Below are 57,671 nucleotides of genomic sequence, written 5' to 3' on the forward strand. Positions count from 1 at the left end.
AGGACGCTGACGTCAGCGTCGGCCAGCAGCACGACACACGGACCGAAGTTGATCCCGAAACCAACAATGTGCTGGTGACAACGCGCACCGCAACGGGAGAGGTTGTCTTGGTGTCAGTCCCTCGCCGCACATTCGTTGCCGGGTTCGGAGCAGCTGCCGTGGGTATGGCAGCCGGCGCTGCGTTATCGGCCAAGCCATTGAACGCCGCTTTCGGCCGCAGCGATATCGACCACATCAAGTTCTTCCGCGACAAACGGATGAACATCATCGAGTCCGACAACGTCTATGGCGCTGGGAGCACGCTGCCCGAAGTACTTGCCGCGATCGGCCGCATGAAGGCCCTGCGGCAGGCGAAAGTGGTCGACTCCCAGGGCATTCTGCGGCAGCTGGCGATATACGCCGAAACTGCCGCCTGGCAGTACCAAGACCAGCGGATGTTCGACCAGGCTCAGCACTGGGCGGAGAAGGCGCTGACCTGGTCACATCAAGTCGGCGACGACTACTGCATCGGGTTGTCACTGGTGCGAATGAGCCAACTGGCCTCGGATCGAGGCGACGGCACCAGCGGTAGCGAACTCGCCGAAGCCGCTGAACGCACCGCACCGCGAACCTCGCTGTTCAGCGCCGCTGCCGTGGCCTACAGCGCACACGCGTACGCACTCGAAGGAAATCCCGACGCGAGCGCGCGAGCTTACGAGAGAGCCCGCATGTTGGTCAGCCAAGCCGATGCTGATCCGGCGTGGGGCTTCTTCCTCGATCACTCCTATATCGACGCGTACCAGGCCCATAGCCTCACTGTGTTGGGAGACTACGACGCCGCTATCACCCAGTTCGGCGACGCCACCGCCCGCATGCAATCCGGCTACCCGCGTGAGCGGGGCGTCTACCTCGCTCGATCCGCCGTAGCACACATGGCAGCCGGACACATCGAGCCGGCAGCGACCCTGGGCACACAGGCTTTACAGATCGGCATCGCGACCGGTTCGGGACGCATTATGGAACGAGTGGTCACCTTGGCAGGAATGATGGATTCCGCCAGCACCCAGACCGGCGTCGCAGAATTCGTCGGCGAGTTCGAACGATGGAAGGCAGCGAATTGCCCCGACCCTACGTAGTCCTATCCGTGGCGGTCAGCGTGGACGGCTACATCGATGACATGGTGCCCGAACGTCTGTACCTGTCCAACGAAGCCGACTTCGACCGAGTCGAGGTCGAACGGACCGCATGCGACGCGATCCTGATCGGCGCGGAAACGTTGCGACGCGACAACCCGCGGCTGATCATCAAGAGCGAGGAACGCCTCGCTGCACGCAAAGCTGCCGGTAAACCCGCACACTTGCAGAAGATCGTGGTTACCGGCAGCGGCAACCTCGATCCGGCCGCCCGCTTCTGGCATTACGGTGTCGAAGAACGCCGACCACTCGTCTACACCACCGATACCGGCGCCGAGAAGTTGCACGACCGCCTCGGCGATCTCGGCATCGTCGTATCACTCGGCGAAACAGTGGATTTCGGCTCGCTGCTCGATGACCTCAGCAACCGCGACATCGGTCGGTTGATGATCGAAGGCGGCACCAGCATTCACACAGCAGTGCTCGAGGCCGGCCTCGCCGACGAACTCCATCTCGCTGTCGCCCCGCTACTCATCGGCCAGGCCGATGCACCTCGGTTCGTCGACCCCGCCGCGTTCCCCGGCGGCTCGCGTAGGCGGATGCACTTGGTCGACGTCACCCAAATCGGCGATGTCGCAGTGCTGCGGTACCTCCCGAAAGCCGACTCCGACAGCATCTGACATCGCGTCAGGCCAAGCTCGATGTCCAGGACCAGGGGCACGCTGCCGGGTGGTAGCGATGACGGTTTTGGAACAGCATCAGTTCGACAGAGCAGTGGTAGGCACCCACCGTCGGGGATGACGGTTGCCGCGACCGACTCGGTAGCGTCCCTCGCACACCCGAAGTTACGTCGGCGAACCGGTAAGGAATCAACCCGACGGCGGGGCCGACTCGAAGCTTTCCGTGGCGCGGACACACCGACCAGGTACCAGCGAGGTACGAGGAGGGCATGGCGCAGTCCAGCTTGCCACCTACTCGTGCAGCAGTCCCCCCTGACCGCCTGAACCCACAGGGTCACTCGGCGATAACACTGTTACACAACGTATTTGGACTTGTACCGGTTTTCGACGACCGACTGGGTGGCCTCGACGCACCACAGGTATCCGGGACTGGGCGAAGAAGTGTGCAAAAGGGGCTGCTCTGCTGTGACGTACCGCCCTGCCGCCTCTGCACAAGGCCAAGGATGCGGCGAAATCTCACTGCGTTTGTTGATATACCTCCACATCAGGTGCGCCATTCGCCACGAACCAACTCCGCAACTCCTGCCCGCCTATCGAATGCGGCGACTCGACGCCTACATCGACCGGCCCCATCACCAGGCCAGCAGCTCCATGGACATCACAGTCTGCCAACCGCGCATCCGAGAACCTTGTCGTCCGAAATGTGCAGTCGCGCAAACTGGCTCCTCTCAGGTCCGATCCAGAAAACGTCACGCGCTGCAATCGGGCGCCACTGAGATCTGCTCCCCGGAAGTCCGAATCGCTGAAATCAGCTTTCTGCAGATCAGCGTTGCACATCTTCACGTTGCGGGCGGCACAGTGCTGGCCTTGAGCCTTTCGAAGATCGGCACTGCTCAGGTCGGCACCCGAGAGTTGCGCCGAGCGAAGCCAAGCCATGTACAGGTCCGCACTCGCCAACCTCACACCCGTCAATGTGGACTCACTGAACTCCGCCGCGAGGAGGTCGAGGCCGGACAAGTCCGCACCGGTGAAATCAAGCCCACGGCCGACGAGGAGCAACTCAGCAGTTCGCTCGGCATCGGGATCGACTGAAATGCGTTGCAAGTACTCTTTCAACGCCCGATGCGCGGCCGGGTCGTCCGGCCAGCGACGAACATCGCTCGGCGAATGGCCGTACATAGTCTTCATCCTACCAAAGCACCTTTCCTTGCCATTCCGGATGATTCGCCACCAATTGCTGCAGATGCGCCTTGCGCGCCGGTGTCATGCCGCTCTCATCGATCATTACGTTCTCACCATCGGCGAGTGAATCCTCGATCATTTGAACGAACTTCTCATCGGTCTGCGCGGGGATCGGTGTTCCCGGAACGCCCTTTTCCCGATAGTCCGGAATCGTATCCGGTGAGCTCTTGACATCCCAACGCTGACCTGTGCTGGAATCGACGAATTCTCCTTGGTCCTCTCCGTCGGAACCGAGTGGTGCCCGCTCGAGTGGTCCGACACGTCCAGCATTCTCGTGCGCAAGTCCAACCTCGGCCTCCCGCCGCGACTGGCCGTTGACCTTCCCGTTCTTGGCGGGATCCTGCGCCAGCTCCTCCACGCGCTTCTGGTACTCGGTGGTGCCAGGCGTATTACTCGAGTTGGCCGGACCCGATGTCGCGTCATCGCCTTCGACGATCTTGACCGTCATGGCCGCGATGCTCGCGAGCGCGGCGTTGATGCCGTTCTGAGTGAGATCGGGGATCGCCGCGAAAACGCCGGAGGCGCTACCGGCGACAACGACCGCGCCGAAGATGGCGAGAACCCGACTGGTGGAGACCGTGGTGCGGATGATCGTTGCAGTGGCGGCCACGATTTCGGTGGTGACCGCACCTCCACCAGCAGCAGCGGGCACCGCTGCCGTGCCCGCGGACAGTGCGGCCAAGACTCCGACGACAACGACCGTGATGACGATCGCTCCGGCGAGTTCTTTCGCGGCATCGGCGACAGCCGCATCGATGTCGTGGCGCATCGTGCCGAGAGCGTCATGGTGGTCGGCGACCGGCCCGGCCAATCCTGCCGACGCCTGAGCCACCAGTCGCGCTGCGTCCTGCAGCGTTTTCAAGTTCTGTTCGATGTCGAGGATGTTCGGGTCGGAGCTCCCGGAGAACTTGGCGTTGATCCCACTGATCCGGTCCGCCGCACCGGTGATGGTGCTGTGGTCGGCGAACGCTCTCCAGGCGTCTCTCGCGATTCCGAGCTTGGTCACGTCCCCGTTGGGGATCTTTCCCACCTGTTGCATGAGCCCGACGATCGATGTCTCGATCCCGGCGCCGTTGTCGCCTTTGGCGCTGGCAGGCAACTCCATACCCGAGTCATAGAACGGCTCGGACACGGTGGGACGCGCCGGTTCGGGACCGGTGGCATTCGTTCGGTCGGAATGCCACCAGTTGTAGCCGCTGGCGGCCAGGACATCACCGAAGCGCTGCAACGCATTACACAGCGCCGCAGTCAGCGTGACAAACTCGCGGGCATGCTCGTCATAGCTGGTCGTCCATGCCAGTGATTGCTCGTGGTCCCCGGCCATGCCGCCGCAGTCGTTGACAAGTGCGCGTTGCAGCGGTCCCAAGACGAGACAGATGTCGGAGGCCAACTGTTGACACTTCTCCGACGCGTCGAGGTACATCCCGGAGTCGATGACCCAGGTGTTGCCCACAGCTACCCACCCTGCAACATCTGCTTGTTGACATCGGCGGCGGAGCTGTACCGATTGCGCGCCCGCTGCGCCGCGTCACTCATGCTCCGGATGCCATCGGTGAATTCACGGGCTCCGAGTGCCCACTGGCGATGGGCATCGGTATACGCCTGGGCTGCAATACTTTCCCAGCCGGTTCCAGCTAGAGTGGCTACTTTGTCATCTATCTCATCGAGGTGATCTTCGATGAAGCCTGCGAGACCGGACAACCTGGCCACGATCTGGTCGAGTTCATCGAGGTCGACCGAAAAGCCGCTCACGGTAGATCCAAGCTGGAAGTCCCGAGCGCGGCTGCGTTGTCCTCGTCACGATTCCGATAGGTCTCGGCAGTGACACCGAGCTTCTCGGCCATCTCCGCCAGGGCGGTAATGATCTGATCTCCGCCCTCACGGACATCGGTCCACCCGGCGCTGAATTCTGTCGCCAAACCCCCGGTCCAGCTGCAGCCGACAACGCCATCGACATCACTCGCCGCGGAACTCAACGCCGTGCGCAGCGCCTCGGACAACTCGTACACATACCGCCCGACCTCACGAACCCGCTCCGGTACAACCGTGAGACTCTGCCCCGAGCCCGAAGCATCCCCCGTATCGCTCACATCCGTGATGCTACGGATCTCGCTGCTGAGACCGCAACACGGTACACGCTGGGCGAAGCCCGCCAAGTGCGCCAAACCATTGCCAACTGCACAGGGGCGTGTTCGAGCCTTCATTACAGCACCGACTGCTTGCGCACGGCTGGTACTGCGCTGATAAGCCGAGCAGGACGACGGTCCGGAAGGACTTGCCAGGGGGCGGGTGGTCGGCTTCGTTGTGGATCAGAAGCGGAAGCCGCCGGCATCCCGAAGCGAGCTCGCGTGAGCATGATCCGCCGTTGCCAGCCGATCGTTGTGCCGTTTCGCCGCTGCCGCAAGCAGTTTCGGGTACATGATGTGACGCGTTTTCCCTCGCGTCTTGACAGCATGACAGTTGGGGCAGAGCGCGATCATCTGCTCGGGGTGATCGCGACCTCCCTTGGCGATGTCGTGCACGTGGTCGACGTCGAGGACGGGCAGTCCCTTATCTGTGACATCAGGAGCCCTCTGACCGCAATCGGGGTTCTCACACCTGCCTTCGCTCCGAATCAGTACAGCTCGACGCGCGGCCTGGAGCCGCACCGGTTTCGATGTCGCTACTGCTTGCCGTCCACCCGTGCCGAGCGCACGGCGTTCGACGAGTTCGAGACAGCGCTGGTAGGCGGTAATACTGTTGGCTGTCGGGTCGGAAGCGATCATGGTGTCGACGATCTGCTGGGCCTCCTCGAAGGACGTCTCATCAGCCGTCGCGAGATCCGTAGCGAGGAGATCGTGGTCCTGAGGGCCGTAGCCCTGCACCTGTACAACCAGTCGGATGCGTTTGACATTGTTGCCGCGCTTCGTTGCTGCGGACTTCTGCCCGATTGGTCGCTGAGCTTCGCGCAACCCTTTACAGAAGGCGGGAATGTCGACCACACCGGACAACTCGACCGGCCTGTCGATCAGGCGCCGAGCCGCTTCCGGCAACGACAGGGTGCTTCGGGAGTCCACCAGAGCCGAGACCAGCACAGCCTCCTGCTGTTTCAGCCTTTCGATCAGCAATTCTAGAGCCGGTCCATACTCACCGTTACGTCGCGGCTGCCCTGTGCCGCGGCCGCTGGAACTTTCCAAAATCAGTGCCAGCCGATCCCTCTCGGGCTCCACCGAGTACTCGGCATCGAGAGGCCGCCCCGATGCGTCGATCACCTTCATGCCGAGACTTTGACACAGCGGTGCGAACAAGACTGAACGTGAGACAGATCAGCGACCAACTCCAGGCGCAGGAGACGCGCCTCCTCTGAGGTGCGCAGGTAGTCAGCTGCTTGCACAGCCGAGACGCTACCGCAGTTCAGACATCAGGACCGGGGATGGGAGCCGAGGACGGGTTCACCGTGTTCGAGGTATAGCGTCGTCCCCTCGGCGGCGGCTCGATAGGCGTGATGGATGCGCCGCGCGAGCCTCGGAATCAGGTAATCGTCGATCCGGCTGATCGCCACCCATTCCCAGTGGTCCACCTCGACGCCGTCGAGTCGAATCTCCGCTTCGTCGGCGCCGAGTGCGCCATCGTCGAAGACGTACAAGAGCTTGTCGCCCTCGTCCTCGCGTGGGGCCCAGTCGTGGACGAGGAGGCGTGTGGGTGGGCGGTCGAGTCCGATCTCTTCCCGAACCTCGCGGCGGCAGGCGGCGGCCGGGGATTCGCCGTGGTTGACATACCCGCCTGGAATGTCCCACCGATTGCCATAGGTCTTGCGAACCAACAGCACTCGATCACCGATGATGAACAGCGCACCGGCCGCCATCCGCGGCGCAGCGAAATCCTCGAGCGAGTCGGACACCTCTGTCTCCTCCATTCGCCTCAGACCTTCCAGCCCCCACTCATGTCCTCCGCCTCCGAAGACCTCGACGACCGTGCAATCGGCCGACATCCTGCATTCGATGCAGTCCGTCGCATACGGCGCGGATTCCACCACGGTGTCCATGGTGCTGAATCGTAATGTCGATTCCGGTACTGTCCTCGGAATGCAAAAGATCCGCTACCAGCTGATGCTGATAGCGGATCTGTCGCCGCTCCCCCATCTGGACTCGAACCAGAAACCTGCCGATTAACAGTCGGCTGCTCTGCCAATTGAGCTATAGGGGACTATTCTGTTCGGTTCGACCCTTTCGGGCCGACCGAGGAGAAACTTTAGCGCATGCCCGAGCCGGTTCCCAAATCGGCCCTCTACCTGCGACGACACCTCGCGCCTCGGCGTGTCGGACGCAACAGGCGGGCGGGTGCGGAGCTGGTGGTGGCCGGATCGACACGGGGACGCCGTTTCGGGCAGGATGGTAGCCGCGAACAGGCGATTGGGAGGAGCTCCACCAGATGCTGCGGTTGTTGATCGGTGTCGCGGCCGGGTACGTACTCGGGACCAAGGCCGGGCGGGCTCGGTATGAGCAGATCAGTTCGGCTACCCGGGCGGTGGCGGGCAGCCCGGTGACTCGCAAGCTGGTGTTGGTGGGGCGGCAGCGGCTGGCGGACAAGCTGAGCACTCGGCCGCCGCTGGAGCCCATGAAGCCGATCGATGAGCGGACGACGATTCTGGTGCCGCAGGATCAGTTGCGACGGGGCAGCAAGTGGGTCTAGAGGGGGCATGGCCTCCTACCGGTAGCTGCGCCGGGCAGGCAGTAGTGCTCAGCCGGTGGCGAAGTCGCTGGCGCTGCCCATGGCTTGGACTTCCAGGCTCTTGCGGTACTGCTCCAGGGCGACGAGATCGCCGAAGAGCGCCAGGTATTCGTCGGTGTTGTCGCCCGCCGACAGGCGCTGGAGTTTGGACTTCAGGGTGGCGATCTGGCGGCCCACGTGGGCTTCCTGAGTGCGAGCAAGCAGTCCCGTGATGACGCGAGGCATGTCGTTGATGGACTTCACCGGGATGGGGGTGCCCGCCAGTTCCGAGACCAGGGCTCGCAGGGTGAGGTCATCGGTGGCGTCGGCGACGGCGTTCACCCATTCGGCGCCGCTGAGGCCGCACGAGGCGCCGCCCGCTTCCGCGATCGCGGTGCGGATGGCGATGTAGGCGGGGTGGGTGAAGGCTTCCGTTTCCAGGGCGTCGAAGGCGTTGCCTGCGATGGCGGGGTATTGCAGTGCCGCGCAGAGGGTTTGGCGCTGCGGGAGCAGGACCGGGTCGTTGGGGTTGGGGCGCGCGGCGGGGTGTTCGGTGACCTTCGCGGCGGGGGCGCGCTTGGGGGCGATGCCGGGGCGACCGCCCTTCTTCGCTTCCTCACCGACGCGGCGGACGACGGTCTGGATGTCGTCCCAGCCGACCCAGCCGGCCAGGCGGGTGGCGTAGGCCTTGCGGGTGGCGTTGTCCTTGATCTGGGCGACCACGGGGACCGCGCGGCGCAGCGCCTCGACCTGGCCCTCGACGGTGTCGAGGTTGTGCTCGGCGAGCAAGCCCTTGATCACGAACTCGTACAACGGGGTTCGGCGGGCGACGAGGTCGCGGACGGCGGCGTCGCCGTGGCGCTGGCGCAGGTCGCACGGGTCCTGGCCGTCGGGGGCTACGGCAATATAGGTCTGGCCGGCGAGCTTCTGATCGCCGGAGAAGGCTTTCAAGGCGGCGGCCTGACCGGCGGCGTCGCCGTCGAAGGTGTAGATGATCTCGCCGCGCCAGAAGTTGTCGTCCATGAGCAGGCGGCGCAGGATCGCCATGTGCTCCTCGCCGAAGGCGGTGCCGCAGGAGGCGACGGCGGTGGTGACGCCGGCCAGGTGCATGGCCATGACGTCGGTGTAGCCCTCGACGACGACGGCTTGGCGGCTCTTGGCGATGTCGCGCTTGGCGAGGTCGAGGCCGAAGAGCACCTGGGACTTCTTGTACAGCAACGTTTCCGGGGTGTTGATGTACTTGCCGGGCATGGTGTCGTCGTCGAAGAGCTTGCGGGCGCCGAAGCCGATGACCTCGCCGCCGAGGTTGCGGATCGGCCACAGCAGCCTGCGGTGGAAGCGGTCGATGGGGCCGCGTTTGCCTTGTTTGGACAGGCCGGCGGCTTCCAGTTCCTTGAATTCGAAGCCCTTGCGGAGCAGGTGCTTGGTGAGGGTGTCCCAGCCGGCGGGGGCGTAGCCGCAGCCGAAGTGGCGGGCGGCGTCGGCGTCGAAGTCGCGGTCGGTGAGGAACGTGCGGGCGGTCGCGGCTTCGGGGGTGGCGAGCTGGGCCATGTAGTACTCGTGGGCCGCGGCGTTGGCGGCGACCAGGCGGGAGCGGGTGCCGCGGTCGCGCTGCACGGAGGTGCCGCCGCCCTCGTAGTTGATCTGGTAGCCGATGCGGTCGGCCATCTGCTCGACGGCTTCGACGAAGCCGATGTGCTCGATCTGCTGGAGGAACTTGTAGACGTCGCCGCCCTCGCCGCAGCCGAAGCAGTGGAACAGGCCGTGGTTGGGGCGTACATGGAAGGAGGGGGACTTCTCGTCGTGGAAGGGGCACAGGCCCTTCATGGAGTCCGCGCCCGCCCGTTTCAGGGCGACGTACTCGCCGACCACGTCTTCGATCCGAACGCGGTCGCGAATTGCCGCTATATCGCGATCTGGAAGTCGTCCGGCCACGGGTTGCAGTCTAGCCGCGCGGCCGGGGCCTGATCACCCGGCCAGCTCGGTGGCCATGCGCTCGAGGCGGCTCTCGGTGTAGGACGCGATCTGGTCGATGACCACCCGCACGCGGGCGGTGTCGGTGTCGGCTTCGTGCCACCACGGCAGCAATGGGGGGTCCAGGTGGTGTGGGGCGGATTCCAGCAGGCCCGCGGCGACTTCCTGGATGCGCTGGCGCTGGACGGCCTGGCGTTGTTTGTGGACCGGATCGAACATGACGTAGCGCAGGGCGAAGGTTTTGAGGATGGTGACCTCCGCGGCGGCGATCTGCGGAATCTCCAGGTCGGCGGCGTAGCGGATCAGCGGGCCGGGGCCCGCGACGGCGCGGGTGGCGGTGATGGCCGCGGTGGCGAAGCGGCCGACCAGCTCGCTGGTGAGGCGTTTGAGGGCGACCGAGGCGGTGAAGGAGCCGTCGTAGTGGAAGACGTCGGCGAGGACCGGGAGTTCGGACAGGCGGTGGGCGGCCTCGACCAGGTCGTCGACAGGGATCTCGGGGTGCTGGCGGTGGCCCATCCGGGCGAGGGCTTCGCGCTCGGCGGGGTCGGCGAGGGCGCGCAGGTCGATGCGGCCGTCGATCACGCCGTCCTCGACGTCGTGCACGGAGTAGGCGACGTCGTCGGACCAGTCCATGATCTGGCATTCGAGGCTGCGCACGCGGTCGGGGGCGTCCTTGCGGATCCAGGCCAGGCGGTCGGTGTCGATGTCGTAGGCGCCGAATTTGGTGCCGGGACCTGTTCTGCCCCAGGGGTATTTGATGGACGCGTCGAGGGCGGCGCGGGTGAGGTTCAGGCCCGCGCTGACGCCGTCGAGGGTGAGGATCTTGGGTTCCAGGCGGGTGAGGATGCGCAGGTTCTGGGCGTTGCCTTCGAAGCCGCCGTAGGCGTCGGCCCAGGTGTCGAGGGCCTTCTCGCCGTTGTGGCCGTAGGGCGGGTGGCCGATGTCGTGGGCGAGGCCGGCCAGGTCGACGAGGTCGGGGTCGGCGCCGAGGCCGTCGGCGATGCTGCGGCCGATCTGGGCGACCTCGAGGGAGTGGGTGAGGCGGGTGCGCGGTGTGTCGCCGTCGCGGGGGCCCATGACCTGGGTTTTGTCGGCCAGGCGGCGCAGGGCCGCCGAATGCAGCACGCGGGCGCGGTCGCGGGCGAATTCGGAGCGGTGGCCGACGGTGAATTCGGCTTCGGGGGAACCGAATCCGGCGGTCTTGCGGGCTTCGGTGACCATTCGCTCGCGGTCGTGTCCGGTGTATTCGTTCATGGTGTCCATAGCGTCACTACCTGCCCTGCGTGTTGTGGCTGCACTGCCTGTCCGTCGCTGCCTCGCACAGCCGTCACTGCCCCGCCGTGTAAGGGAAGTCGGCGGAGAAATGGGTCAGCTGGTACCAGAGCAGGGCGAAGGTCTCGCGGAAGATGCCGTGGGCCTGGGATTCGCGGGTGTAGACGGCGGGGCCGGTGCGGGTGGGGGCGGTCCAGGCCCGCAGGCCGTCGTCGCGGGCCATGGTGCGGGTGCGCAGGGAATGCCAGGGGTCGCTGACGAGGGCGACCGAGGACCAGCCCTGTTCGGCCATGGCGTCGGACACGGCTTCGACGCTGCGCAGGGTGTCGGAGCCGGTTTCCACGGCGAGGATGGCGTCGCCGGGGATGCCGCGGTCTTCGAGGTAGTTCTTGCCGGAGGCGGCTTCGGTGTAGAGGTCGCCTTCCTGTTTGCCGCCGACTGTGATGACGCGCGGGGCGACGCCCGCCTCGAAGAGGTCGTAGGCCTGATCCAGGCGGGCTTCGAACACCGACGACGGGGTGCCAGAGTACTGGGCGGCGCCGAGGACGACGATGGCGTCGGCGGGGGTGTAATCGTTGATCCGGGCGACCTGCCATACGCGCACCGCGGTGCCGCCGACCACGATCAACGCCATCAAAACAGCGCCCGCGACACCGCGCCTGATCCAGCGCGCGAGGCCTGGGCCGAAGCCTCGGCGCAGCCCGGATTCGTGGGTCGAAGCCGAGTGGGCGCGGGGGGCAGGCGAGATCACTCCCCAAGTTTGCCAGGCGGGGGCCGCCGAGCAGGTGCGGCGGCCGTGACTGTGATCACCCGGACGTTGCCGTGCTCACCAGCCTCGGGCGCGCCACTCCCCCAGATGCGGGCGTTCGGCGGCCAGGGTGGTGTCGTCGCCGTGGCCGGGGTAGACGAAGGCGTCGTCGTAGCGGTCGAACAGTTTGGTGGTCACGTCGGTGAGCAGGGAGTCGAAGGCCTCGGGTGAGTGGGTCTTGCCGACGCCGCCGGGGAAGAGCGAATCGCCGGTGAAGATGTGGGCGCGGCCGGTGGGCTCGGTGAGTACCAGGGCGATCGAGCCGGGGGTGTGGCCGCTGAGATGGATGACGTCGAGGGCGAGGTCGCCGACGTCGAAGGTCTCGCCGTCTTCGAGCAGGCGGTCGGGTGTCACCGGGAGGGCGTCGGCGTCGAGGGCGTGCGCGGCGGTGGGGACGCCGAGGGTCTCGGCGACCCGTTCGAGGGCCATCCAGTGGTCGCGGTGCTGGTGGGTGGTGATGACGAAACGGACCTTGCCGGGCATCTCCTGTTCGACCAGCTCGAGGATGCGGTCGGCTTCGTTCGCGGCGTCGATGACGACGGCGGAGCTGCTGGCGGCACACTGCACGAGGTAGACGTTGTTGTCCATCCCGCCGACGGACATCTTGATGATGCGGGCACCGTCGAGGTCGCGTTGCTGAGGATTCGACCCGGAGGACACGTGGCCCGTGTACGGGCGGTCGATCGTGATCACCCCGACGATGCTATTGCACGCCGGGAGCAGGATCGGGCTATACATTCGTGTCATGTCGTCGCGCCCGAAAAGCTGTGGCCGCTGGTTCCCCCGGGCGGTTGCCGGCACTGTGCTCCTGATCTTCGCGCTACTGGGCTCCGTGCCCGTTTCCGCGGAGCCGCCCGCCCGGATGGGCGACTACGTGGTCGACTCGGCGGGGGCGCTGACGGGCGACGACGCGGGGCGGGTGCGGGTGGCGGTGGACCGGCTCTACACCGATCACCGGGTCCGGCTGTGGGTCTACTACGTCGAAGACTTCGACGGGAAGTCGGCGCAGCAATGGGCGGCGCAGACCGCGAGCGCGTCCGGGTTCGGTTCGCGCGACATGCTGCTCGCCGTCGCCACCGGCGCGCGGGAGTACTGGCTGGACGGCGACGCGCCCAGCGGAGTCAGCGACCAGGAGCTCGACAATGTGCTGGCGAACGAGGTCGAGCCCGCATTGCGCGACAGCCGGTGGGCGGATGCGGCCGTGCTGACCGCCGACGGGATCGGCACGGCGATCAGCGGCGGCGGTGGCAGCGTGAAGGGCCTGCTGATCGTGGCGCTCATCGTGGCGGCGGGCCTGGCCGCGCTGGTGTGGTGGTCGCGCAGGCGCAGGAAGCGGCGAGCGGCCGCCGAGCTGGCCGCGGCCCGGCAGATCGACCCCGACAACACCGCCGCGCTGGCGGCGCTGCCGCTGGAGGCCCTGCACGCGCGGTCCCGCGAGGTGCTGGTGGAGATCGACGACGCGCTGCGCGCCAGTGACGAGGAATTGCAGCTGGCGATCGGCGAATTCGGCGCCACGGCCACGGCGCCGTTCAGCGCCGCGGTGAGCAATGCGAAGGCGGCCGCGGCGCAGGCCTTCCGCATACGTCAGCAGCTCGACGACAATATTCCCGAGACGCCGCAGGAGCAGCATCGCCTGCTGATGGAATTGCTCACCACGGCCGGGCGCGCCGATCGCGAACTCGATGCCAGGGTGGCCGAATTCGACGCGATGCGCGATCTGCTCATCGACGCCCCGAACCGGCTCGACGGGCTGACCCGCGATCTGGTGGAGCTGACCGGGCGCACACCCGCCTCGGAGGCCGAACTGGCCCGGCTGACGGCCGCGCATCCGGCGAGTGTGCTGGCTCCGATCGCCGACAATGTGCGGATGGCGGGCGAGCGGATCGCCTTCGCCGAGCAGAACATCGACGCCGCGCGGACAGCGCTCGGCCTTCCGGTCGGGCAGCAGGGCGGTGCGGTCGCGGCGATCCGGACCGCGGAGAGCGCGATCGGGCAGGCCAGGACATTGCTGGACGCAGTCGACAACGCGGCGTCGAACATCCAGCAGGCGCGCGACGGGCTACCCGCGGCGCTGGACGAACTGCGCAAGGACATCGCGGCCGCGGCCGAACTGGCCGGCTACGGCGGCGCGGAGCTGGCGGCCGCTGTCACCGCCGCGCAGCAGACGCTGGACACCGCCGCCGGAGAAGCCGACAGCGACCCGTTGAGCGCGTTCCACGCCGCGGTCTCCGCGGACGCCGAACTCGATCGCGCGGCCGCGGCCGCCACCGATCGCAAGCTGGCCGCCGAGGATCTGCGCAGGCGGCTCGAGAGTGCGCTCATCGACGCGCAGACCCGGGTGACCGCCGCCTCGGACTACATCAGCACCCGTCGCGGCGGGGTCGACGCGACCGCGCGCACGCGCCTGTCGGAGGCTCAGCGTCACCTCGATGCCGCTCGCGGATCGGCGGGCGGCGATCCGGCGGGGGCGTTGGGGCATGCCAGGGCGGCGGCCGATCTGGCGGGCCGGGCGTTGCGGGAGGCGCAGACCAGCGTGAACGCGTGGGAGCAGAACACCACCCCGTTCTCGGGTCCGGGCAACAGCACGGGCGCGATTCTGGGCGGCATCATCGTCGGGGAGATTTTGCGCGGGGCGGCGGGCGGATCGCGACACCGGTCGGGGGGCTTCCATCCGAGGTCGTTCGGCGGGTCGGCGGGTCGCGGAGGACGCGGCGGGCGGTTCTGAACCCGGAATCCGGGCGGCACTCGTGGTGCCGCCCGGATCGGGCATTGCGGCGCCGCCCTGGTCGGGCTTCCCGGCGCCTCCCGGGGCGATCGCCGTGGCGCCGCCCGGGGTGGTCTGTCGGACGTGGATCGGTTCGGTCCGGGTACCGCGGATCGCTCGTCGGGCCGCGTGCCGGACGAGTCCGGACCGGCTACCCGGGCGAGGTCAGGCGTCGATGGGTTCGGCGGCCAGCGTGGACAACTCGCGGGCGACCGCTCGTGGCAGCCGGGCGGCCGCTGCTCCCCCGCCGAGGATTCCGACACACAGGCGGCCGGCGAAGGTGTAGACGAGGAAGGTGACCGCGGCGGAGCTGCCGGTCGAGGGGCGGGGATGGGCGCTGACGTAGACGATTTCGTAGTCCGAGAGCGTGAGGCCGGGCGGGGTGGGCAGCTCGGGGACCCGGCCGGTGTTGGTGATGGCCACGTGGCCTGCGGTGGAGTGGACGCGGCGGGGGCCGAAGAACTCGGGGAAGTGCAGGACCGACTGCTGGGTCACGCCCTCGGCGAGGTCGTGGTTCAGTCGCGCCGCGATGCGTTTGGCCAGAGCGACGAAGCCGGTGCCCGGGCCGATTTCGGCGGCGAATCCCGCCAGGCCCGCCATGTTGGTGCCTTCCTGCGCGGCGACGGGTGGGTCGAAGCGGTTGCGCAGGTCGACCGGGTAGACACAGGTCAGGGGGATCGGTCCCTTGGTGGCGGCGCCGGTTTCGGCTTCGCCCTTGCCTGCCGCGTAGGCGCGCAGCAGGGCGGCGGTGACCAGGCCGTTCACGCTCACGCCGTAGTGGCGGCCGACCGCGATGATGTGCTCGGTGGACGCTTCGTCGAGCAGGACGCGTTCCGGGCGGGCGATGGTGGGCGGTGCGGGTTCGGGCGGGTCCAGCGGGAGCGCGGTGTCGGCGGGTGAGAGCGGCACGGTCACTTCCTCGAGCCCGGAGATGGCGCTGCGCCGGGCGCCGCGGCGAACCGCGTAGTACTCCAGTGACTGCGGAAGCTCGTGTGGCACAACGGCCGTCGCGCCGTCGGTGACGCTTTCGGGGTGCACGCGTTCGGTGTAGTGCTGCCACAGGCGCACGAACAGCGCGACGCAGTGGCCGGCGTCGGCGACAGCGTGGTGGACGAACAGTGTCACCCGGGTCCGGCCCTCGCCGGGGACGATGTCCAGGTAGGCGAGCTGGTGGCGTGGATCCATCGGCTCGGGCGGGATGCGCACCTCGTCGATGTCGCCCGGTTGCACCCAGGCGCCCATGTGACCGATGGGCCGAAGCAGCCAGCCGCCGCCCGCGCCGTCCTCGCCGATCCGGCAGACCAGCACCGGATACTCGCGCTGCAGGGCGGTGAAAGCCGCTCGCAGCGCGTCGATCTCGAGCTCACCCCGTACTACGACCGAGCGCCCGGTATACGTGCCGTGCCGCACGAACCGAGCCTCCGACGGCGCGAGTTCGCGCACCACGACATCTTCTTCCCACACATCGAAGAGAGTGCGCGTAGCGGCGCCGGGACGCAAGCGGAGGCCGCGGCGTGTGGCAGTGCTGTGGCCTCGATCAGGCAGTGGCCGGGAGCTGGGGAACGGGGTGAGCTGCGAGACTGGCGGCATGAGTCTCGCAGCGCGCCTGGAAGAAATCGGACGGCCGATGGTCGACGAGCAGCTCCGCCATCCCACGGTCGCGGGGATCGCCGCGGGCACCCTGCCCGACGCGGTGTTCCGCTCCTGGCTGGAACAGGATTACCTGTATCTGCTCGACTACATCCGGGTGTTCAGCCGGCTGGCTTGGCAGGCGCCCGACGCGCATCTCGGCGATCTCGTCGACCTCGCCCACTCGACGCTGCACGACGAGCTGGCGTTACACCGTTCCCTGGCCGCCGAATTCGGCGCCGACCTCGACCGTGCGGTCAAGGGCGCGCCGTGCGCGGCCTACACCGCGTTCCTGCTCGACGCGGCCGCCGACTACGGCGACGGCCTGGCGGCGTTGTACCCGTGTATGTGGGGCTATTCGACGCTGGGCGCGCGGCTGGCGCTCGACCCGCCCGCCGATCCGCGCTACCGGCGCTGGGTGGACACCTACGCGGACCCGGCCTTCGCCGATCTCACTGGTCGCTGCGCGCAGATGCTCGACGAGTCGGGCGCGGATCCGGCGCGGGCGGAACGCTTTTTCGTCGAGGGGATGCGCCACGAGCTGGCGTTCTGGGATGTCCCCTGACGGCTGTTGCCGCACACACGGACACCCGCCACCCGTCGAGCGGTGACGGGTGTCCGGGGGCTCGGGTCAGGCGCCGATGAGGCGCTGGGCGAGGTAACCCTCGACCTTGTCCAGGGCGATGCGCTCCTGCGCCATCGAGTCGCGGTCGCGGATGGTGACGGCCTGGTCCTCGAGGGTGTCGAAGTCGACCGTGATGCAGAACGGGGTGCCGATCTCGTCCTGGCGGCGGTAGCGGCGGCCGATCGCGCCCGCGTCGTCGAACTCGACGTTCCAGTGCTTGCGCAGCTGGGCGGCGAGGTCCTTGGCCTTCGGGGTGAGGTCGGCGTTGCGCGAGAGCGGCAGCACCGCGACCTTCACCGGGGACAGACGGTAGTCCAGGCGCAGGCTGACCCGCTCCTCGAGGTTGCCCTTGGCGTTGGGCACCTGGTCTACGGTGTAGGCGTCGACGAGGAAGGCCATCAGCGAGCGGGTCAGGCCGGCCGCGGGCTCGATGACGTAGGGGATGTAGCGCTCGTTGGTCGACTGATCGAAGTAGCTCAGTTCGGTGCCGGAGTGCTCGGAGTGGGTCTTGAGGTCGTAGTCGGTGCGGTTGGCCACACCTTCCAGCTCACCCCACTCGCTGCCCTGGAAGCGGAAGCGGTACTCGATGTCGACGGTGCGCGTCGAGTAGTGCGACAGCTTCTCCTTCGGGTGTTCGTAGAGGCGCAGGTTCTCCGGGTCGATGCCGAGATCGGTGTACCAGGCCAGGCGGGTGTCGATCCAGTACTGGTGCCACTGCTCGTCCTCACCCGGCTTGACGAAGAACTCCATCTCCATCTGCTCGAACTCGCGGGTGCGGAAGATGAAGTTGCCCGGGGTGATCTCGTTGCGGAAGCTCTTGCCGATCTGGGCGATGCCGAACGGCGGCTTCTTGCGCGCGGTGGTCTCGACATTCTTGTAGTTGACGAAGATGCCCTGCGCGGTCTCGGGACGCAGGTAGTGCAGGCCCTCTTCGTCGTCGACCGGGCCGAGATAGGTCTTGAGCAGACCGGAGAAGTTGCGCGGCTCGGTCCAGGCGCCGGGCTGACCGGTCTCGGGGTCCTTGATGTCGGCCAGGCCGTTGACCGGCGGGTGGCCGTGCTTCTCCTCGTAGGCCTCGAGCAGGTGGTCGGCGCGGTAGCGCTTGTGGGTGTGCAGCGACTCGACCAGCGGGTCGGTGAAGGTCGCGACGTGGCCGGAGGCCTCCCAGACCTGGCGCGGCAGGATGACCGAGGAGTCCAGGCCGACGACATCCTCGCGGCTGGTCACCATCGAGCGCCACCACTGACGCTTGATGTTCTCCTTCAGTTCGACGCCGAGCGGACCGTAGTCCCACGCCGACTTGGTGCCTCCGTAGATCTCACCGCACGGGTAGACCAGACCCCGGCGCTTAGCGAGGTTGGCAACGGTGTCCACCTTCGACTTGGGTGCCACGCGAGAATTCTCCATCCACTGCGAGTCGGATTCGTCTACAAGACGCAACTACTTGGTGCGAGTACGCGCGAAGTGCGCGCGGTACCAGCCTATCGGCTCGCGAAATCAGCGATGCTCTCGCCTTCGCCTGGTGTCCCGCCTTCGCCTGATGTCCGCCGCCCGACCGCACGCCTATTTGACATGCGCACCTGCGCATATCAAAATGGAATCGCTTTCCAATAAGGAGATGGTCCCATGACCGCCGAGACAGCCGCCGCGCACACCCCGTACCGCTCCCCCGGCCCCGCGCCGGTGCCCGCACGTACCGTACTGGAAGACGCCGGTGAGCTGTTACGCGCGCTGGCCGCGCCTGTCCGCATCGCCATCGTCCTGCAGCTGCGGGAATCGCCGCGCTGCGTACACGAACTGGTCGACGCGCTCGGCGTGACCCAGCCGCTGGTGAGCCAGCATCTGCGCATCCTCAAGTCCGCGGGCGTGGTGCACGGCGAGCGCTCCGGGCGCGAGGTGCTCTACGAACTCGTCGACGACCACCTCGCGCACATCGTCGTCGACGCCGTCGCGCACGCCGAAGAAGGGTGATCCGTGGCCGACAAGACGCAGGTTTCCACCAAGGCCGCCGTCGGCGTCCGCAGCACCCGCCAGCGCAGCGCCATCGCCGCGCTGCTGGGTGACATCGACGAATTCCGGTCCGCGCAGGAACTGCACGACGAACTACGCAAGCGCGGCGAGGGCATCGGGCTGACCACCGTCTACCGCACCCTGCAGTCGCTGGCCGACGCCGGACTGGTCGACGTGCTGCGCACCGACTCCGGCGAGTCGGTCTACCGGCAGTGCTCCACCGGGCACCATCACCACCTGGTCTGCCGCCACTGCGGGCGCACCGTCGAGGTCGAGGGGCCGACGGTGGAGGCGTGGGCCGACTCGATCGCCGGGGACCACGGGTTCACCGAGGTCAGTCACACCATCGAAGTGTTCGGCACCTGCCGGGAGTGCGGCAAGCGGCGCGGCTGAGGCGCGGACCGCGGGAACTGCTCACCGATTCAGCATTACGGGCCGGAGCGCTCCATGGTCGGGACCGGCACCGTGCACGCGTAGCAGACGAGCGAGGCAGGCAGCGCGCGGACCCGCCCGGGTCCGGACCGGATCGCAGCGCACACCCCTGCCGGCCGGACAACACGACGGATCGGGCAGGCGCCGTGGGGCGCCGCCTGCCCGATCCGTCGTTGTGGACGCCTCAGATCGAGGCCGCCGCGACCTCCGGTTCAGCGGCTTCGGCGCCGGGCGAGCCCTGACCCCGCTCACGCAATGCGGCCAGGCCCAGCAGGGCGAGTCCGGTCGCCGCCCAGATCAGCAGCACCACAAGCGGTTTCATACCGCCCGCGCCGTCGAAGAAGGCGACCGAACGCAGGAGCGAACCCGCCGCGCCGGGCGGAAGCAACTGGCCGATCGCGCCCCAGGGCTGCGGCAGCAGTTCCGGGGCCGAGGTCGCCGCGGAGAACGGGTTGCCGATCAGCAGCATGGTCAGCGCGCCGATGCCGATTCCGGCGGGGCCGATCAGCGAGGCCAGGCCGACGATCACGCCTGCCACGCCGAGTGAGGACAGACCGGCGACGGCGGCGAGGGCGAGGTAGTTGCCGGGCAGCGCCGACAGCCAGCCCTGGGCCAGCAGCATGCTCCCCAGGCCGCCGACGACACCGAAAGTGAGCACGCCCGCCAACCGCGCCCCCGCACCGGTGACGACCAGGAAGAGCAGCGCGCCCGCCGCGATGCCCGACATGACCAGCGGCAGCACCATCGACCCGAAGACCACCCCGCGCGGGTCGTCGGTGTCGGCGGCCACCACGTCCTCGACCGGCGCGCCGGTGGTACCGGACAGCTGTTGCGCCATCGCCGTGAGTTGTTGTGACACAGCGGGACCGGCAGCGGAGGCGACCAGCATGCGCGGTGCGCCCTCGCCGGTGACGATCGCGCCGTAGACCTCGCGGTTCTCGATGGCGGTGCGGGCGGCCGCGGCGTCGGGCAGCGTGGTGACGGCGAAAGCGTCCGGATCGGCGGCGGCCAGCCGCTCGGTGACCATGGCGGCCTGCGGTCCGGCGACCGCGATCGGCAGGTCACGTGGCGCGAGGTTGGCCGCGGGCCAGGCGAAGGCGACCAGCATGAGCAGCTGCAGCAGGGCCGCGCCGAGGCCCACCGCGATCGCGCGCAGGGTGGCGTTCATGACATCTCCCCGTAAATCGAATGTTCGTTCTCTTTAATGCCTTCCACGGTCCCACCGTCGGCGGAAACTTGTCAAGAACGAATGTTCGTTTTAGTTTGGAAACATGCCCAGAGTCAGCGAGGAACACCTCCAGCGCCGCAGACAGCAGATCCTCGACGCGGCCCAGTTGTGCTTCGCGCGCAAGGGTTTCTTCGACACGTCCATGCAGGATGTCTTCGCCGAATCCGGACTGTCCGCGGGCGCGGTCTACCGCTACTTCAAGTCCAAGAACGAGATCGTGGCGGCGCTGGCGAGCCAGACCATCGTGCCCGTGCGGGCAGTGCTCGTCGAGAGCGCCCGAGCCGATCCGCTGCCGACGCCCGCCGAGCTGATCCGGATCGTCGCCGAAGAGGTGATCCGGCACAGCGGACCCGACGGCGTGGTGCGCCTGGCTCCGCAGGCGTGGGCACTGGCGATGATCAACGACGATATCGGCGACTTCGTGCACACGAACATGCACAGCATCCGCGAGGTCTGGCGCGAATACGCCGACCGGATGGTGGCCCACGACTGGCTACCGCCCGACACCGATACCGATGCGGTGGCCAAGACCTTCCTGAGCCTGCTCCCCGGATTCATCCTGCAACACCTGATCCTGGGCGACGTCGAGCCCGAAGCTATCGGACGCGGTATCGACGCGCTGATGCCGCTCCGCGCGCGGGCGACCGCCGATCGGGAATGAGGACTCAGGGCGCGAGGAGCCCGTGGCGCGCGCGTTCGGCGTTGGAGAGCACCAGCAGCAGCATGGTGGTCAGCGCCGAATCGTCCAAGCCTGCGGCCGGGAAGGTGTAGCGCAGAATGACATCGGCCAGTTTGCCGTGGCCGATGACCGTGATCGAACCGAACTGCACCGCGTTGTTACGCTCGGCGACCCGCTTGTGCAGTTGGGGTTTGAGCGGACGATCCCAGGCCAGCACGCAGGTCAAGGTGAGTACGTCCAGGCCGGGCGCGAGTTCGACCGCGCGCAGCGAGCACAGCGCGCCCTCGTATTCGAAGCCGAGCGAACCCTCCGGGTCGACGCGCACGTCGACGCCGTAGCGCGACAGGCACGCGCCCGCGCGCGCCTGGAGTTCCCGATCGGGAGTCACCGCCGCGTCCATCTCGCCTGCCACCGTTCGCCGCGCCTGGGACCGGCTTCGCGCCGGTCTCGTCCTGCCCCCGCTACTGCGTACCCCGCCTGTCCGGTGGCCTGACTATTTGGTGCCACCGAAACGACGATCACGGGAAGCGTACTGCAGACAGGCCTCCCACAGGTTGCGCCGGTCGAAGTCCGGGAACAGCGTCTCCTGGAAGACATATTCGGCGTAGGCCGACTGCCAGAGCAGGAAATTGGAGCTGCGGAACTCGCCGGAGGGCCGTAGGAACAGATCCACGTCGGGCATGTCCGGCTCGTCGAGAAACCGGGCGATGGTGTTCTCGTCGACCCGCTCGGGGTCGATCTCGCCCGCCGCCACCCGGCGCGCGATCTCGCGGGCCGCGTCGGCGATCTCGGCCCGGCCGCCGTAGTTGACGCACATGGTGAGGGTGAGCACCGTGTTGTCCTTGGTGAGCTCCTGGGCGACTTCGAGCTCCTTGATCACGCTGCGCCACAAGCGCGGCCGGCGGCCGGCCCAGCGCACCCGCACACCCATCTCGTGCATCTCGTCGCGACGGCGGCGGATCACATCGCGGTTGAAGCCCATCAGGAAGCGGACCTCGTCCGGGCTGCGCCGCCAGTTCTCGGTGGAGAACGCGTACGCCGAAAGCCACTTCACGCCGATCTCGATGCAGCCCTCGACGGTGTCCATCAGCACCGCTTCGCCGCGCTCGTGCCCGGCCGTACGGGGCAGTCCGCGCTCCTGCGCCCAGCGTCCGTTGCCGTCCATCACCAAGGCCACGTGGTTGGGCACGAGTTCCTTGGGCAGCTGCGGCGGACGCGCTCCCGACGGATGCGGCGAGGGCGGGCGCACGGTGCGCGTCGCGGTGGCGGAGTCACGACGGAGGATCACGGCTTCCATCCTGCCCGATGCGCGCGAGCCGCCCGGCAGGTGCCCTCCGCGAGCGACCGGCTCAGGCGGGGTGCCCGGCCGGGGCAGGTCGCGGGGCCTGTGCGGTGCGCTCGATCAGGGGGAGGGTGCGCAATTGGCGTTCGAGGTGCCATTGCAGGTGCGCGGCCACCAGTCCGCTGGCCTGCTTGCGGATCGATTCCGGGAGCTGCTCGACGCCGGACCACTCCCCCCGGTCCAGGGCGATCAGGTGGTCGAGGACGCCCGGGGCCGGAGTGGCCGCGCCCGCGGGCCGGCAGTGCACGCAGACCGCGCCGCCCGCGCCGACATGGAAGGCGCGGTGTGGGCCGGGGGTGGCGCATTTGGCGCATTCGTCGAGGGCGGGCGCCCAGCCGGAGAAGCGCATGGCGCGCAGCAGGTAGGCGTCGAGGACCAGTTCGTGCGGGCGCTGCTTGGCGGCGATGGCGCGCAGGGCGCTCGCGGTGAGGGCGTGCAGTTTGGGAGCGGGGGCGCGTTCCTCGCCCGCGAGGCGTTCGGCGGTCTCGAGGACGGCACAGGCGGTGGTGTAGCGGCCGTAGTCGTCGATGATGTCGGCGGCGAAGGCTTCCAGGGTGTGCACCTGGGTGACGGTGTCGAGATTGCGGCCGGGATGCAGTTGCACGTCGATGTAGGAGAACGGCTCGAGCCGGGCGCCGAAGCGTGACTTGGTCCGCCGCACGCCCTTGGCGACCGCCCTGACCAGGCCGTGCCTGCGGGTCAGCAGCGTGACGATGCGATCCGCCTCGCCCAGCTTGTGCTGGCGCACGACGACCGCCTCGTCCCGATACAAACGCACGAGCCCATCCTTGCACGCCGGGGTGACGACCGGGTGCGAGGACATCGGCGGCGGACCGGTCCGCCCGGCAGTCGAGCCTTCGAACGGTTCGTCACGGGATCGACCCGCGCCGTACCGGTGACGGCGGGCGGATCTCCGCATCGCGAAGGCGGCGCGAGGCGGTCAGTCGCGCAGGTAGGCGGTGATGCCGCCGATCAGGGCCTCGAGCGCGTCGTCGAGGTCGCCGTAGGTGCCGAGGGTGCGTTCGGAGGTGATGCCGCGCAGGGCGGCGGGCAGCAGGGCCGCGACCCGGCGCACCTTCACCGGGTCCAGATCCAGATCCGCGAAGGCCCGCGCGCAGGCGGTGTCCCAGTGCGGTTTCCACGAGGCCAGTTCCGCCGCCGTGCGGGGGAAGTCGCGTTCGAGTTCGGCGTGATCGCGAGGCAGGGCGGCGCGCAGGGTCTCGATGGCCAGCGATTCCGGCCTGCGCAGGCCGGCGGCCATGCCGTGGACGAGAGCGGCGACGCGCTCGGGTAGCGTGCCCTCCCCCGCGAAACCGGCGGGCAGGTCGCCGCGTTTGTCGGCGGTGTGGCGCAGGACGGCCGCCCACAGGCCGTCGATGTCGCCGAACTGGTACTTGACCACGCCCCAGGTGGCGCCGATGTCGCGGGCGATGCGGTTGCCCGACACCGCCGCCGGGTCGCCGGTCGCCAGGGAGGTGATGGCGGCTTCGAGCATGCTCTCCCTGGACGCGAGGCCGCGTTTGTTCGCGCGTCGCCCGCCTGCCGCTGCCTCGGTCACGGTGCCGGAGTGTACTCGAGGACATGGCAATTCGGTTTCACATAACCCTCTTGTATTCTCTCGAAGAGGGTTCTACTCTCTCGAGATGGCGAAACCACCGCTGCCGATGGAGCCGACGGGCTGGTTCCAAGTGGCCTGGTGCGCGGAGATCACCGTCGGCGCGGTCCACACGATGCACTACTTCGGACGTGAGATGGTCGCCTGGCGATCGGCGTCGGGACAGGTCTCGGTATTCGACGCCTACTGCGAGCACCTCGGCGCGCATCTGGGCTACGGCGGACACGTCGAGGGCGAGAATCTGGTGTGCCCGTTCCACGGCTGGGAGTGGAATCGCGAAGGGCGCAATGTCTGCATCCCCTACGAGGACCATCCGAACAAGGGCCGCCGCATCCGCAGCTATCCGGTCGTCGAGCGCAACGAGGCCGTGTGGATCTGGTTCGACCGTGACGGGCGCGCACCGTATTTCGAGATTCCGGACATGTTCTCCGCTTTCGGTGACGGGAGAACCGCCGACGACTACTACCCGCCGGTGCCCGCGGCCACGCTGTATCGGCAGCGGCTGGAATTGCACCCGCAGTACGTGATGGAGAACGGCGTCGATTTCGCGCACTTCGAATATGTGCACAAGACCCCGTTCGTACCCGAGTTCACCCGGCACGATTTCTCCGGGCCGGTCTCCTACGTCGACTTCACCGTCGCTTTCGATGCCGAGATCGCCGCAGGCCAGGTCGACAGCGGAGTCGAGTCCATCAATGCCGGGCTCGGCTGCTCGATCACCAAGAGCTGGGGCATGGTCGACAACCGCACCATGCCCGCGGTGACGCCGGTCGACGAGTCCACCTGCGATGTGCGATTCACCGTGTGGATCGGCCGCAGGCCGGGCGACGACAGCCCGCAGATCAATCGGTACGGCACCACCATGGCCGGCTTCGTCATCGAGCAGTTCGAGGCCGACGTGAACATCTGGGCCCACCAGCGCTATTCCGATCCACCCGCGCTCTCCCGCAAGGAATTCCAGGGTTTCAAGGCCCTGCGCGAATGGGCCACGCAGTTCTACCCCGCCGAACCGACGACGGAAAGTGGCCCCTCATGAGCAGTACCGAAAGAATTCGTGTCTTCCAGGTCGCGACCGGCAATCTCGGCACCGAGATGATCGGGCGCATCCGCGCGCATCCGGATCTGGAACTGGTGGGGCTGCATTGTTATTCGCCGGAGAAGGTCGGGCGTGACGCCGGTGAGATCGTCGGCATCGGCCCGATCGGAGTGATCGCCACCGGCTCGATCGAGGAGATCATCGCCGCCCGCCCCGATGTGCTCACCTTCCACGGTGTGTTCCCCGACGAAGACCTCTACGAGAAAGTCCTCGAGGCGGGCATCGACGTGGTCACCACGGCGGACTGGATCACCGGCTTCCACCGTGACAAGAACTATCCGCATCCCTCCGGCCGCAGGGTCAGCGAGATCATCCAGGCGGCGTGCGAGCGCGGCGGTGCGACGTTCTACGGCACCGGCATGAATCCGGGCCTGACCCAGATCCTCGGCATCGTGGGGTCCGCCGATGTGGCCGAGATCGAGAACGTGACCGTCACCGAATCGGTCGACGTCTCCTGTCATCATTCGGTGGACACCTGGAAGGCCGTCGGCTACGGCCGCCCGATCGACGACCCGAGCATCCCGGACTCCCTCTACACCTTCACCGCCGTGTTCGCCGACTCGGTGCACCTGATGGCCGACGCCTTCGACCTCACCCTCGACGAGGTGAGCTTCGAGTACGAACTCGGCGCGTGCACCCGCGATGTGGACCTGGGCTGGTATCAGCTGCCGAAGGGGTCGCTGGGCGGCAGTTACATCAAGTACCGGGGAATGGTGGACGGCGTGCCGCGGGTGGAGACGCACCTCGAGTGGCAGATGACCCCGCACACCGATCCGTCCTGGAAGATCCAGGGCTGCTACATCACGCACATCACCGGCGATCCCAGCATCTACAGCAAACACATGATCTTCCCGCGCAAGGGCGTCGACCTGTCCGATCCCGCGAGCTTCGCCTCGATCGGCATGACCGTCACCGGGCTGCCCGCCCTCAACTCGATAAGGTCGGTCGTCGCGGCCCCGCCCGGCATCGTCACCAGCAACGATCTGCCGCTGCGCGCGTTCGCGGGTCGTTTCCGACTCTGACGCCCACCCTCACCCGCCGGCGCACAGCCGGTCCATCAGGGCCACCGGGACTGCCAGATCGCGCCCCTCGACGGCGCCCGCCGCGTCCCGCGCACCGAGGGCATCGGCGTCCTCGGGGCCGATCCATGACGCGGATGTCGACTGGCGACGCCGCAGCCGATGCGGATTGCCCGCCGATTGCGATAACCATGATGGACGACTGACCAGATGAGCGCTACCGTCGGATCTCCGGCGGACGAGGAGAGGGAGCTTTCACATGGCGGTGGCGAATCCCGGAGGCGCGGACGTGGGCGCCGACCTCGGGCTGTCGGAGCTGGCCGCGGCGCTCGCGACGGGCACGGTGAGTTCGGTCGCGGCGGTGGGCGCGGCGCTGGAGCGGATCGAAGCGAGCCAGCCCGGACTCAACGCGTTCCGGGTCGTGCGGCGGGACGCGGCGCTCGCGGAGGCCGCCGAAGCGGATCGGCGGATCGCGGCGGGTGAGCGGCTGCCGCTGCTCGGTGTGCCGATCGCGGTGAAGGACGACACCGATATCGCGGGCGAATCGACGGCGTTCGGCTGCGGGGGCGACTTCCCCGTGGCGACCGAGGACGCGGAGTCGGTGCGGCGGCTGCGGGCGGCGGGGGCGGTGATCGTCGGCAAGACCACCACCTGCGAGCTCGGCCAGTTGCCGTTCACCAGCGGTGCGGCATTCGGGTACACCCGCAATCCGTGGAGTGCCGAGCACACTCCGGGCGGCTCGTCCGGTGGCTCGGCAGCCGCTGTCGCCGCCGGGCTGGTGCCGGCCGCGCTCGGGTCCGACGGGGCGGGATCGGTGCGCATCCCCTCGGCGTGGACGCACCTGGTGGGGATCAAACCGCAGCGCGGGCGCATCTCCACGTGGCCGTCGGCCGAGGCGTTCAACGGGCTCACGGTGAACGGTCCGATCGCGCGCACCGTGGCCGACGCGGCCCTGCTCCTGGACGTTGCGGCCGGTCCGCACGCGGGCGATCTGCATACTCCCGCGCCGATCCGGGTGAGCGAGGCGGTCGGGCGCGATCCGGGAAAGCTCAGAATCGCGCTGTCGCTGAACATTCCGTTCACCGCGACGAAGACCGCGCTCGATCCGGAGGTCGCCGAAGCCGTCCACTCGATCGCCGCCACCCTGCGCGCGCTCGGCCACACGGTCACCGTCGCCGACCTGCACTACGGGCTGCTCATGGGAGCGTCGTTCCTACCGCGCTCGATGGCGGGCATCCGCGATGTGTACCAGCGCATGCCCGGTGCGGTGGTGGACCCGCGCACGGTGGCCAATGCCCGGCTCGGCCGGGTGCTCGGCGGGCCGGTGCTGGCCGCGGCGCGACAGGCCGAGAAGGTGCTGCACCGGCGCATCGGCGGGTTCTTCCGCGACTACGACGTGGTGCTCGCGCCGACCACCGCCACCGCCGCGCCGCGTGTGGAGGAGATCGACGGGATCGGGGTGAACGCGACCAACTCGCTGATCACGGCGGCCTGTCCGTACGCCTGGCCGTGGAATGTGCTCGGTTGGCCGAGTGTGAACGTGCCCGCCGGCTTCACCGCGGGTGGGCTGCCGGTGGGAGCGCAGTTGATGGGGCCGGACTCCTCCGAGCCGCTGCTGGTCTCGCTGGCCGCGCAGGTGGAGGCCGAGCGGCACTGGGAGCGGGAACGGCCACGGGCGTGGTGGTGAGCGCCCGAGGTATCGAGCATCAGGGGGCAGGGGCCGGGGAAGCCGGTCCTTCCCAGTTCTCGAGGCCGCTGCCGGTACCCGTGGGGCATCCGGTGCCGTTCGTGGTGCGGGGGTGGGTCAACAGGCATTGATGCGGTTCCTGCGTGCTCACGGGGTCGATGACCAGGACCGCGAGTGAGGCCGTTTCCGCAGTCCGCCCGGCCGTGAAGTCGAGTCGCCCCGTCGCCCCCGGGTACGAGATCTCGCGCAGCGCGATGGCGATCGCGGCGCGACTGGGCATGCTGCCGTTGAACTTACGCACAGCGCTCATGAGCAGACTGCCCGCGTCGAATCCCAGCCCGAGCCGATCGCCCGCCCAGGACGGCTGGTACGGCTCCGGTTCCTCACGCAGGTCGTCGAGCTCCTTGTCCAGTCCTTGAAGCACCTGCCGGATGGAGTAGCACAGATTCGCCTGCTCTGGCGGCATCGGCCGGCCGCCCACCGAGGTCTCGCCTCTCAGGCACGGCTGCTTGGCGAGGATCAACGGCGCGGCCTTGGCCACGTAGCGGACGGTCAGGTTCGGCGGCAGGCTCTCGGCCGGATCATTGATGATCACGCGGGTGAGCGTGTCGTTGCCGAGGATCGGCGGACCGTCGACGCCAGGGCAGGCGCGGACGACCGCATCGGCGAAGGCGGAGAAGTCGACGTTGCGTCCGGCGTAGAACAACAGCGTCTCCTTGGCCTCCCGATCTTTCGAATTCTCCGGATCGAAATCGGGGCTCCGGCAGGGCAGCTCGATGTCGTTGAGCTCTTTCTGCTCCTTCCAGGTCTCTTCACCGACAGAGAACCCGCCCAGCTCCTCTTTCAGATCATCGATGAGATTCGCGACATAGCGGTCGCCGGGCACTTCCGGGTAGTACAGAACCATCCGTCGATAGCGTTGCCTGCCATCCGGATAGGTCGCGCCTCTGACGTAGTCGGCGACGAGCCGGGCGTGGGTCGCGTTGCTGGGCGATGCCTGGAAGTACAGCGGCGACGCGTTCTTCATCTCGTCGGCCGTCAACGTCGTTGCCATGACGGGAATCCCGAGTTCGCCCAGCCGCGTGATGGCCTGGTGAGTCTGGTCGCTACTGCGGTCCATGCCGACCACACCGAGCACCGTGGGATCGTCATCGAACAGTTCCCGCAGATGGTTGTCCACCACCCATCGGGCCTGGTTCATCTCCGTGCCGCCGTTGGCGATCACCACCCGCAGCAACGGCCCGGTCTCCCGAGGCTTGTTCAGGACCAACTGTTGCTGTGCTGCGAGTCCGGCCAATTCCTCTGCCTGGGCGAGCGGGTAGCGGTCGTGAGGTCGGGGGAAGCTCAGACCGGCGAAGTACACCACGGTCACCAGTCGCCGTTCCGAATCGGCACGGAGTTCATTCTCCGCCTCGGCGTTCAGGCGGAAGATGTGCCGCTGCACAGCGATCAGTTCGGGATCGTCGCCGAACAACTGGCCGGGGCCCGCGCTGTATCCGACACACTCGCCCTCCCGCATGGCCACCGAGACACCCGACGTCCACGGCCAGTGTGAGCACGCCGCTCCGCGCAGCGGCGGCACATACACCAACGCCGCCGCCACCAGCAGGATCACCGGCACCAGCACCGATGCCGCGACGAACCAGCGGCGAGCCGCCAGCGGCGGCGACGGGGGTACGGCGAGGTGGGCGTAGCGGGGATCGCGCAGGCAGCCGTCCAGCGGATCGGGCAGGCGCACCCGCAGCGGCAGGTACCAGGCGTAGGACAGCCGGTTGGTGCGCATGTGGTCGATATTGCGCAACCAGCGCTGCAGCGGGTCCGGCTCCTGACCGGAGGACGGCCGATCGAGGAGACCTTCCAGGGTGTCGAGGTTCGTCAGGTCGCCGATGCGGGCGAGGTCGCGGACCGGCGGGCGAGCGGGCGGGGACTCCAGACAGGCCAGCACGACCAGCGGATCGGAAAGGCCGGTTTCGTTGCGAATGTCGTTGATCCTGGCCAGCAGTCGCGCGCCCGCGCTGTCCGGTGCGACCGGCCCGAGCAGTGCGACCGGGTAGGCCGTGCGCCGCCACCCCGACGGGCGCCAGACGGGGCGGCGGTAGGCATCGCGCAGGTCCTCCAGGAACGCGTGGACGAGCAGCTTGGCGATCTGCTCCTCGTTCTCGTCGCTGCGGCCGGAGGCGGTGAGGCGGGTGGCGAAACCCAGGAAACTGTCGGAGAGTTCGGGGGCAAGGTAGCGCTGGTGCATGAACCAGCGGGTCACCTTGGACATGCCGGGGATGCGGCCGCTGATCCACAGCCACAACCGCAGCACCGGCCACAGGGCGAACACACCGAACACCACGCGCGAGACGATGTCGCCCGCGGCGGCCTCGCTGGCGTCACCCGCGGAAGAGCTGGCGGGCGAGCCACTACGCAGCAGCTTCGGCAGCCGGGCGCGCAGTTCCACCGCCGCTTCGGTCTCGTCGCTGGTCACCCGCTGGCGGGTCAGCCAATCGGCGGTGCGGTACCGGGGGAACCGGATCGGGCCCATCGCGGTGTCATCGGTGGAGAAGCCCTCGACGAGGCGTTGCAGGATCGGCAGGCAATGGCCCTCGATCTCCTCGCCGGTGGCGTTGGGGTCGGGGGCGAGGGCATCCGGGGGCAGGTCGGCGGCCGAGAGATCGACTCGCGCACGCGGAGTCGCGCGCCGGCCGCCGGATTCGCCCAGCCAGCGGTAGATCTCGACGAGCAGCGCGCTGCTCGCGGGCGTGCCGATCAGGCCGATGACGGGCCGCGGTAACGGTCGTCTGCGGCGAATCATCGTGCGCAGCACCCGGGGTCTGGAATCCGGGACGTTCAGCGCTCGCACGAGTTCGAGCAGTTTGCCGATGTCGTTCGCCTCGGACACTCGACGGCCTCCCCCACCTGGTGAAACCGCGGGCCGCATATGAAATTGTGCCCGCGTGTAACCGGCGACTGTACCGCCCCACGGCCCGACCGGCACCCCGATCCACCGGCTCGATCACCGGACGATACTGCGCCGTAACCGTTCCCGCGGGTCAGAAGCCCAGCTTGCCGAGCTGCTTGGGGTCGCGCTGCCAGTCCTTGGCGACCTTCACGTGCAGGTGCAGGTATATCCGCACGCCGAGAATGCTCTCGATCTGTTTGCGGGCGTTGGTACCTACCTCCTTGAGCCGCGCGCCGCCCTTGCCGATGACGATCGCCTTCTGGCTGGGCCGCTCCACATACAGCAGCGCGTGCACGTCGAGCATGTCCTCGTTCTCCTCGCGCGGGAGAACCTCCTCGATCACCACCGCCAGCGAGTGCGGCAGTTCGTCGCGCACGCCCTCGAGCGCGGCTTCGCGGATGAGCTCGGCCATGAGGGTTTCCTCGGGCTCGTCGGTCAGCTCCCCGTCGGGGTAGAAGGCCGGGCCCTCGGGCATCTTCGAGGCGATCACATCGACGAGCACCTCGACCTGCTCGCCCTTGACCGCCGACACCGGAACCACATCGGCCTCCGGGCCCAGCAGTTGCGAGACCGCCATCAGCTGATGGGCGACCTGGTCACGGCTCACCTTGTCGATCTTGGTGACCACGCCGAGCACAGTGGTCTTCGGCGCCATCTGCCGGATCTGCTGCACGATCCAGCGGTCACCGGGACCGATCTTCTCGTCGGCCGGGATGCAGATGGCGATCACGTCGACCTCGGAATAGGTGTCGCGCACGAGATCGTTGAGCCGCTGGCCGAGCAGGGTCCGCGGTCGGTGCAGACCCGGGGTGTCGACCAGGATCAGCTGGGTGTGCTCGCGATGCACGATGCCGCGGATGGTGTGGCGGGTGGTCTGCGGACGCGAGGAGGTGATGGCGATCTTCGCCCCCACCAACGCATTGGTCAGCGTGGACTTGCCGGTGTTGGGCCGGCCGACGAAACAGACGAAACCGGACCGGAATTCGGCCGGGGACTTGTCAGCCACCGTTGGCCTCCGAGCCCGCTGTCGCGGTGTCCGCGAACGGGCCTTCGGCCGCGGTGTCGTCATGCGCACCTTCGGCCGCGGTGTCGTCATGCGCACCTTCGGCCGCGGTGTCGTCGAGGACATCGAACACGATGCCCGCCTGGTCGGCGAAGATGATCCGTGCCGACGGGGACACCTCCCGCACGGCGGAGACGCCCGGGTCGGAGAACCTCGCGCCGATCATCACGGCCGCCTCGAAACCCTCGGCGCCGCTGGAGATCGCGGCCGCCACGGCCGCCTGCAAGGCGCTCAGCCGCAATACCGACAGCGTCACCTCGCCCGCGGCGTAGGTGCGGCCTTCGGTGTCGCGCACCGCCGCGCCCGCGGTCCCGCCGGTGCGGCCGAGCGCGCCGCGCGCCAGCACGTGCAGCTTGCTGTCCTCGGCGTCCAATTCGATCATTGGCTTTCTCCGTCCTCATCGTGTCCCGCGGGGTTCGGCGCGGCGGGCTGATCCCGCTGCGAGCCGTCGCCCTGTGTGCTGCCGTCGCCCCGGGTGCCGCCACTGCCCTGGGTGGTGCTATTTCCCTGAGCGCCGCCACTGCCCTGGGCGCCGTCCTTGCCCTGAGCGCCGTCCTTACCGCGCGCCGACTCCGGCTCGCGTTGCTTCTCGCTCGCTCTGCGCACCATCACCGTGTGCACCCGCATCCGGCCGCGCGCGTCCGGGCCGCCCTCACCACGTAACACCAGCCCGTAGGCCTGCACTTTCGACCCGGGCAGCGGCACACGGCCCAGCTCGTGCGCGAGCAGTCCGCCGACGGTGTCGACGTCCTCGTCCTCGATCTCCATGCCGAACAGCTCACCGAGATCTTCCACCGTCAGCCGCGCCGAGACACGGAAACGGCCGTCACCGAGATCTTCCACCGGCGCGATCTCGTGGGTGTCGTATTCGTCGGCGATCTCGCCCACGATCTCCTCGAGCACGTCCTCGATGGTCACCAGCCCGGCGATGCCGCCGTATTCGTCGACCAGCAGGGCCATGTGGTTGCGGCGGCGCTGCATCTCGTCCAGCAGCGCGTCCAGCGGCTTGGAGTCGGGCATGAACACCGCGGGGCGCATCACCTCGCGAACCCTCACCTTCCGGCTGCGATCGGCGTAGGTCACCAGATCCTTGAGGTAGACCACGCCGAGGATGTCGTCGACGTTCTCACCGATCACCGGGATGCGGGAGTGTCCGCTGCGCACCGCCAGCGACATGGCCTGCGCGGCGGTCTTGGTCGCTTCGATCCACACCATCTCGGTGCGCGGCACCATCACCGCGCGCGCGGGGGTGTCGCCGAGTTCGAACACCGACTGGATCATCCGGCGTTCCTCGTCGGCCACCACGCCGCGCTCCCCCGCCAGCTCCACGACCTCGCGCAACTCGATCTCCGAGGCGAACGGCCCGTTGCGGAACCCCTTACCGGGGGTGATCGCGTTGCCGAGCAGGATCAGCAGCCGCGACAGCGGGCTGAGCACCGCGCCGATGAACTGCAGCGGCAGCGCGGCGGCCAGCGACAGCGAGTATGCGTGCTGGCGACCGAGTGTACGGGGGCCGACGCCGATCACCACGTAGTCCACCAGCACCATGACCGCGGCCGTGACGAGCAGGGCGACGGTGTCGGCCCAGACCTTCATCAGCGCGGCGGCCAGCAGCACGGTGGCGCCGATCTCGGACGAGACCCGCAGCAGCACCATGAGATTCACGTACCGGGCGCGATCGGCGACGATGCGGGTCAGCCGAGCCGCGCCGGGACGTTCGGCGCGCACCATATCCCCCAGGCGCGCGGGCGAGATGGTGTTCAACGCGGAGTCGAGACCGGCGAAGAGCCCGCCGAGCGGCACCAGCAGTACCGCGAGCACTATCAGTACCGGAGCACTCACGCGGGGCCCAGCGCGTCACCCGGCGTCGTGAAACCCGCCTTACCGAGCAGTCGCGCGTCACGCTCGGCGAGTTCGGCCCGGCGCGCCGCTTCCCGCAAGCTCTCGTACCACTCCTCGAGCAGCCTGGCCTGCAGCTCGAACATCTCCTTCTCCTCCTCCGGCTCGGCATGGTCGTAGCCGAGCAGGTGCAGGACGCCGTGCACGGTCAGCAGCGCGAGCTCGTGGTCGAGCGAATGCTCCGCCTTGTGCGCCTGGGCCGCGGCGAACTCCGGGCACAGCACGATGTCGCCGAGCATCGACGGCCCCGGCTCCGGGCTGTCCGGGCGTCCGCCCGGCTCCAGCTCGTCCATCGGGAAGGACATCACGTCGGTAGGGCCGGGCAGATCCATCCACCGCATGTGCAGATCCGCCATGGTGTCGAGATCGACGAGCACCATCGACAGCTCTGCCGCCGGGTGGACGTCCATCCGCGCGATCACGAAGCGCGCGACACTGACCAGATCTTCCTCGGGTACGTCCACGCCCGATTCGTTGGCGATCTCGATGCTCACCTGATCAGGGTATTCGGTGCGGTCGGACACGTCCCGACCGGCTCGCGGCATCGGGCATCCGGATAGACACAACCGTCACGATGGTCACCACTACTGCGGGAATCCGAGCGCTGTCCCGGACGGTTCCTGGTCGGACTTTCCGGCCTGCCCGGACACGCCGAAGCGACCCCGTCCGAAGACAGGGCCGCTTCAGGCGCGGTCAGCGGCGGTCCGAGCGGCCGCCCGCGCGACGCTGGGCGCGATTGCCCGGCATGTGCGGGCCGACCGGGCGGGTCTCGGCCTCGAAGCGCTCGTAGGCGTCGACGATGTCGGAGACCAGGCGGTGACGCACCACGTCGCTGCTGTTGAGTTCGGCGAAATGGATGTCGTCGATCTGGGTGAGGATCTCCGAGGCCGCGCGTAGACCCGATCGGGCGCCGTTGGGCAGATCCACCTGGGTCACGTCGCCGGTCACCACGATCTTCGACCCGAAACCGAGCCGGGTGAGGAACATCTTCATCTGCTCGGCGGTCGTGTTCTGCGCCTCGTCGAGAATGATGAACGAATCGTTGAGGGTGTTGTGTGTGAGCAGGAAGTCCTCGGTCACGTACAGCGCGTCGGGTGCGGCGACCCGGATGCAGACCGCCTCCTCGGTGCCCGCCTCCTCGATGGCGTGGAGGAACCGCATGGGCCTGCCGCCGCCGTGGGCCGCGTACTTCCGCGCCTTGTGGTCGAGGCGGAAGGGCTCGATACCCTCGGGTAGCCGGATGTCGAGGACGTAGGTCTCGCGACGGTTCCCCGTCGTACGGCTCACGGCCGATCGCGTGCGGACGTTGACGATGCCGCCGAGCGACTGGACCAGGAACAGCATGTCGGCGCGCAACCGCGGCGAGGTCGTCGTGTACTGGATCCGGCAGCTGCGGCCGGCCTGCGTGACAGGTCCGGCAGCCGCGTCGAGCAATCCCTGCAGCACGCCCAGGCGGACGGCGCTGTCGTTGAGCAGGTACTCCGCCGGGACGGCCTTCGCGCCCTCGCCGATCGACAAACCGACTGTGTAGGGGTCGGCCGGTACCGGCCGGGTGGCGAATTCGACCGGGGCGCTGAGCAGCGGCAGCTCGTAGCGGTGGTGATGCGCGGCGCGGAGGTTGCCGATCATCTCCTTGGTCTGCAGCACCCGGGGCGGCTTGCCGCGGCGACGGTCGTCGCGGGTGTACACCGACCACAGGTGGTCGCCGGAGGCCAGTGTGGAGGAGCCGTCCTGGGTGGTGACGCGGTAGATCTCCTTGAAGCCCTGCGGGTAGACACCGAGCACCTCGGTCGGGCGGCCGTCGGAGCCGATCACCTGGTCGCCGACCGCGATCTCACCGATGGGCCGGAAACCCGACGGGGTCAGCACCTTGGTGTGCAGCGGCTGCGCACGACCACGCATGTACGCCAGCGGCGCGACCTCGATGACGCCCGCGGCGGTCAGCTTCGGAATCGCCTCCGGGTCCATCATGTCGTGCAGCGCGTCGTAGAGCGGGCGCAGATACGGATCGATCTTCTCGTTGAGCGTGCCGGGCAGGAAGCCGAGGCGTTCACCGGCCTCGACCGCGGGGCGGGTGAGGATGATCCGATTGACCTGCTTGGACTGCAGCGCCTGCACAGCCTTGGCCATCGCCAGATAGGTCTTGCCGGTGCCCGCGGGGCCGATGCCGAAGACGATCGTGTGGGCGTCGATCGCGTCGACGTAGCGCTTCTGATTGAGCGTCTTCGGGCGGATGGTCTTGCCTCGCCGCGACAGGATGTCCAGGCTGAGTACCTCGGCGGGCGACTCGGCCGACCCCGCGGTGAGCATGGAGACGGTGTGCCGGACGGCTTCGGGAGTGATCCCACGATTGCGCCCGGTCAGCGCGACCAACTGCTCGACGACCCGTTCGGCGAGTGCGACGTCGGCGGCCTTGCCGGTGAGGGTGACCGAACTGCCGCGCACATGGATGTCGGCGTCGAGCAGACTCTCGAGTTCGCGCAAGTTCTCATCGGCCGAGCCGAGCAGCGGGAAGACGGATTCGGGGGCGAGTTCGATGCTGGAGCGCACGGTGCGGGCCGCGGGGCCCGAGCTGTTGTCACCTGCACCGATTCCGGTCACGGGGTTGGTCGGCTCGCCGATCTCACCTTGAGTTCGCAAAGGTCGTTACAGCCCGCTTTCCGGTCTCGACAGTACTGCGGTCCGGCCGGTACTACATCCGCCCGGGAGTACATCGGGGGATACCCGCCGACCAGCAAAGTTTAACGCGCCCCACCGACACCCCGACAGTGAATAACCTGGTGCCGCCCGCTCGGCGGCGGTGCGCGGCTACCAGCGCGGGGTCAGCGCTCCCAGCGCGCCGAGCGCCACCGCGGCAGCCGTGGAGGTGCGCAGCACGGTCGGGCCGAGCACGACGATCCGGGCGCCCGCCTCCGACAGCGCCGCCAGTTCGGAGTCGTCCAGGCCGCCTTCGGGGCCGACGATCAGGATCACCCGGCCGACGCCGTCGAAACCGAGGTCGGTGAATCGCCCCGCGCCGGATTCGTGCAGGGCGGCCACGACCGCGCCGTCCGCGTGGGCCGTGCGCACCAATTCGACGAGATCGCGGGTGCGATGCAGATCGGCGACGTCGGGAATGTGGGCGCGCCGGGACTGCCTGGCCGCCGAACGGGCGGCCGCGCGCCACTTCTCGATTCCCTTGGTGGCCTTGCCTTCCCATCTGGCGACGCAACGGACGGACTGCCACGGCACGATCACGTCCGCGCCCGCCTCGGTCATCAGTTCCACCGCGAGTTCGGAGCGGTCGGATTTCGGCAGCGCCTGCACCACGGTCACTTCCGGCGTGGGCCGTGGCGCGGTGGCGCGGTCGAGGACGCGCAAGTGCAGGCGATCGCGGTGGGCTTCGACGACTTCCGAGGCCGCCAGCAGACCGCGGCCGTCGGAGAGGGTGATCGCCTCGCCGACCCTGGTGCGACGCACCGTGGCGGCGTGGCGTCCCTCCGGCCCGTCGAGCACGGCGATCTGCCCGGGCTCGGGGATGTCGTCGAGATAGAAGACCGTGGCGGCCAACGGATCAGCGTCCGCTGAACGACGCCCGCAACCGGGCGAACAGGCCGCTGTTGTGCTCGGACTGGGCCGACATCACCTCGGCGCGGTCGCGGTCGCGCATCGACTTGTACTTGCGCAGCAGATCGGTCTGCTTGCTGTCCAGCTTGGACGGGATGACGATGTCCAGATGCGCGAGCAGATCACCGCGCACGCCCGAGCGCAGCTTGGGCATGCCGTGGCCGCGCAGCACCGACACCTCGCCGGGCTGGGTTCCCGGCGCGATGGACAGTTCGGTGGGGCCGTCGAGAATGGTGTCGATGACGACGGTGGTGCCCAGCGCCGCGTCGACCATCGGGACGCGGACGGTGCAGTGCAGATCGTCGCCGTCGCGGACGAACACGTCGTGCGGCTGTTCGACGATCTCCACATAGAGATCTCCGGGCGGGCCGCCGCCCGGTCCGACCTCGCCCTGGGCGGCCAGCCGCACCCGCATGCCGTTGGCCACACCGGCGGGAATCGGCGCGGCGATCTCGCGACGCGCGCGCACCCGGCCGTCGCCGCCGCACTTACCGCAGGGGTCGGGGATGGTCTCACCCGCGCCGCGGCAGGTCGGGCAGGGCCGGGAGGTGAGCACCTGGCCGAGGAAGGAGCGCTGCACCGACTGCACTTCGCCCGCGCCGCCACAGGTTTCACAGCGGACCGGCTCGGAGTCGCCGTTGGTGCCCGAACCGTGACACAGGTCGCAGAGCACGGCGGTGTCGACGGTGAGGTGCTTGGTGACCCCGACGGCGCATTCGGCCAGGCTCAACCTGGTCCGCAGCAGCGAGTCCGCGCCCGCCTGCACGCGGCCGCGCGGCTTGCGCTGACCGCCGCCGCCCGCACCGCTCATGCCGCCGAAGAACGCCTCGAACACATCACCGAGGCCGCCGAAGCCGGCACCGGAGAACCCGCCGGCGCCGCCGCCGGATTCCATCGGGTCGCCGCCCATGTCGACGATGCGGCGCTTCTCCGGATCGGAGAGCACCTCGTAGGCGGTCGACACGTCCTTGAACTTGGCCTGCGCCGCCTCGTCCGGATTGATGTCCGGGTGGAGTTCGCGCGCCAGCTTCCGGTACGCGCGCTTGATCTCCTGGTCGGTCGCATTGCGCCCGACACCGAGTAGTCCGTAGTAGTCCCGTGCCACGTGAGTTCTCTAGTCCTTGGGTCGCTGTACTCGCACTCGCGCCGCCCCCACCGAACGCAGGAACAGCATCAGTCGGATGCACTCAACTCTATCCGGCCGGAGATCGAGCGTAGCAGCGCCGTACCGTGACCTCGCTCGCGCTCACCGGCTCAGCGCTCGGCCAGTACCTCACCGATATACCTGGCCACGGTCGCCACCGAGGCAATCGTGCCCGGGTAGTCCATCCGGGTCGGTCCGAGCACACCCATACCGCCGAGCACCGAGCCCGAGGCGCCGTATCCGGTGGTGACCACCGAGGTGCCGCGCATCTCCTCGACCTGGGTCTCCTCGCCGATGCGCACCGTGACGGTGCCCGGCTGCTGCGCCGCGGCCAGCAATTTGAGCACGACAACCTGTTCTTCGAGCGCTTCGAGCACCTGCCGCAGCGCGCCGGGCAGACCGAAGTCGGCGGCATTGCGGGTGAGGTTGGCGGTACCGCCGAGCACGAGGCGTTCCTCCGGGTGCTCGACCAGCGTCTCGACCAGAACCGTCGACACCCGGATGAGCACATCGCGCAGCTTCTGCGGTGCGCTCTCCGGCAGTGCGGCGACCGAGGCCGAGGCCGCCGCCAGGCGCTTGCCGTCCATGGCGGCGCCGAGCAGGGCGCGCAGCGCGGCGAGATCGTCGTCGTCGATCAGCGCGCCGAGATCGACGATGCGCTGATCGACGCGACCGGTGTCGGTGATGACCACCAGCAGCAGGCGCGCGGGATTGAGGGCGACGACTTCGATGTGCCGGACCGTCGAGGCCGACACCGTCGGGTACTGCACGACGGCGACCTGCCGGGTCAGTTGCGCGAGCAGGCGTACGCCGCGGCGCAGGACGTCGTCGAGGTCGACACCGGATTCCAGGAACTGCATGATGGCCCGGCGCTCGGCCGGGGACAGCGGCTTGACCTCGGAGATCCGGTCGACGAACTGGCGATAGCCCTTGTCGGTGGGGATGCGGCCGGAACTGGTGTGCGGCTGGGTGATGTATCCCTCGGCTTCCAGTACCGCCATGTCGTTGCGCACGGTCGCGCTGGACACACCCAGGTTGTGCCGTTCGACCAGCGTCTTGGAACCGATCGGCTCCTTGGTCGCCACGTAGTCCGCCACGATCGCGCGGAGAACCTCGAAGCGGCGATCCTCGGTGCTCGACGACATCGGGCCCCACCTCCTCGCTCCTGCTGTACGCCACAGGCCACCGGCGTACTCACCGGCCACCGATTCCCCGGTGACCGGTACGTTCGAGTATCCAGTCTAATTGCCCACGCACCAATTGCCCGATTACGTGGGCGGACACCCAAGCGTCAGGGGCGACCGACCAGCTTGCCCGCCTGGGCGTCGAGGCCGAGCATCGACAGCAGCGACAGGCAGTCGTCGGCGTTCTGCGCGTGCCCGGCAACCGTGCGGGCCGCTATGGCCCGCTTACGCGCGAACTCGACCTTCTCGGCCGCGCGCATTTCAGCGAATTCGTACTGCTCGTGCACAGGCTGGACACGTAGTGACTCGGTCAAATCGACTCCTCGAGGTTGCCCGGAGCCTACCCCGAACCGGGAGCGTGGCGATACCTGACATCCCACCGTCCTCTTGTCCTCGGCGCGTCGCGGACACCGGCGTTTCACAAACGGCGGGTCGCCGGGCGTATCCCGAGCGGGCGGCCGGCCGGTCGGCAGCGACGCCATGCGACGGACGCGGCACGGCGTGGGCGACGCCGCCGCAGGGCGATGCGGCCGGCGGTACGGGGCGGCGGTGAGGCCGATCTAGATGACGATCCGGCGCACCAGTGCGTCGGCGAGCAGGCGACCGCGGTCGGTGAGGACGAGGTGGCCGTTCGCGCGCGCGGCCAGGCCGTCCGCGACGATCTGTTCGACGACGGGGGCGGCCGAGGAATCCAGTTCGGCCAGCGGCAGGCCGGTGCGCAGCCGGATGGTGAGCATGACGCGTTCGAGGTAGCGGTCCTCGGCGGTGAGCGATTCCCAGCCGGCGGCGGGCAATCCGCCCTGCGCCACCCGATCGGCGTAGCGGGCAGGGTGTTTGACGTTCCACCACCGGACGCCGCCGAGATGACTGTGCGCGCCGGGCCCCGCGCCGAGCCAGTCGCCGCCGTCCCAGTAGCCCAGATTGTGCCTGCACCTGGCATCCTCGTCCGCGGCCCAGTTCGATACCTCGTACCAGGTCAGACCGGCCTGCCTGAGGCGATGGTCGATGCGTTCGTAGCGACCGGCGAGCACATCGTCGTCCGGGGCGGGCAGTTCGCCGCGCCTGACCCGGCGGGCCAGGGCGGTGCCGTCCTCGACGATGAGCGAGTAGGCCGACACGTGGTCCACGCCCGCGGCCAGCACCGCGTCGAGACTGGCGTCGAGATCGGCGTCGCTCTCCCCCGGGGTGCCGTAGATGAGATCGAGGTTGACGTGCTCGAAACCGGCGGAACGGGCCTGTTTCGCGGCGGCGACCGGGCGGCCCGGCGTATGGGTGCGGTCCAGCACGGCGAGCACGTGCCCGGCCGCGGACTGCATACCCAGCGACACCCTGGTGTAGCCGGCCGCGCGCAGGCGTTCGAAGAATTCCGGCGAGGTGGACTCCGGGTTGGATTCGGTGGTCACCTCCGCCCCGGCGGCGAGGGTGAAGTTCGCGCGGATCGCGTCGAGCACGTCGGCTAGGCCGTCGCCGCCCAGCAGCGAGGGTGTGCCGCCCCCCACGAAGACGGTCTCGACCGCAGGTGTCGAACTCGGCAGCTCGGCGAACGACTCCGCGGCGGTGGCCAGTTCCCCGCGCAGCGCTTCCAGCCAGGACTGCGGCGAGGCGGAGGTGCCGAGTTCACCGGCGGTGTAGGTGTTGAAGTCGCAGTAGCCGCACCGCGTCGCGCAGAACGGGACGTGAATGTAGACACCGAACGGCCCGCCGCCGAAATCGCGCAGCACGGGTGCGTCGGCGTCGGGCTGGGTCGGGGCTGCGGCGGGACTCACCTCACCAGTGTGCCCGGCGGGCGCCGACGGCCCACTGTCACGGTCGCGCGCGGTGAACCGACTCCCCCGGCGACCGCACGCTACGAGCCGTCCGAGACCGGCGTGTTCTGATTCGCGGTGAGCAGCCACCGCCCGTCTTCCTCGGAGAGCACGTACATCGGCGACCCCTCGCTCGTCGGATCGCCATCCGGCGAGTAGTAGCGCTGCCGAACCTTCACCGCCGCCACGTCCGGTCGCACGAACAGCACATGTTCGATCTCGTAGGTGGCCGACCCGTGGGCGGACGTCCCCGGCAGGACGGTGGCGGTGAACTCGGCGATCGCGTCGCGACCGAACAGCCGTTTGCCACCCCCGGTGGTCCAGATGGCGTCGGGGCGGAACAGCGCCACGAACCCGCCGACGTCCTCCTCGCGCTGCACCCTCTCCACGGTGGCGACGACCCGACGGAGGAGCTCGAGTGCGGTGTCCGGATCGGCGGGCAGATGGCCGGTGACATTCGCTTCGGTGATCATGAAACCAGCCTGCAACCTCGACCGAACTCGAGGTCAAGACGCTGGACCGGGCGAAACGGGAGAAGCCGGCCACCCATATACGGCCGGAGACTATGACGGTTGTCACAATCCCCCCTTCGATCCAGGGAATTTCCCGCGTTCATCCGGGAAATACTGGTCGAAGGGTTCGAACGGCCCGTTTTACATGGCACAATGGTCCCCATGCGCGCATCGGGAGTACGACTTGTGGCACGTCGCCACGTCGATTACAAGCGCGTCTGCAGCGCCGGCTGTCTGCCCTGTCCGTCGAACAGGTAGATCAGCGAAGCGTCCATTCCGGGTCTCGAACAATTCGTCCGAGCGCACCCCTCCGCTGACAACCGCGGGCGTGGGTCAGTCCCTCGCGCCCTGAACACGGATGTTCCCCCCACCCCAGCAGGAGCGACCCCATGACGTCGAGCACCGACGCCGTTCAGTCCGAGGCCGTGCAGCCCAAGCCCGCCCGGGCGCGTACCGGTAAGCCGGCGCGCCGCCGGTCCGAGGGTCAGTGGGCGCTCGGCTACCGCGAACCGCTCAATCCCAACGAGCAGAGCAAGAAGGACGACAACCCGCTCAACGTCCGCGCCCGGATCGAGAACATCTACTCGAAGAACGGTTTCGACAGCATCGACAAAGCCGACCTGCGCGGCCGGTTCCGCTGGTGGGGTCTCTACACCCAGCGTGAACAGGGCTACGACGGCACCTTCACCGGCGACGAGAACGTCGATCTGCTCGAGGCCAGGTACTTCATGATGCGGGTGCGCTGCGACGGCGGCGCGCTGAACGTCGCGCAACTGCGCACCGTCGCCGGGATCTCCACCGAGTTCGGCCGCGACACCGCCGACCTGTCCGACCGCGAGAACGTCCAGTACCACTGGATCGAGATCGAGAACGTGCCGGAGATCTGGCGTCGCCTCGAAGAGGTCGGCCTGCACACCACCGAGGCGTGCGGCGACTGCCCGCGCGTGATCCTGGGCTCCCCGCTGGCGGGCGAATCGCTCGACGAAGTCCTCGATCCCACCCCCGCGATCGAGGAGATCGTCCGCCGCTACATCGGCGACAAGCGCTACTCGAATCTGCCGCGCAAGTTCAAGACCGCCATCTCCGGCCAGCAGGATGTGGTGCACGAGATCAACGACGTCGCCTTCGTCGGCGTGGTGCATCCCGAGCACGGCCCCGGCCTGGATCTGTGGGTCGGCGGCGGCCTGTCCACCAATCCGATGCTGGCCCAGCGCCTCGGCGCGTGGGTGCCGCTGGACGAAGTGCCCGACGTGTGGGAGGGCGTGGTGGCGCTGTTCCGCGATTACGGCTACCGCCGCCTGCGCACCAAGGCCCGCCTGAAGTTCCTGGTCAAGGACTGGGGCGTGGAGAAGTTCCGCGAGGTGCTCGAGGAGAAGTACCTCGGCCGCAAGCTGATCGACGGCCCCGCGCCCGAGCAGCCCGCCGAGCCGATCGACCACGTCGGCGTTCAGCGGCTGCGCAACGGCCTCAACGCCATCGGCTTCTCCCCCATCGCCGGCCGCGTCTCGGGCACCATCCTGACGCAGGTGGCCGACGCCGCCGAGCGCGCCGGTTCCGATCGCATCCGCTTCACCCCCTACCAGAAGCTGATCGTGCTCGACGTCGCCGACGACAAGGTCGAGCAGCTGATCAGCGAGCTGGAACCGCTCGGCCTGCAAGCGCGTCCGTCGGTGTGGCGGCGCAATCTGCTGGCCTGCAGCGGGATCGAGTTCTGCAAGCTGTCCTTCGTCGAGACCCGCAAGCGCTCGCAGGCACTGGCGCCGGAACTCGAACAGCGGCTGGCCGACATCAACGCCGAGCTGGACGTGCCGATCACGGTGAACATCAACGGCTGCCCGAACTCGTGCGGCCGTTCGCAGATCGCCGACATCGGATTCAAGGGTCAGCTGGTCGACGACGGCGCCGGCAATCAGGTGGAGGGCTTCCAGGTACACCTGGGCGGCAGCCTCGGCCTGGACAGCGGTTTCGGCCGCAAGCTGCGCCAGCACAAGGTGACCAGCGCCGAGCTCGGCGACTACATCGAGCGCGTGGTGCGCAATTTCGTCAAGAACCGGGACGGCGGCGAGCGTTTCGCGCAGTGGGCCGTCCGCGCCGAGGAAGCGGACCTGCGTTGACGCGCGGGGATGCCGAGCACATGGTGACGGGAGATCAACTGTGACAACCAGAGTCGTCGACAAGCTGGCCGAGGACGAGCTGCGGGCGCTGGCCGAGCGCGGCGCCGCCGAACTCGGTCCTGATGCCTCGCCCGCGGACCTGCTCCGCTGGACCGACGAAACCTTCGGCGCGGGCTACATCGTCGCCTCGAACATGCAGGACGGCGTGCTGGTCCACCTGGCCGCCCAGGTGCGTGCCGGGGTCGACGTGTTGTTCCTGGACACCGGCTATCACTTCGCCGAGACCATCGGCACCCGCGACGCGGTCGAGGCCGTGTACGGGGTGAACGTCATCAACGCCCGCGCCGAGCACTCGGTGGACGAGCAGGACGCCCTGCTGGGCAAGGACCTGTTCGCCCGCGACGCCAACGAGTGCTGCCGGCTGCGCAAGGTGGTGCCGCTGACGCAGTCGCTGGCGGGCTACAACGCCTGGGTGACCGGCATCCGCCGGGTGGAGGCGCCGACGCGCGCCAACGCCCCGCTCATCTCCTTCGACGAAGCTTTCGGCCTGGTGAAGATCAATCCGATCGCACCGTGGTCCGACGAGGACATGGACACCTACATCGCCGAGCACGGCATCCTCGTCAATCCCCTGGTGGAGGAGGGTTATCCGTCCATCGGCTGCGCGCCGTGCACACGGAAGCCGGAGCCGGGTTCCGATCCGCGAAGCGGCCGCTGGGCCGGCCTCGCCAAGACCGAATGCGGGTTGCATCAGTCATGAACGACACCATCACCAACGAGACCGAATCCCTCGCCACGCGAGGCGCCGAACGTTCCCTGGGCATCAGTGAATTCGACACCCTCGCCGCGCTCGAATCCGAGGCCATCCACATCTTCCGCGAGGTGGCGGGCGAATTCGAGCGACCGGTGATCCTGTTCTCCGGCGGCAAGGACTCCACGGTGCTGCTGCATGTGGCCCTCAAGGCCTTCTGGCCCGCGCCGTTGCCGTTCGCGCTGCTGCACGTGGACACCGGGCACAACCTGCCCGAGGTGCTGGAGTTCCGTGACAAGGTCGTCGAGAAGTACGGCCTGCGCCTGCATGTCGCCTCGGTCGAGGACTACCTGGCCGACGGCCGTCTCACCGAACGCCCCGACGGCATCCGCAACCCGCTGCAGACCGTGCCGCTGCTGGACGCCATCTCGGAGAACCGTTTCGACGCGGTCTTCGGCGGCGGTCGCCGCGACGAGGAGCGTTCGCGCGCCAAGGAGCGGATCTTCTCGCTGCGCAACGCCTTCGGGCAATGGGATCCCAAGCGCCAGCGGCCCGAGCTGTGGAACCTGTACAACGGCCGTCACGCCCCCGGCGAACACGTGCGGGTGTTCCCGCTGAGCAACTGGACCGAGCTCGACATCTGGCGCTACATCGCCCGCGAGGACGTCGACCTGGCGAGCATCTACTACGCCCACCAGCGCCCGGTCTACCAGCGCGACGGCATGTGGATGACGCCCGGCGGGTGGGGCGGCCCGCGTGAGGGCGAGACGCTCGAGACCCGTTCGGTGCGTTACCGCACCGTCGGCGACGGCTCGACCACCGGCGCCATCCTGTCCGAAGCCGCCACCAACGAAGCGATCCTCGCCGAGGTCGCCGCGTCCCGGCTGACCGAGCGGGGCGCCACCCGCGGCGACGACCGGGTCTCGGAGGCCGCGATGGAAGACCGTAAGCGAGAGGGCTACTTCTGATGTCTGCTCAGCAGATCACCACCGCGCAGCTGAACGCGGAGCAGGACGTGCGTACCGAACCGCCGGCCCAGCTGTTGCGCCTGGCCACCGCCGGTTCCGTCGACGACGGCAAGTCCACCCTGGTGGGCAGGCTGCTGTTCGACACCAAGTCGGTGCTGGCCGACCAGATCGACGCGGTCACCCGCGCCTCGGTCGACAAGGGCCTGTCGACGCCGGACCTGTCGCTGCTGGTCGACGGGCTGCGCGCCGAACGCGAGCAGGGCATCACGATCGACGTGGCATACCGCTACTTCGCCACGCCCAAGCGCTCTTTCGTGCTGGCCGACACCCCCGGCCACGTGCAGTACACGCGCAATACCGTCTCCGGCGCGTCCACCGCGCAGCTGGTGATCCTGCTGGTCGACGCGCGGAAGGGCGTCATCGAGCAGACCCGCCGCCACGCCGCGGTGCTGGCGCTGCTCGGCGTGCCCCGCCTGGTGCTCGCGGTGAACAAGATCGACCTGGTGGACGACCCGGCAACCGTGTTCGCCGAGATCTCCGCGGAGTTCAACGAGCTGACCACCCGGCTGGGCTGGTCGCCGGAGGACGTGCTGGAGATCCCGGTCTCCGCGCTGCACGGCGACAATGTCGCCAGTCGCTCGGACAACACCCCGTACTACGACGGTCCTTCGCTGATCGAGCACCTGGAGTCGGTGCCGGTGGACGCCGACAGCACCGGTGCGCACTCGATCGGACTGCGGTTCCCGGTCCAGTACGTGATCCGTCCGCGCACCGCCGAATACCCGGACTACCGCGGCTACGCCGGGCAGATCGCGGCCGGTTCGGTCGCGCCCGGCGACGAGGTCGTGGTGTTGCCCTCGGGCGTGCGGACCATCGTCGAGCGCATCGACACCCCGGACGGGGAGCTCGCGGTCGCGCAGGTGGGCCGTAGCGTCACGCTGATCCTGGCCGACGAGGTCGACATCTCCCGTGGCGACATCATCGCCGCGGCGGGCGACGCGCCGGAGCCGCTGGACTCCTTCGACGCGACCGTCTGCTGGCTGGGCGACAAGCCGCTGCGTCCCGGCGCGCGACTGCTGCTCAAGCACGGCACCCGCACCACCCAGGCCATCGTCGGCGCGCTCATCGAACGCTTCGACGAGCAGCGCCTGGCCGCGGACCCGAACCCGGATGCGCTCGAGCTCAACGACATCGGCCGCATCGCGGTACGGGTCGCCGAGCCGATCGCCGCCGACGACTACCGGATCAACCGGCACACGGGCAGCTTCCTGCTCATCGATCCCGCGGGCGGCAACACCCTCGCCGCCGGTCTGGTCGGTGACGTGCTGACCGCCGTCGAAGTCGGCGCCGGAGTCTGACGTGGCCGGGTCCGCGCCGCTCGACGCCGCGCTGATCACCGTCGGCCACGGCAGCCGCGACCCCAGGTCGGCGGCCACCGTGGCGGCGGTGGCCGCCGCGGTGGCCGAGGCCAGGCCGGGCGTCACGGTGCGCCCGGCGTTCCTCGATCTGAGCGCGCCCTCGGTGGACCAGGTGGTCGACGCGGTCGCGAGCGCGGGTCACACCCACGCCGTCGTGGTTCCGTTGTTGCTGGGCAACGCCTTTCACGCGCGGGTCGACCTGCCCGGGCTGCTCGCCGCCGCCCGGCGCCGTCATCCGCTGCTGCGGGTCGACCAAGCCGACGTGCTCGGTCCCGACCCGAGGCTTGTGCACGCCCTCGCCGATCGTGTGCGAGCCGCTTGCGCACCAGAGCCCCCTTCGTTCGCACCGCATGAGCGGAACCCGCACCGGCGGCTCGGCGTGGTGGTCGCCGCCGTCGGGGCTTCCTCGCCCGCAGCCAACGCCAGGACGCGGCTGGTCGCCAGGGCACTCGCCGAGCACACCGGCTGGGCCACCGAAATCGGCTTCGCGACAACCGAACCCCGGGTCTCGGCGGCCAGGGACCGGTTGTCCGCCCGTGGCATCGACCGGGTCGTCGTCGCGCACTACTTCCTCGCCCCCGGCCTGCTGACCGACCGGATCGCCGCGGCGACACCGGATCTCACGCACACCGCGGCGCTCGGCTCGCATCCGGCACTCGTCGACCTGGTGTGGGATCGTTACGACGCCGCCTGCGGCGAAACGCGCGCGCTGTCCGCGTGAGGCGCTGAACGGCCCACGCCACCCCCGAATCCGGCACGCCGACCGAGTGATCGGGTCATGCGTCGCGTCGTTGGGCAGCGGCGCGTGATCACCGTCCCACGGCACCCGAGCGGTCCGGTCGCTGCAGCCGCGCCGAACCCATCGCACCGTTGCCGCCGTACCCCGTAGTCGGGCGGTGCACCCACTGCGTTCACACGGTCGGCGCTCCATCGCACCGCACCCCGGATTCGCCGAACGCCGCACACCCGCGTCCGTACGGTGCGGGCTCCATCGGTGCCGTGCCCGGTAGTAGTGGCGCGCTACCGCCGACGGGCGTCCGCCGGTGTCAGATCGACATCGGCCGGTGGCCGCAGACGGCGCAGGGTGCCGTCCATGCTCGTGACGAACAGAGCCCAGGAGTCCCCATCACGGGCGATGCGCACCGAGGTCGCGCCGTCCGCCGGAGTGCGCATATCGGGCTGCTGCACGAAGCCCGTCGCGATCGCGCAGGCCGACCGGGTCGACGGATTCACCCGATACACCGCGCCGACCACGTGATCGGCGAGGAACAACTGATCGTCGCGGGTGGCCTCCATGTCGTCGGGCAACGCGAAGAGGTCGGGCACGCCGATGACCATCGAGGGCGCTCGGGGAGCGTCCAAGAAGACGCGCTGGACCCGCATGGCGAGATCGGAGACGTAGATCGAACGGCCGTCGGGCGCCAGCGCCATGCCGTTGGAGAACATCACCTCGGACCAGGTCTCGATGTATTCGCCGGTGGACGGCCGGTACCGGGAGATCCCCGTCGGCGGGCGGTTGATGCCGATCGCCGTGAACAGCAGGTCGCCGTCGGGCAGCAGGAGTAGTCCGTTCGGGCCGTTCAGATCGGTGAGCAGGACAGTCACCTCGCCGGTGGCGATCTCGTAGCGCTGCAGGGTCCCGGGCAACGTGTTCGTCCCGTCCCCGGTCAAGAAGTAGACGTACGGGCCGACGACGCGCACTCCGGCCGGTTTGTCCAGGCCGGTGACCAGCTTCTCGAGGTTGCCCTCGGCGTCGATGTGGCCGAGATAGCCATCGGCGATGCCGGTGACGTAGAAGCCGCCCGCGCCGTCGGAATCCAGATTCTCCAGGTTGCCCGCGCCCGCGGCGACCACGCTCGTGGTCCAGCCCTGCGCGCACATCGGCGGAAAGATCTCCGCTCCGGCCGGACCAGCCGCGGCGAGACCCGCCGCCACGACACCCGCCAGCACGACCGACCCCACCGAATGCCCTCTACGACACAGCGTCATTCGGACCATTCAACCAGGGACGCCGCATGTCAGGACGCAGGATCGCCGAGCAGGCGGGAGATGATCGTGCGCGCGGTCGACACACCCGCGTCGTCGCCGAGTTGGCGGGCGGTGTTGGCCGCGGTGACGACGGCGGCGATCTCGAAGGCGAGCGTTTCCGCGTCGCGACCGGGCAGCTCCCCCGCGTCGGCCGCGTATCGGATCTGTTTGTCCAGCAGCGCGAGCCATTCGGCGTGATCCGCGGCCAGGGCGTCGCGGACCGGGCCCTGCCTGCTGTCGAACTCGGCGAGGGTGGCGGCGCGGAAACAGCCGCCGGGGAACACCGGCTCGGTGACGTAGTCGAGCCAGCGGCCGACCAGCGCGCGGACCCGGGTGATGCCGCGCGGCTCGCGCATACCCGGCTCGATGATCGTCGTGACGAAGACTTCCCTGGCCGCGCGAACCGCCGCCAGCTGCAACGCCTCCTTGGACCCGAACAGGGTCGCGATGCCGCTCTTGCTGATGCCGAGGTCGGCGGCGAGTTTGCCGATGCTCAGCCCATCGAGCCCGTCGACCGAAGCGACGTCGGCGGCGTGCCGCGCGATCGCCGCACGCGAGCGCGCGCCCTTGACCAGGCGTTGATCGGTGGTCGGTTCGGTCATGCGGTCCATTCTTCCACCTGAGGCTTGTGCATACGAACGATCGGTCGTATGTTGATGAACGAACGATCGTACTTTTTGTTTCTCGACACATCCTCCGCTACGTCTCCCCGCCACAAGGATTCCCATGTCCCTGGTTTCCGAGCGAACGGACAGTTCGCCACCGCCGAACCTCGCCCGCCGCACCCTGCTGCTGGCCTGCGGTGCGGCGTTCATCGCCTTCCTGGACCTCTCGGTCGTCAACATCGCCTTCCCTTCCCTCGCCCGCGACTACCCGTCCACTCCCACGACCACCCTGACCTGGGTCGTCAGCGGTTATGCCGTCACGTTCGCGGCACTGCTCACCCCGGCAGGCCGTCTCGCCGACGCGCTCGGCAGGCGCAAGCTGTTCCTGGCCGCACTCGCCGGATTCGCGCTGACCTCCCTGCTGTGCAGCCTCGCGCCGAACGCGGGGACGCTCATCGCCGGACGACTGCTCCAGGGCGCCACCGCCGCGCTGATGCTGCCCGCCGCACTGGGACTGGTCCTCGCGGTCACCCCGCGCGAGCGGATCGCCGCGGCCATCGGCGCCTGGTCGGCGGCAGGCGGGTTCGCGGCGGTGGTGGGACCCGCGCTCGGCGGCGCGCTGGTCGAGACCTTCGGCTGGCGCTCGATTTTCGTGATCAACGTGCCGATCACGGTGCTGCTCGTCGTGCCCGCGCTGCGCATGGCGATCCCCGAGACCGGACGAACGGACGGGGCCCTGCCCGACCCCGTGGGCACCGTCGCGATCGCGCTCGGGCTGGGCGGGCTCGTCGCCGGTGTCACCGAGGGACAGCGGTGGGGCTGGAACTCCCCCGCCACGCTGCTCGCGCTCGGACTCGGCGCTGTTCTCCTGGCGGCGGCCGTGGCTCGCTCAGCACGGCAGAACGCCGACGGCTCCGCGCGTTCGGCGCTGGCGGTGGAGCTCTGGCGCAGCAGACCCTACGCGCTGGCCAACGCGGCCTCTTTCGTCTTCGCCGCCGCCATGTACTCCTGGTTGCTGGCCGGGCCGCTGTTCCTGGACGCCGTGTGGGGCTATTCGGTCATCGGTTCGGCGGCGGCGCTCACCGTGGGGGCGGTCGCGTCCATGGTGACCGCCGGCATCGCCGGGCGGATCACGGGGAGCGGTCCGCGACGCTGGGTGGGTGTGCTCGGCGCGTCGATGTTCGCCGCCTCGGCATGGTGGATGAGCACCGGCGCGTTCGGTCCCGACCCTGCGCTGTGGTCGGCGTGGATTCCCGCCGGGGTCCTCGGCGGCGGCGGTATCGGGCTGGTATTGACCGTGCTCGGCACGACGGCCGCCAATTCGCTGCCGCCCGAACAGTTCGCCGTCGGCATCGCGATGAACCTCACCTCCCGCCAGGTCGGCGGCGCGCTCGGCGTCGCGGTGATGGCCGCCGTGCTGGCCGCCCATCCCGGCGACGCGCTCGCCGGACTGCACACCCATTTCGCGTTCTGCGCGGTGATCGCCGTACTCGCCGCCTGCCTGTCCGCCATTCCTTCCCGATCGGAGACCCCGTGAACGACAATCACTTTCCCCGCGGCCGCTCCACGTCCGGCGACTCCTTCCGAACCGATTCCTTCCGAACCGATTCCTTCCGAACCGATTCCTTCGACGCTCCGGCGCCGATCACCCCCGCACCGCCGACCGAGCTCTCCGATCCGATGCTGCTCTCCCCCGGCACGGCACAGGAGCTGTTGCGGGGTGCGTCCTGGCAGCGCTACGCGGTGGTCGGTGACTCCATCGCCCTGGGCATCGGCGACCCGAGCCCCGGTTACGCGCCGACCGGATGGGCGGACCGCGTCGCGACCGCGCTACGCGGCGCGAATCCCGGTATGCGGTACCTGAATACCGGCCGCAAGGGCGCGACCACGGCTGAGGTTCGCGCCGAACAGCTCGCCCCCGTCATGGAATTCGAGCCGGACCTGGTGCACATCATCTGCGGTGGCAACGACCTGTTCGTCGCCGAACCCGACGTCGACGGACTGCGCGCGAACCTCGACACTCTGTTCGCGGCGCTCGCCGCGACCGGTGCCCAGTTGTGCACATTCACCGTCGCCGATGTCTGGGAGACCGAACGCATGGCGGCCATGGCCCCCATGCGTGATCGAATGGCCGCGCTCAACGCGATCATCGGCGATGTCGCCTCGACCTACGACGCACTCCTGGTGGACTTCTGGAGGCATCCGCTGCGGTTGCGCCCCGACCTCATGAGCGCCGACCTCATCCATTTCGCCAGCAGCGGCCACGCCGTCGTCGCCACCGAGATGATCCGCGCCCTGTCCACCCTCATCCAGTCCACACCGGCCACGCACTGAGCCCAGGACACCCCGGCATCGAGCCCAGGATTCCCCGGCCTGCCGGGATGCTCATCGCCGGGCAGTCCGAGGCCGACGAGAAGCCCGCCGACTACAGTCCCGATGTGAGTACGGGGTTGAGCGGCGGGTGCTCGTCAACGGGAGCCGCCGCCCCCACCCCCGCCAACGCCGCCACCGCCGGCGCGGGAACCGGCGCCGCCCTTGCCGCCGCCGGACCCACCGGAGCCGCCGTGACCCGACCCGCCTTTGCCGGACCCGCCGCCGACCGTCGCGCTTCCGCCCTTGCCGCCGCCACCTCCTCCACCGGTGGAGGAGTTCCCGGAGCCACCCTTCCCTGACCCGCCCTTCCCGGACCCGCCGCTCGACGAGCTGTCCGCGCCACCCGGGCCGCCGACGCCCGCGCCGCCGGGATTGCCACCACTGGAATTGCCACCACCACCGGAGTTGCCACCACCGGAGTTGCCACTGCCTCCGGCGTCCCCACTGCCTCCGGGGTTTCCACCGCCCGAGGACGGTCCGCCACCGCCGAATCCGCCGCCCGAATCGCCGTCACCACCGGAGGAGCCGTCACCGCCCGAAAGACCACCGTCGCCCGGTGAAAGCCCACCGGAGGAATGACCTCCATCGGACGCCGCTCCGCCGGAGCCGGCGCCGCTCGGCCCTGCGTCGCCCACACTTCCGGGAGCCGCGCCGCCGGAGCCGGCGCCGTTGGAGCCCGCTGCTCCCCCACCAGCACCGCCGGCTGCGTCGTCACCGGGAGATCCCTGTCCGGCGCCTGGCCCGGTCGTGCCGTCGCCACCCGGCTCGGGAGCGGGGGCGTCTACTGCGCCGTCGTCGCCGGACGGGGGCTGCCCCGCGCCGGGCGCGGCCGGATCGCCGACGGACGGCTCGCTCGGCGGCTCGCCGGGCTGTTCCGGTTCCGCCGGAGGCGCACCATTTCCCGGAGCCGGAGCCGGTGCGGCCGGGCCACCCCAGCCCGTATCGGAGATCCAGCCGAAGGGCAGCAGACGGGGGAAGCGCGCGGGGTCCGATTCGCTCTCGAGGAGCGGCGTGCGCCGATCAGGATGGGAATCGCGGCGGGATTCGGCGATGGTCGGCCCCATGGGCCGGCGGCTCGTGGGGACGAAGCGACCGTCCGGGTTCCGGGTGAGGCCCGGGATCGGTTCGGTGAGGCCGATGGGGATGCCGTAGCGGACATCGCCGTCGGAGTGCGCGCTGTAGGCGGTGTCGATGTAGGCGTGAGTCCGCACGTCGAGCGGTTGGGCCAGATCGGGGTATCGCTGGAGCATCGGTTCGAGCACGGGGTCGGTGTTGCCGCCGAGCACGGTCGCGGCGGAGACCGCCAGAGCGGAAGCCACCGCCGCGCCGGAGAACACCGCACCGCGCGTGGGGCGCGGCACGTCGTCGGCGGAGGCGAACGAGCGAGCCGCGAAATAGGCCGCCCCGGTGGCGATGATCTGGCCCGGATCTGCGGAGGTGACGATCGGCCTGCCGAGTTCGGCGAGGGTGGCGGCGACCTCCGGCGGGCGTGACGCCGCACCGACCAGCAGAATCCGGCCGATGTCGGAGAGGCTGCGGCCGGTGGAGTTCAGGCAGGACCGAACCACGTCGAAGGAGTCCCGGATGTGGTCGGCGCGCAGGCTGTCGATATCGACGAGGGCGGACAGCGGGATCGCGCCGGGCTGGGTGCCCCGCGAGTAGCGGGCGATGGTCGCGCCGAGCGGACGACCGCCGAAGTCGTAGCAGCGGCGCGGGTTTCCGACGATCGGATGGTCGGACCAGTCCGGGCCGACCCGGACGACGGTGACATCGAGGCTGGCGCCGCCCAGGTCGTAGACCAGTGCGAATCCCGGTTCGAGCGGACCGTGTTCGTATTCGAGCCATTCCGCGGCGGCGACCGCCTCGGGCACCATGATCACTGCGCGCATCCCGCCCAGATCGAGAGCCTGGCGCAGCAGCGCGACCTGCTTGTCGGAATACACCGCCGGATAGGTCACCACCGAGCCCGCGATCGGTTCGCCGGTGTCGAGCAACTCCCGCACGACGGTGGCGACGAGGCCGGGCGCGGTGTAGAGGCGACCGCCGAGGACGAACGGTTCCGGATCTCGAGCCAGGTCGGCGAAATCCGTGACGGCGGAATCGAACCGGGGCAGGTTGCCGACCCTGGCGGCGCCGTAGTCGTCGAGAGTGAGTGCCGTGCGCCGGGTACGCACCGACGGTCGAGAACGAGAAGGGCCCACCGAAGCGGTCACAGAGTTCACCGCGCCGATGCTCAAACCCACGCACAAAGACATTCGCCATCCCGTCAACGCACCGAGACCACGTCCAGCACACAGTCGAACCATGTGGCCGCGGTCGTCTTCCAAACAGCAAGAACAGGCTAACCGATCGGATGCGGTGGTGATGGCGTAACCACATCAATTCTCGCGCATCCGGATACATCGAAGACAAACCCGCAGGACAATCCGACGACGCTCGGCATCAAGCGCCCTCGACACCGGAATCACGCTGCGTTCGACAAACTTCCGCTACTCCGCAGCGATCTCCCGGACAACCGGGGGAGGTCCACTCCGAGTCGCCGATATGGAGGGCCGGGCGAAGATCCGGCATACGCAATATTGCAGTCCGAGTACTCATTGCCGACAATTCGCCACCGCGCTTCCACCCGCATCCGGCCGGACGGCTCGCGGGCGACGAGCCAGGGCTACGGCCGGTCGGCGCGGACGAACGCGCCATCCGCGGGGAGAATTCGACCGGGGCGGTGCACGGAGACGCCGCGGCCGCACGAGCCGGGGTCGAGGCTGTGGCCGCACGAGCCGGGGTCGAGGCTGTGGCCGCACGAGCCGGGGTCGAGGCTGTGGCCGCACGAGCCGGGGTCGAGGCTGTGGCCGCACGAGCCGGGGTCGAGGCTGTGGCCGCACGAGCCGGGGTCGAGGCTGTGGCCGCACGAGCCGGGGTCGAGGCTGTGGCCGCACGAGCCGGGACGGAGGCCGTGCAGGACCTCAGGGTTCGAACACGAACGAGCGGACGAGGGGCACTCGTCCGCTCGTTCGTGTCATGCGGAGATCGTCGACGACCGGCCCCGCGACCGCAGAGCGGTTCAGAGCTTGGACAGCCACCGCCGCAGCGGCCCGGAATCGCCTGCGCTACGCACGGCCGCGCCTCCGGCCCGCGCACTCGGCCTGCGCGTACGCACCAGCCGGTCGAATTCGTCGGCGCTGTAGCGGGGTTCGGGCAGCAGACCCGCGTTGAAATCCTCGGCCAATCGCTGCACCGTCTGCTGCGCGCAGGACTTGTTGGTGCCGATGAAGCCGGTCGGCCCGCGCTTGATCCAACCGGTCACATACGTCCCGGGCAGGGCCGTCTCGCCGTCGAGGACACGACCTTCCCGGTTCGGCACGACCCCCGCGCGCTCGTCGAACGGCAGTCCCGGCGTCGGCACCCCTCGGTAGCCGACGGAAGTCAGGACGAGTCCGGCATCGATCTGCTCGGTATCGCCGGTGGGCGTCGCGACCACGCGTCCTTCGGCGTCCGTACTCAGTGCGGTGCGGGCGATCTCGAGGCCGGTCACGCGGTCGGTGCCGAGCACCCGCGCGGGCGCGCACAGGTAGCGGAACACGATCCGCTTGCGCTCGCCGACCGGACGGTCCGCGACCTGGTGCAGCAGGCGCAGCTTCTGCTCGGTCTCGAACGGCAGACCGGGGACGATCTCGGGCAGTTCGCCCTCGACCACGATGTCGACATCGGCGCCGAGCAGACCGACGAATTCGGGCACGGTGAAGGCGGATTCGGCGGGACCGCGCCTGCCGAGCACCACGACTTCCTCGATCTTGCTCTCCTCCAGGGCCGACAGCGCGTAGGGCGCGATATCGGTGCCCGCCAGCCTGTTCGGATCGCTGGTCAGCACGCGGGCCACATCCAGGGCGACATTGCCGTTGCCGACGATCACCGCACGGCGGTGCGTCAGGTCGACGAGGTCGCCCGCGTGGTCGGGATGACCGTTGTACCAGGCGACGATGTCGGTGGCCGAGACATTGCCCGGCAGCCCCTCCCCCGGAATCCCGAGCTTGCGATCCGAGGACGCGCCGACCGCGTAGATCACCGCATGGAAGTGGTCGAGCAACTCCTGGTGCGCGATGTGCTCGCCGACCTGGACATCGAGATACGAGCCGAAGCCGGGCTGTGCGGACATCACGTCGAAGAGCCTGCTCACCTGACGGGTCCTGGCATGATCGGGGGCGACGCCGAAGCGCGCCAGCCCGTAGGGCACCGTCAGCCGATCGAAGACGGTGACCGAGACGTCCGGTTGGGTGAGCAGTTCGTCGGCGGCGTACATGGCCGACGGACCCGAGCCCACGATCGCCACCCGCAAGGGACCCCGCTCGGTGTCGATCTCGGGGGCGGGCACCGGACGCGCCAGCAGCGGACGGGGCCGCTCCTGGCGGTAGAACGCGGCATTGATCTCGACGAACGGAAGTTGTTCGCCGGTCAGCTTCTTCACCGAGGTGATGGCATCGACCGGGCAGGCCGTGGCGCAGGCGCCGCAGTCCACACACGCTTTCGGGTCGACGTAGAGCATCTCCGCGGTGGCGAAGTCCGGCTCGTCGGGGGTGGGATGGATGCAGTTGACCGGGCAGGCGTAGACGCACGAGGCGTCACTGCAACAGGATTGGGTGACGACGTAGGGCATTCGACCGGACCGCCGCTCAGCCGGCCTTGGCCAGGCGCAACGGCTCGGACCGGTAGCGGCTGGCCGGGCCGTCGATGCCCAAGAGCTTCCACACCCGCTTGGCGATCGGGTTCATCAGGCCCAACTTCTCGGCCAGCGCGCGCACGTCGACGAAGTAGTCGCTGAAGGTCTGCCTGGCTTCCTTCGAGCCGTAGAACAGTTCCTTGCGCACGTTCTCCGGGATGTCGAACTCACGGAAGAACGACCTCGGCGGGGTCGCGATGGAGCGACCGAGGATGAACATGATGGTCGGCATGGCCAGCGAGAGCACGAACTTGTTGACTCGGCCGGTCTCGGGGACGTGGTTCTCCAGGAACTCGTGCGCGAAGGAGATGTGCCTGGCTTCCTCTGCGACGTGGATGGACATCACGCCGAGCATGATCGGGTGGACCTCGTCGCCGGAGCGCAGGATCTGCTTCTGGATGTGGTCGATCGGCTCCTCGCCGGCGAGCACGGCCATGAAGAACAGGTTCGGCGCGAGCGCGGCGACCGGCGCTGCCAGGTACTTGAACTTGCCGACCAGCGGGCCCATCCCCGGCACGTCGATGCCGATGCGATTGACCATCTCCTGGAACATCAGCGTGTGGTTGTGCTCCTCGATCATCTCGTGAGAGCAGTAGCGGAACTCCGGCGAGCCGTTGGGCAGGCCGAAGTTGTGCGT

The 57,671-nt window shown here is 68.7% G+C and carries 52 protein-coding genes, 1 tRNA gene and 1 pseudogene (1 of these 54 running past the window's edge); 19 read left to right on the plus strand and 35 right to left on the minus strand.

The features are described from left to right. Window positions 1-1,115: NsdA family TPR-like regulatory protein (locus tag NS3_RS29590; protein WP_218018282.1), on the plus strand; the 1,115-nt coding region annotated here is incomplete at its 5' end. 8 nt (window positions 1,116-1,123) lie between these two features. After that, window positions 1,124-1,792 carry a RibD family protein gene (locus NS3_RS24545; RefSeq protein ID WP_245649790.1) on the plus strand — a complete coding sequence of 223 codons (669 nt, stop codon included), beginning with the start codon at window positions 1,124-1,126 and terminating at the stop codon, window positions 1,790-1,792. A gap of 516 nt (window positions 1,793-2,308) precedes the next feature. Here the strand turns inward: NS3_RS24545 and NS3_RS24550 are convergent. The 7 genes from NS3_RS24550 to NS3_RS24580 all read right to left on the minus strand — a co-directional run bounded on the left by NS3_RS24550 (window position 2,309) and on the right by NS3_RS24580 (window position 7,219). Beyond that, window positions 2,309-2,980 (minus strand): pentapeptide repeat-containing protein, encoded by a 672-nt coding sequence (locus tag NS3_RS24550; protein WP_067864227.1) that lies wholly within the window; start codon window positions 2,978-2,980, stop codon window positions 2,309-2,311. A 1-nt stretch (window position 2,981) separates the two neighbouring features. Continuing rightward, window positions 2,982-4,487, minus strand: coding sequence for a hypothetical protein (locus tag NS3_RS24555; RefSeq protein ID WP_067864229.1), 1,506 nt, complete (start codon window positions 4,485-4,487; stop codon window positions 2,982-2,984). 2 nt (window positions 4,488-4,489) lie between these two features. Then, entirely contained in the window at window positions 4,490-4,786 is a 297-nt protein-coding gene (locus tag NS3_RS24560; protein ID WP_067864232.1) for a WXG100 family type VII secretion target, read from the minus strand. After that, window positions 4,783-5,124 (minus strand): type VII secretion target, encoded by a 342-nt coding sequence (locus NS3_RS24565; RefSeq protein WP_067864352.1) that lies wholly within the window; start codon window positions 5,122-5,124, stop codon window positions 4,783-4,785. Before NS3_RS24565 ends, NS3_RS24560 begins: the two co-directional genes overlap by 4 nt. 219 nt (window positions 5,125-5,343) lie before the next feature. Continuing rightward, window positions 5,344-6,291 (minus strand): HNH endonuclease, encoded by a 948-nt coding sequence (locus tag NS3_RS28645; protein WP_084495891.1) that lies wholly within the window; start codon window positions 6,289-6,291, stop codon window positions 5,344-5,346. 143 nt (window positions 6,292-6,434) lie between these two features. Continuing rightward, window positions 6,435-7,058 (minus strand): NUDIX domain-containing protein, encoded by a 624-nt coding sequence (locus NS3_RS24575; protein ID WP_218018284.1) that lies wholly within the window; start codon window positions 7,056-7,058, stop codon window positions 6,435-6,437. Between the two features lie 88 nt (window positions 7,059-7,146). Next, window positions 7,147-7,219: transfer RNA gene (locus tag NS3_RS24580), tRNA-Asn, on the minus strand. A 225-nt stretch (window positions 7,220-7,444) separates the two neighbouring features. Here NS3_RS24580 and NS3_RS24585 point away from each other — a divergent pair. Next, entirely contained in the window at window positions 7,445-7,705 is a 261-nt protein-coding gene (locus NS3_RS24585) for a hypothetical protein (protein WP_067864240.1), read from the plus strand. Window positions 7,706-7,753: 48 nt separating this feature from the next. On the opposite strand, the gene dnaG is transcribed toward NS3_RS24585, so the two are convergent. The 4 genes from dnaG to NS3_RS24605 all read right to left on the minus strand — a co-directional run bounded on the left by dnaG (window position 7,754) and on the right by NS3_RS24605 (window position 12,515). Next, window positions 7,754-9,658: a DNA primase gene (dnaG, locus tag NS3_RS24590; RefSeq protein WP_067864243.1), complete on the minus strand. Its 1,905-nt coding sequence runs from the start codon at window positions 9,656-9,658 to the stop codon at window positions 7,754-7,756. Between the two features lie 33 nt (window positions 9,659-9,691). Continuing rightward, complete coding sequence (locus NS3_RS24595; RefSeq protein WP_084495897.1) at window positions 9,692-10,951, minus strand: deoxyguanosinetriphosphate triphosphohydrolase; 1,260 nt, start codon at window positions 10,949-10,951, stop codon at window positions 9,692-9,694. A 73-nt stretch (window positions 10,952-11,024) separates the two neighbouring features. Next, window positions 11,025-11,669, minus strand: a complete 645-nt coding sequence (locus NS3_RS24600) for a YdcF family protein (RefSeq protein WP_444980683.1) — start codon at window positions 11,667-11,669, stop codon at window positions 11,025-11,027. Between the two features lie 126 nt (window positions 11,670-11,795). Next, complete coding sequence (locus NS3_RS24605; RefSeq protein ID WP_067864249.1) at window positions 11,796-12,515, minus strand: MBL fold metallo-hydrolase; 720 nt, start codon at window positions 12,513-12,515, stop codon at window positions 11,796-11,798. A 94-nt stretch (window positions 12,516-12,609) separates the two neighbouring features. On the opposite strand from NS3_RS24605, the gene NS3_RS24610 reads away from it, so the two are divergent. Beyond that, on the plus strand, window positions 12,610-14,502 hold the full coding sequence (locus tag NS3_RS24610; RefSeq protein ID WP_245649791.1) for a TPM domain-containing protein: 1,893 nt from the start codon (window positions 12,610-12,612) through the stop codon (window positions 14,500-14,502). A gap of 204 nt (window positions 14,503-14,706) precedes the next feature. Here NS3_RS24610 and NS3_RS24615 read toward each other — a convergent pair whose 3' ends face one another. Further along, the gene (locus NS3_RS24615) at window positions 14,707-16,005 is read right to left on the minus strand and encodes a phthiocerol/phthiodiolone dimycocerosyl transferase family protein (RefSeq protein ID WP_245649792.1); all 1,299 of its coding nucleotides are present in this window, start codon (window positions 16,003-16,005) and stop codon (window positions 14,707-14,709) included. A gap of 124 nt (window positions 16,006-16,129) precedes the next feature. Here NS3_RS24615 and NS3_RS24620 point away from each other — a divergent pair, with 124 nt between their 5' ends. Further along, window positions 16,130-16,735, plus strand: coding sequence for a TenA family protein (locus NS3_RS24620; protein WP_067864365.1), 606 nt, complete (start codon window positions 16,130-16,132; stop codon window positions 16,733-16,735). A 66-nt stretch (window positions 16,736-16,801) separates the two neighbouring features. On the opposite strand, the gene NS3_RS24625 is transcribed toward NS3_RS24620, so the two are convergent. Further along, window positions 16,802-18,202: a glycine--tRNA ligase gene (locus NS3_RS24625; RefSeq protein ID WP_174550517.1), complete on the minus strand. Its 1,401-nt coding sequence runs from the start codon at window positions 18,200-18,202 to the stop codon at window positions 16,802-16,804. 219 nt (window positions 18,203-18,421) lie between these two features. On the opposite strand from NS3_RS24625, the gene NS3_RS24630 reads away from it, so the two are divergent. Further along, a complete protein-coding gene (locus tag NS3_RS24630) occupies window positions 18,422-18,766 on the plus strand; it encodes an ArsR/SmtB family transcription factor (protein ID WP_067864252.1) in 345 nt (114 codons plus the stop codon). A gap of 3 nt (window positions 18,767-18,769) precedes the next feature. Next, complete coding sequence (locus NS3_RS24635) at window positions 18,770-19,198, plus strand: Fur family transcriptional regulator (RefSeq protein ID WP_067864255.1); 429 nt, start codon at window positions 18,770-18,772, stop codon at window positions 19,196-19,198. Window positions 19,199-19,421: 223 nt separating this feature from the next. Here NS3_RS24635 and NS3_RS24640 read toward each other — a convergent pair whose 3' ends face one another. Further along, window positions 19,422-20,405 carry an ABC transporter permease gene (locus NS3_RS24640; RefSeq protein WP_067864258.1) on the minus strand — a complete coding sequence of 328 codons (984 nt, stop codon included), beginning with the start codon at window positions 20,403-20,405 and terminating at the stop codon, window positions 19,422-19,424. Between the two features lie 103 nt (window positions 20,406-20,508). Between NS3_RS24640 and NS3_RS24645 the strand changes: the two genes are divergently transcribed. Next, a complete protein-coding gene (locus NS3_RS24645) occupies window positions 20,509-21,126 on the plus strand; it encodes a TetR/AcrR family transcriptional regulator (protein WP_067864263.1) in 618 nt (205 codons plus the stop codon). A gap of 4 nt (window positions 21,127-21,130) precedes the next feature. On the opposite strand, the gene NS3_RS24650 is transcribed toward NS3_RS24645, so the two are convergent. The 4 genes from NS3_RS24650 to NS3_RS24665 all read right to left on the minus strand — a co-directional run bounded on the left by NS3_RS24650 (window position 21,131) and on the right by NS3_RS24665 (window position 24,044). Next, window positions 21,131-21,544: a YbjN domain-containing protein gene (locus tag NS3_RS24650; RefSeq protein WP_067864266.1), complete on the minus strand. Its 414-nt coding sequence runs from the start codon at window positions 21,542-21,544 to the stop codon at window positions 21,131-21,133. Window positions 21,545-21,637: 93 nt separating this feature from the next. After that, entirely contained in the window at window positions 21,638-22,441 is an 804-nt protein-coding gene (locus NS3_RS24655) for an isoprenyl transferase (RefSeq protein ID WP_157101517.1), read from the minus strand. A 52-nt stretch (window positions 22,442-22,493) separates the two neighbouring features. Next, on the minus strand, window positions 22,494-23,264 hold the full coding sequence (gene recO, locus NS3_RS24660; RefSeq protein ID WP_067864373.1) for a DNA repair protein RecO: 771 nt from the start codon (window positions 23,262-23,264) through the stop codon (window positions 22,494-22,496). Between the two features lie 162 nt (window positions 23,265-23,426). Next, window positions 23,427-24,044, minus strand: a complete 618-nt coding sequence (locus NS3_RS24665) for a TetR/AcrR family transcriptional regulator (protein ID WP_067864269.1) — start codon at window positions 24,042-24,044, stop codon at window positions 23,427-23,429. Between the two features lie 85 nt (window positions 24,045-24,129). Between NS3_RS24665 and NS3_RS24670 the strand changes: the two genes are divergently transcribed. The 3 genes from NS3_RS24670 to NS3_RS24680 all read left to right on the plus strand — a co-directional run bounded on the left by NS3_RS24670 (window position 24,130) and on the right by NS3_RS24680 (window position 27,903). Next, on the plus strand, window positions 24,130-25,137 hold the full coding sequence (locus tag NS3_RS24670) for a Rieske 2Fe-2S domain-containing protein (RefSeq protein ID WP_067864271.1): 1,008 nt from the start codon (window positions 24,130-24,132) through the stop codon (window positions 25,135-25,137). Next, a complete protein-coding gene (locus tag NS3_RS24675; RefSeq protein ID WP_067864274.1) occupies window positions 25,134-26,219 on the plus strand; it encodes an NAD(P)H-dependent amine dehydrogenase family protein in 1,086 nt (361 codons plus the stop codon). Before NS3_RS24670 ends, NS3_RS24675 begins: the two co-directional genes overlap by 4 nt. 256 nt (window positions 26,220-26,475) lie before the next feature. Continuing rightward, window positions 26,476-27,903, plus strand: coding sequence for an amidase (locus NS3_RS24680; protein ID WP_067864277.1), 1,428 nt, complete (start codon window positions 26,476-26,478; stop codon window positions 27,901-27,903). Window positions 27,904-27,922: 19 nt separating this feature from the next. Here the strand turns inward: NS3_RS24680 and NS3_RS24685 are convergent, their stop codons facing one another. From NS3_RS24685 to NS3_RS24740, 12 genes and pseudogenes are all read right to left on the minus strand, one after another. Beyond that, entirely contained in the window at window positions 27,923-30,790 is a 2,868-nt protein-coding gene (locus NS3_RS24685) for an ABC transporter substrate-binding protein (RefSeq protein ID WP_067864280.1), read from the minus strand. 151 nt (window positions 30,791-30,941) lie between these two features. After that, window positions 30,942-31,856: a GTPase Era gene (era, locus tag NS3_RS24690; RefSeq protein ID WP_067864282.1), complete on the minus strand. Its 915-nt coding sequence runs from the start codon at window positions 31,854-31,856 to the stop codon at window positions 30,942-30,944. Window positions 31,857-31,986: 130 nt separating this feature from the next. Next, a pseudogene (locus NS3_RS24695) lies at window positions 31,987-32,295 on the minus strand (cytidine deaminase-like protein); the annotation flags it as partial. Beyond that, complete coding sequence (locus NS3_RS24700) at window positions 32,292-33,755, minus strand: hemolysin family protein (protein ID WP_067864288.1); 1,464 nt, start codon at window positions 33,753-33,755, stop codon at window positions 32,292-32,294. The pseudogene NS3_RS24695 and the gene NS3_RS24700, both read right to left, overlap by 4 nt. Then, window positions 33,752-34,306: an rRNA maturation RNase YbeY gene (gene ybeY / locus NS3_RS24705; RefSeq protein ID WP_040795125.1), complete on the minus strand. Its 555-nt coding sequence runs from the start codon at window positions 34,304-34,306 to the stop codon at window positions 33,752-33,754. Before ybeY ends, NS3_RS24700 begins: the two co-directional genes overlap by 4 nt. A 199-nt stretch (window positions 34,307-34,505) precedes the next feature. Beyond that, window positions 34,506-36,404, minus strand: coding sequence for a PhoH family protein (locus tag NS3_RS30680; RefSeq protein WP_084495899.1), 1,899 nt, complete (start codon window positions 36,402-36,404; stop codon window positions 34,506-34,508). A 216-nt stretch (window positions 36,405-36,620) separates the two neighbouring features. Further along, window positions 36,621-37,361, minus strand: a complete 741-nt coding sequence (locus tag NS3_RS24715) for a 16S rRNA (uracil(1498)-N(3))-methyltransferase (protein ID WP_067864290.1) — start codon at window positions 37,359-37,361, stop codon at window positions 36,621-36,623. Window positions 37,362-37,365: 4 nt separating this feature from the next. After that, window positions 37,366-38,523: a molecular chaperone DnaJ gene (gene dnaJ, locus NS3_RS24720; RefSeq protein ID WP_067864293.1), complete on the minus strand. Its 1,158-nt coding sequence runs from the start codon at window positions 38,521-38,523 to the stop codon at window positions 37,366-37,368. A gap of 149 nt (window positions 38,524-38,672) precedes the next feature. Then, a complete protein-coding gene (gene hrcA / locus NS3_RS24725; protein WP_067864296.1) occupies window positions 38,673-39,707 on the minus strand; it encodes a heat-inducible transcriptional repressor HrcA in 1,035 nt (344 codons plus the stop codon). Window positions 39,708-39,853: 146 nt separating this feature from the next. Beyond that, the gene (locus NS3_RS24730; protein ID WP_067864299.1) at window positions 39,854-40,060 is read right to left on the minus strand and encodes a hypothetical protein; all 207 of its coding nucleotides are present in this window, start codon (window positions 40,058-40,060) and stop codon (window positions 39,854-39,856) included. A 246-nt stretch (window positions 40,061-40,306) separates the two neighbouring features. Continuing rightward, window positions 40,307-41,512 carry a radical SAM family heme chaperone HemW gene (gene hemW, locus NS3_RS24735; RefSeq protein ID WP_084495894.1) on the minus strand — a complete coding sequence of 402 codons (1,206 nt, stop codon included), beginning with the start codon at window positions 41,510-41,512 and terminating at the stop codon, window positions 40,307-40,309. Window positions 41,513-41,592: 80 nt separating this feature from the next. Further along, complete coding sequence (locus NS3_RS24740) at window positions 41,593-42,024, minus strand: SgcJ/EcaC family oxidoreductase (RefSeq protein WP_067864302.1); 432 nt, start codon at window positions 42,022-42,024, stop codon at window positions 41,593-41,595. A gap of 201 nt (window positions 42,025-42,225) precedes the next feature. Between NS3_RS24740 and NS3_RS30635 the strand changes: the two genes are divergently transcribed. The 6 genes from NS3_RS30635 (at window position 42,226) to NS3_RS24765 (ending at window position 48,035) form a co-directional block, all read left to right on the plus strand. Beyond that, entirely contained in the window at window positions 42,226-42,321 is a 96-nt protein-coding gene (locus NS3_RS30635) for an Ms4527A family Cys-rich leader peptide (RefSeq protein ID WP_373865340.1), read from the plus strand. A 131-nt stretch (window positions 42,322-42,452) separates the two neighbouring features. After that, the gene (locus tag NS3_RS24745) at window positions 42,453-44,177 is read left to right on the plus strand and encodes a nitrite/sulfite reductase (RefSeq protein WP_067864305.1); all 1,725 of its coding nucleotides are present in this window, start codon (window positions 42,453-42,455) and stop codon (window positions 44,175-44,177) included. A gap of 40 nt (window positions 44,178-44,217) precedes the next feature. Beyond that, entirely contained in the window at window positions 44,218-44,937 is a 720-nt protein-coding gene (locus tag NS3_RS24750; protein WP_067864308.1) for a phosphoadenylyl-sulfate reductase, read from the plus strand. Next, window positions 44,916-45,896, plus strand: a complete 981-nt coding sequence (cysD, locus tag NS3_RS24755; protein WP_245649793.1) for a sulfate adenylyltransferase subunit CysD — start codon at window positions 44,916-44,918, stop codon at window positions 45,894-45,896. Before NS3_RS24750 ends, cysD begins: the two co-directional genes overlap by 22 nt. After that, window positions 45,896-47,254, plus strand: coding sequence for a sulfate adenylyltransferase subunit 1 (locus NS3_RS24760; protein WP_245649794.1), 1,359 nt, complete (start codon window positions 45,896-45,898; stop codon window positions 47,252-47,254). Before cysD ends, NS3_RS24760 begins: the two co-directional genes overlap by 1 nt. 1 nt (window position 47,255) lies before the next feature. Beyond that, window positions 47,256-48,035: a sirohydrochlorin chelatase gene (locus NS3_RS24765; protein WP_067864311.1), complete on the plus strand. Its 780-nt coding sequence runs from the start codon at window positions 47,256-47,258 to the stop codon at window positions 48,033-48,035. A gap of 299 nt (window positions 48,036-48,334) precedes the next feature. Here the strand turns inward: NS3_RS24765 and NS3_RS24770 are convergent, their stop codons facing one another. Then, window positions 48,335-49,276 carry an NHL repeat-containing protein gene (locus tag NS3_RS24770; protein ID WP_245649795.1) on the minus strand — a complete coding sequence of 314 codons (942 nt, stop codon included), beginning with the start codon at window positions 49,274-49,276 and terminating at the stop codon, window positions 48,335-48,337. A gap of 56 nt (window positions 49,277-49,332) precedes the next feature. After that, window positions 49,333-49,953, minus strand: coding sequence for a TetR/AcrR family transcriptional regulator (locus NS3_RS24775; protein WP_084495895.1), 621 nt, complete (start codon window positions 49,951-49,953; stop codon window positions 49,333-49,335). A gap of 115 nt (window positions 49,954-50,068) precedes the next feature. Between NS3_RS24775 and NS3_RS24780 the strand changes: the two genes are divergently transcribed. Together NS3_RS24780 and NS3_RS24785 are read left to right on the plus strand one after the other, a co-directional pair. Then, window positions 50,069-51,484: an MFS transporter gene (locus tag NS3_RS24780; protein ID WP_067864314.1), complete on the plus strand. Its 1,416-nt coding sequence runs from the start codon at window positions 50,069-50,071 to the stop codon at window positions 51,482-51,484. After that, window positions 51,481-52,281, plus strand: coding sequence for an SGNH/GDSL hydrolase family protein (locus NS3_RS24785; RefSeq protein ID WP_245649796.1), 801 nt, complete (start codon window positions 51,481-51,483; stop codon window positions 52,279-52,281). Before NS3_RS24780 ends, NS3_RS24785 begins: the two co-directional genes overlap by 4 nt. 134 nt (window positions 52,282-52,415) lie before the next feature. Here NS3_RS24785 and NS3_RS29595 read toward each other — a convergent pair whose 3' ends face one another. The 3 genes from NS3_RS29595 to NS3_RS24800 all read right to left on the minus strand — a co-directional run. After that, complete coding sequence (locus tag NS3_RS29595; protein ID WP_067864318.1) at window positions 52,416-54,494, minus strand: Hsp70 family protein; 2,079 nt, start codon at window positions 54,492-54,494, stop codon at window positions 52,416-52,418. Between the two features lie 887 nt (window positions 54,495-55,381). Continuing rightward, window positions 55,382-56,971: an FAD-dependent oxidoreductase gene (locus NS3_RS24795; RefSeq protein WP_067864321.1), complete on the minus strand. Its 1,590-nt coding sequence runs from the start codon at window positions 56,969-56,971 to the stop codon at window positions 55,382-55,384. A gap of 16 nt (window positions 56,972-56,987) precedes the next feature. Then, on the minus strand, window positions 56,988-57,671 hold the 3' portion of the coding sequence (locus NS3_RS24800; RefSeq protein WP_084495896.1) for an AurF N-oxygenase family protein. The gene runs 321 nt beyond the window's last position; only the last 684 of its 1,005 coding nucleotides appear in the window; the start codon falls outside the window, past its right edge; the stop codon is at window positions 56,988-56,990.

It is taken from the genome of Nocardia shimofusensis NBRC 100134, from assembly GCF_001613125.1.
Taxonomy (GTDB): domain Bacteria; phylum Actinomycetota; class Actinomycetes; order Mycobacteriales; family Mycobacteriaceae; genus Nocardia; species Nocardia shimofusensis.

Coding starts and splice junctions, on each gene's coding strand:
- NS3_RS24550 (WP_067864227.1), bottom strand. CDS start 2,980: ATGAAGACTATGTACGGCCATTCGCCGAGCGATGTTCGTCGCTGGCCG.
- NS3_RS28645 (WP_084495891.1), bottom strand. CDS start 6,291: ATGAAGGTGATCGACGCATCGGGGCGGCCTCTCGATGCCGAGTACTCG.
- NS3_RS24575 (WP_218018284.1), bottom strand. CDS start 7,058: ATGGACACCGTGGTGGAATCCGCGCCGTATGCGACGGACTGCATCGAA.
- NS3_RS24585 (WP_067864240.1), top strand. CDS start 7,445: ATGCTGCGGTTGTTGATCGGTGTCGCGGCCGGGTACGTACTCGGGACC.
- NS3_RS24595 (WP_084495897.1), bottom strand. CDS start 10,951: ATGAACGAATACACCGGACACGACCGCGAGCGAATGGTCACCGAAGCC.
- NS3_RS24605 (WP_067864249.1), bottom strand. CDS start 12,515: ATGTATAGCCCGATCCTGCTCCCGGCGTGCAATAGCATCGTCGGGGTG.
- NS3_RS24620 (WP_067864365.1), top strand. CDS start 16,130: ATGAGTCTCGCAGCGCGCCTGGAAGAAATCGGACGGCCGATGGTCGAC.
- NS3_RS24625 (WP_174550517.1), bottom strand. CDS start 18,202: ATGGAGAATTCTCGCGTGGCACCCAAGTCGAAGGTGGACACCGTTGCC.
- NS3_RS24630 (WP_067864252.1), top strand. CDS start 18,422: ATGACCGCCGAGACAGCCGCCGCGCACACCCCGTACCGCTCCCCCGGC.
- NS3_RS24640 (WP_067864258.1), bottom strand. CDS start 20,405: ATGAACGCCACCCTGCGCGCGATCGCGGTGGGCCTCGGCGCGGCCCTG.
- NS3_RS24645 (WP_067864263.1), top strand. CDS start 20,509: ATGCCCAGAGTCAGCGAGGAACACCTCCAGCGCCGCAGACAGCAGATC.
- NS3_RS24650 (WP_067864266.1), bottom strand. CDS start 21,544: ATGGACGCGGCGGTGACTCCCGATCGGGAACTCCAGGCGCGCGCGGGC.
- NS3_RS24655 (WP_157101517.1), bottom strand. CDS start 22,441: ATGGAAGCCGTGATCCTCCGTCGTGACTCCGCCACCGCGACGCGCACC.
- NS3_RS24670 (WP_067864271.1), top strand. CDS start 24,130: ATGGCGAAACCACCGCTGCCGATGGAGCCGACGGGCTGGTTCCAAGTG.
- NS3_RS24675 (WP_067864274.1), top strand. CDS start 25,134: ATGAGCAGTACCGAAAGAATTCGTGTCTTCCAGGTCGCGACCGGCAAT.
- NS3_RS24680 (WP_067864277.1), top strand. CDS start 26,476: ATGGCGGTGGCGAATCCCGGAGGCGCGGACGTGGGCGCCGACCTCGGG.
- hrcA (WP_067864296.1), bottom strand. CDS start 39,707: ATGTCGTCGAGCACCGAGGATCGCCGCTTCGAGGTTCTCCGCGCGATC.
- NS3_RS24740 (WP_067864302.1), bottom strand. CDS start 42,024: ATGATCACCGAAGCGAATGTCACCGGCCATCTGCCCGCCGATCCGGAC.
- NS3_RS30635 (WP_373865340.1), top strand. CDS start 42,226: ATGCGCGCATCGGGAGTACGACTTGTGGCACGTCGCCACGTCGATTAC.
- NS3_RS24745 (WP_067864305.1), top strand. CDS start 42,453: ATGACGTCGAGCACCGACGCCGTTCAGTCCGAGGCCGTGCAGCCCAAG.
- cysD (WP_245649793.1), top strand. CDS start 44,916: ATGCGGGTTGCATCAGTCATGAACGACACCATCACCAACGAGACCGAA.
- NS3_RS24760 (WP_245649794.1), top strand. CDS start 45,896: ATGTCTGCTCAGCAGATCACCACCGCGCAGCTGAACGCGGAGCAGGAC.
- NS3_RS24775 (WP_084495895.1), bottom strand. CDS start 49,953: ATGGACCGCATGACCGAACCGACCACCGATCAACGCCTGGTCAAGGGC.
- NS3_RS24780 (WP_067864314.1), top strand. CDS start 50,069: ATGTCCCTGGTTTCCGAGCGAACGGACAGTTCGCCACCGCCGAACCTC.
- NS3_RS24795 (WP_067864321.1), bottom strand. CDS start 56,971: ATGCCCTACGTCGTCACCCAATCCTGTTGCAGTGACGCCTCGTGCGTC.